General features: G+C 69.7%; 55 protein-coding genes (2 of these 55 only partly in view). 21 read left to right on the top strand and 34 right to left on the bottom strand.

From position 1 onward, the window contains the following. On the top strand, positions 1–141 hold the 3' portion of the coding sequence (locus tag KHU32_RS09845; RefSeq protein ID WP_213669928.1) for a Cap15 family cyclic dinucleotide receptor domain-containing protein. Its footprint begins 522 nt before the window's first position; the window shows 141 of its 663 coding nt (coding positions 523–663); the start codon falls outside the window, past its left edge; its stop codon occupies positions 139–141. Between the two features lie 475 nt (positions 142–616). Here KHU32_RS09845 and KHU32_RS09850 read toward each other — a convergent pair whose 3' ends face one another. The 5 genes from KHU32_RS09850 to KHU32_RS09870 form a co-directional block, all read right to left on the bottom strand. Continuing rightward, positions 617–1,105, bottom strand: coding sequence for an OmpA family protein (locus KHU32_RS09850; RefSeq protein ID WP_213669929.1), 489 nt, complete (start codon positions 1,103–1,105; stop codon positions 617–619). Beyond that, on the bottom strand, positions 1,080–2,351 hold the full coding sequence (locus tag KHU32_RS09855; protein WP_213669930.1) for a diguanylate cyclase domain-containing protein: 1,272 nt from the start codon (positions 2,349–2,351) through the stop codon (positions 1,080–1,082). The genes KHU32_RS09850 and KHU32_RS09855 overlap by 26 nt, the downstream gene beginning before the upstream one ends. After that, positions 2,348–2,920, bottom strand: coding sequence for a YfiR family protein (locus KHU32_RS09860; RefSeq protein WP_347265534.1), 573 nt, complete (start codon positions 2,918–2,920; stop codon positions 2,348–2,350). Before KHU32_RS09860 ends, KHU32_RS09855 begins: the two co-directional genes overlap by 4 nt. Positions 2,921–3,182: 262 nt before the next feature. Next, on the bottom strand, positions 3,183–3,953 hold the full coding sequence (locus tag KHU32_RS09865; protein WP_213669932.1) for a LamB/YcsF family protein: 771 nt from the start codon (positions 3,951–3,953) through the stop codon (positions 3,183–3,185). 43 nt (positions 3,954–3,996) lie between these two features. Next, positions 3,997–4,626 carry a DsbA family oxidoreductase gene (locus KHU32_RS09870; RefSeq protein ID WP_213669933.1) on the bottom strand — a complete coding sequence of 210 codons (630 nt, stop codon included), beginning with the start codon at positions 4,624–4,626 and terminating at the stop codon, positions 3,997–3,999. A gap of 78 nt (positions 4,627–4,704) precedes the next feature. On the opposite strand from KHU32_RS09870, the gene KHU32_RS09875 reads away from it, so the two are divergent. Together KHU32_RS09875 and KHU32_RS09880 are read left to right on the top strand one after the other, a co-directional pair. Continuing rightward, on the top strand, positions 4,705–5,880 hold the full coding sequence (locus tag KHU32_RS09875; protein ID WP_213669934.1) for a 4-hydroxybenzoate 3-monooxygenase: 1,176 nt from the start codon (positions 4,705–4,707) through the stop codon (positions 5,878–5,880). Next, positions 5,870–6,841 carry a Gfo/Idh/MocA family protein gene (locus KHU32_RS09880; protein WP_213669935.1) on the top strand — a complete coding sequence of 324 codons (972 nt, stop codon included), beginning with the start codon at positions 5,870–5,872 and terminating at the stop codon, positions 6,839–6,841. The genes KHU32_RS09875 and KHU32_RS09880 overlap by 11 nt, the downstream gene beginning before the upstream one ends. Before the next feature lie 13 nt (positions 6,842–6,854). Here the strand turns inward: KHU32_RS09880 and KHU32_RS09885 are convergent, their stop codons facing one another. The 7 genes from KHU32_RS09885 to KHU32_RS09915 form a co-directional block, all read right to left on the bottom strand. Next, positions 6,855–7,997, bottom strand: coding sequence for a benzoate/H(+) symporter BenE family transporter (locus tag KHU32_RS09885; RefSeq protein ID WP_213669936.1), 1,143 nt, complete (start codon positions 7,995–7,997; stop codon positions 6,855–6,857). Between the two features lie 41 nt (positions 7,998–8,038). After that, complete coding sequence (locus tag KHU32_RS09890; protein ID WP_249680931.1) at positions 8,039–10,270, bottom strand: penicillin acylase family protein; 2,232 nt, start codon at positions 10,268–10,270, stop codon at positions 8,039–8,041. Between the two features lie 42 nt (positions 10,271–10,312). Continuing rightward, positions 10,313–11,287, bottom strand: coding sequence for a Bug family tripartite tricarboxylate transporter substrate binding protein (locus tag KHU32_RS09895; protein ID WP_213669938.1), 975 nt, complete (start codon positions 11,285–11,287; stop codon positions 10,313–10,315). A 117-nt stretch (positions 11,288–11,404) separates the two neighbouring features. Further along, entirely contained in the window at positions 11,405–12,613 is a 1,209-nt protein-coding gene (locus tag KHU32_RS09900; protein ID WP_213669939.1) for a M20/M25/M40 family metallo-hydrolase, read from the bottom strand. After that, complete coding sequence (locus tag KHU32_RS09905; RefSeq protein ID WP_213669940.1) at positions 12,613–13,581, bottom strand: D-2-hydroxyacid dehydrogenase; 969 nt, start codon at positions 13,579–13,581, stop codon at positions 12,613–12,615. The genes KHU32_RS09900 and KHU32_RS09905 overlap by 1 nt, the downstream gene beginning before the upstream one ends. Continuing rightward, on the bottom strand, positions 13,578–14,624 hold the full coding sequence (locus KHU32_RS09910) for an alpha/beta hydrolase (RefSeq protein ID WP_213669941.1): 1,047 nt from the start codon (positions 14,622–14,624) through the stop codon (positions 13,578–13,580). Before KHU32_RS09910 ends, KHU32_RS09905 begins: the two co-directional genes overlap by 4 nt. Positions 14,625–14,709: 85 nt before the next feature. Beyond that, a complete protein-coding gene (locus KHU32_RS09915) occupies positions 14,710–15,798 on the bottom strand; it encodes a trypsin-like peptidase domain-containing protein (protein ID WP_213669942.1) in 1,089 nt (362 codons plus the stop codon). A 242-nt stretch (positions 15,799–16,040) separates the two neighbouring features. Between KHU32_RS09915 and KHU32_RS09920 the strand changes: the two genes are divergently transcribed. Together KHU32_RS09920 and KHU32_RS09925 are read left to right on the top strand one after the other, a co-directional pair. Further along, positions 16,041–16,448 carry a MerR family transcriptional regulator gene (locus tag KHU32_RS09920; RefSeq protein ID WP_213669943.1) on the top strand — a complete coding sequence of 136 codons (408 nt, stop codon included), beginning with the start codon at positions 16,041–16,043 and terminating at the stop codon, positions 16,446–16,448. After that, positions 16,429–16,683, top strand: coding sequence for a hypothetical protein (locus KHU32_RS09925; protein WP_213669944.1), 255 nt, complete (start codon positions 16,429–16,431; stop codon positions 16,681–16,683). The genes KHU32_RS09920 and KHU32_RS09925 overlap by 20 nt, the downstream gene beginning before the upstream one ends. Before the next feature lie 133 nt (positions 16,684–16,816). Here KHU32_RS09925 and KHU32_RS09930 read toward each other — a convergent pair whose 3' ends face one another. The 3 genes from KHU32_RS09930 to KHU32_RS09940 form a co-directional block, all read right to left on the bottom strand. Next, on the bottom strand, positions 16,817–17,614 hold the full coding sequence (locus tag KHU32_RS09930) for a Bax inhibitor-1/YccA family protein (protein ID WP_213669945.1): 798 nt from the start codon (positions 17,612–17,614) through the stop codon (positions 16,817–16,819). A gap of 118 nt (positions 17,615–17,732) precedes the next feature. Then, positions 17,733–20,231: an ABC transporter permease gene (locus KHU32_RS09935; RefSeq protein WP_213669946.1), complete on the bottom strand. Its 2,499-nt coding sequence runs from the start codon at positions 20,229–20,231 to the stop codon at positions 17,733–17,735. Next, positions 20,228–20,956, bottom strand: a complete 729-nt coding sequence (locus KHU32_RS09940) for an ABC transporter ATP-binding protein (RefSeq protein ID WP_213669947.1) — start codon at positions 20,954–20,956, stop codon at positions 20,228–20,230. Before KHU32_RS09940 ends, KHU32_RS09935 begins: the two co-directional genes overlap by 4 nt. 121 nt (positions 20,957–21,077) lie before the next feature. On the opposite strand from KHU32_RS09940, the gene KHU32_RS09945 reads away from it, so the two are divergent. From KHU32_RS09945 to KHU32_RS09965, 5 genes are read left to right on the top strand one after another with little or no spacing between them, the layout of a single operon-like run. Further along, positions 21,078–21,647 carry an arylesterase gene (locus KHU32_RS09945; RefSeq protein ID WP_347265535.1) on the top strand — a complete coding sequence of 190 codons (570 nt, stop codon included), beginning with the start codon at positions 21,078–21,080 and terminating at the stop codon, positions 21,645–21,647. Positions 21,648–21,677: 30 nt separating this feature from the next. Then, positions 21,678–22,214: an RNA 2',3'-cyclic phosphodiesterase gene (gene thpR / locus KHU32_RS09950; protein ID WP_213669949.1), complete on the top strand. Its 537-nt coding sequence runs from the start codon at positions 21,678–21,680 to the stop codon at positions 22,212–22,214. 60 nt (positions 22,215–22,274) lie between these two features. Beyond that, positions 22,275–22,658, top strand: a complete 384-nt coding sequence (locus KHU32_RS09955) for a DUF2946 family protein (protein ID WP_213669950.1) — start codon at positions 22,275–22,277, stop codon at positions 22,656–22,658. A gap of 60 nt (positions 22,659–22,718) precedes the next feature. Beyond that, on the top strand, positions 22,719–24,767 hold the full coding sequence (locus tag KHU32_RS09960) for a TonB-dependent receptor family protein (protein WP_213669951.1): 2,049 nt from the start codon (positions 22,719–22,721) through the stop codon (positions 24,765–24,767). 15 nt (positions 24,768–24,782) lie between these two features. Next, positions 24,783–25,664 carry a copper chaperone PCu(A)C gene (locus KHU32_RS09965; protein ID WP_213669952.1) on the top strand — a complete coding sequence of 294 codons (882 nt, stop codon included), beginning with the start codon at positions 24,783–24,785 and terminating at the stop codon, positions 25,662–25,664. Positions 25,665–25,703: 39 nt separating this feature from the next. Here KHU32_RS09965 and KHU32_RS09970 read toward each other — a convergent pair whose 3' ends face one another. After that, positions 25,704–26,843 (bottom strand): alpha-hydroxy acid oxidase, encoded by a 1,140-nt coding sequence (locus KHU32_RS09970; RefSeq protein ID WP_213669953.1) that lies wholly within the window; start codon positions 26,841–26,843, stop codon positions 25,704–25,706. A 130-nt stretch (positions 26,844–26,973) separates the two neighbouring features. Here KHU32_RS09970 and KHU32_RS09975 point away from each other — a divergent pair, with 130 nt between their 5' ends. Next, positions 26,974–29,220, top strand: coding sequence for a TonB-dependent receptor (locus tag KHU32_RS09975; protein WP_213669954.1), 2,247 nt, complete (start codon positions 26,974–26,976; stop codon positions 29,218–29,220). A 37-nt stretch (positions 29,221–29,257) separates the two neighbouring features. Here KHU32_RS09975 and KHU32_RS09980 read toward each other — a convergent pair whose 3' ends face one another. The 4 genes from KHU32_RS09980 to queA are packed head-to-tail and all read right to left on the bottom strand — an operon-like array spanning position 29,258 to position 32,936. Further along, on the bottom strand, positions 29,258–30,241 hold the full coding sequence (locus tag KHU32_RS09980) for an NAD-dependent epimerase/dehydratase family protein (RefSeq protein ID WP_213669955.1): 984 nt from the start codon (positions 30,239–30,241) through the stop codon (positions 29,258–29,260). A gap of 45 nt (positions 30,242–30,286) precedes the next feature. After that, positions 30,287–30,754, bottom strand: a complete 468-nt coding sequence (gene queF / locus KHU32_RS09985; RefSeq protein ID WP_213669956.1) for a preQ(1) synthase — start codon at positions 30,752–30,754, stop codon at positions 30,287–30,289. Beyond that, the gene (gene tgt, locus KHU32_RS09990; protein ID WP_213669957.1) at positions 30,751–31,869 is read right to left on the bottom strand and encodes a tRNA guanosine(34) transglycosylase Tgt; all 1,119 of its coding nucleotides are present in this window, start codon (positions 31,867–31,869) and stop codon (positions 30,751–30,753) included. The genes queF and tgt overlap by 4 nt, the downstream gene beginning before the upstream one ends. Further along, positions 31,866–32,936 (bottom strand): tRNA preQ1(34) S-adenosylmethionine ribosyltransferase-isomerase QueA, encoded by a 1,071-nt coding sequence (gene queA / locus KHU32_RS09995; protein ID WP_213669958.1) that lies wholly within the window; start codon positions 32,934–32,936, stop codon positions 31,866–31,868. The genes tgt and queA overlap by 4 nt, the downstream gene beginning before the upstream one ends. 141 nt (positions 32,937–33,077) lie before the next feature. On the opposite strand from queA, the gene KHU32_RS10000 reads away from it, so the two are divergent. The 4 genes from KHU32_RS10000 to bcp all read left to right on the top strand — a co-directional run bounded on the left by KHU32_RS10000 (position 33,078) and on the right by bcp (position 35,149). Further along, positions 33,078–33,500 (top strand): globin domain-containing protein, encoded by a 423-nt coding sequence (locus tag KHU32_RS10000; protein ID WP_213669959.1) that lies wholly within the window; start codon positions 33,078–33,080, stop codon positions 33,498–33,500. A 92-nt stretch (positions 33,501–33,592) separates the two neighbouring features. After that, positions 33,593–34,030 (top strand): hypothetical protein, encoded by a 438-nt coding sequence (locus KHU32_RS10005; RefSeq protein WP_213669960.1) that lies wholly within the window; start codon positions 33,593–33,595, stop codon positions 34,028–34,030. Between the two features lie 4 nt (positions 34,031–34,034). Further along, positions 34,035–34,673: an aspartate/glutamate racemase family protein gene (locus KHU32_RS10010; RefSeq protein WP_213669961.1), complete on the top strand. Its 639-nt coding sequence runs from the start codon at positions 34,035–34,037 to the stop codon at positions 34,671–34,673. After that, on the top strand, positions 34,670–35,149 hold the full coding sequence (bcp, locus tag KHU32_RS10015) for a thioredoxin-dependent thiol peroxidase (RefSeq protein ID WP_213669962.1): 480 nt from the start codon (positions 34,670–34,672) through the stop codon (positions 35,147–35,149). The genes KHU32_RS10010 and bcp overlap by 4 nt, the downstream gene beginning before the upstream one ends. A gap of 31 nt (positions 35,150–35,180) precedes the next feature. On the opposite strand, the gene KHU32_RS10020 is transcribed toward bcp, so the two are convergent. From KHU32_RS10020 to KHU32_RS10070, 11 genes are all read right to left on the bottom strand, one after another. Continuing rightward, a complete protein-coding gene (locus KHU32_RS10020; protein ID WP_213669963.1) occupies positions 35,181–36,146 on the bottom strand; it encodes a Bug family tripartite tricarboxylate transporter substrate binding protein in 966 nt (321 codons plus the stop codon). A 16-nt stretch (positions 36,147–36,162) separates the two neighbouring features. Next, the gene (locus KHU32_RS10025; protein ID WP_213669964.1) at positions 36,163–37,329 is read right to left on the bottom strand and encodes an acyl-CoA dehydrogenase family protein; all 1,167 of its coding nucleotides are present in this window, start codon (positions 37,327–37,329) and stop codon (positions 36,163–36,165) included. 61 nt (positions 37,330–37,390) lie between these two features. Next, positions 37,391–39,469, bottom strand: a complete 2,079-nt coding sequence (locus KHU32_RS10030) for an acetate--CoA ligase family protein (RefSeq protein ID WP_213669965.1) — start codon at positions 39,467–39,469, stop codon at positions 37,391–37,393. Next, positions 39,469–40,251: an enoyl-CoA hydratase/isomerase family protein gene (locus tag KHU32_RS10035; protein ID WP_213669966.1), complete on the bottom strand. Its 783-nt coding sequence runs from the start codon at positions 40,249–40,251 to the stop codon at positions 39,469–39,471. Before KHU32_RS10035 ends, KHU32_RS10030 begins: the two co-directional genes overlap by 1 nt. Positions 40,252–40,335: 84 nt before the next feature. After that, positions 40,336–41,214, bottom strand: coding sequence for a transcriptional regulator GcvA (gcvA, locus tag KHU32_RS10040; RefSeq protein WP_213669967.1), 879 nt, complete (start codon positions 41,212–41,214; stop codon positions 40,336–40,338). A 20-nt stretch (positions 41,215–41,234) separates the two neighbouring features. Then, a complete protein-coding gene (locus tag KHU32_RS10045) occupies positions 41,235–41,522 on the bottom strand; it encodes a hypothetical protein (protein ID WP_213669968.1) in 288 nt (95 codons plus the stop codon). Positions 41,523–41,608: 86 nt separating this feature from the next. Beyond that, on the bottom strand, positions 41,609–42,304 hold the full coding sequence (locus KHU32_RS10050; RefSeq protein WP_213669969.1) for an SCO family protein: 696 nt from the start codon (positions 42,302–42,304) through the stop codon (positions 41,609–41,611). A 48-nt stretch (positions 42,305–42,352) separates the two neighbouring features. Then, positions 42,353–43,408, bottom strand: coding sequence for a ribonucleotide-diphosphate reductase subunit beta (locus KHU32_RS10055; protein WP_213669970.1), 1,056 nt, complete (start codon positions 43,406–43,408; stop codon positions 42,353–42,355). A 164-nt stretch (positions 43,409–43,572) separates the two neighbouring features. Beyond that, a complete protein-coding gene (locus tag KHU32_RS10060; RefSeq protein WP_347265536.1) occupies positions 43,573–45,423 on the bottom strand; it encodes a ribonucleoside-diphosphate reductase subunit alpha in 1,851 nt (616 codons plus the stop codon). Positions 45,424–45,727: 304 nt separating this feature from the next. After that, positions 45,728–46,408, bottom strand: a complete 681-nt coding sequence (locus KHU32_RS10065) for a hypothetical protein (RefSeq protein ID WP_213669972.1) — start codon at positions 46,406–46,408, stop codon at positions 45,728–45,730. A 93-nt stretch (positions 46,409–46,501) separates the two neighbouring features. Next, positions 46,502–47,233 carry a sulfite exporter TauE/SafE family protein gene (locus KHU32_RS10070; RefSeq protein ID WP_213669973.1) on the bottom strand — a complete coding sequence of 244 codons (732 nt, stop codon included), beginning with the start codon at positions 47,231–47,233 and terminating at the stop codon, positions 46,502–46,504. A gap of 93 nt (positions 47,234–47,326) precedes the next feature. On the opposite strand from KHU32_RS10070, the gene KHU32_RS10075 reads away from it, so the two are divergent. Both KHU32_RS10075 and KHU32_RS10080 read left to right on the top strand, forming a co-directional pair. Beyond that, positions 47,327–48,949, top strand: a complete 1,623-nt coding sequence (locus KHU32_RS10075) for a thiamine pyrophosphate-binding protein (RefSeq protein ID WP_213669974.1) — start codon at positions 47,327–47,329, stop codon at positions 48,947–48,949. A 40-nt stretch (positions 48,950–48,989) separates the two neighbouring features. Further along, positions 48,990–49,709: a GntR family transcriptional regulator gene (locus tag KHU32_RS10080; RefSeq protein WP_213669975.1), complete on the top strand. Its 720-nt coding sequence runs from the start codon at positions 48,990–48,992 to the stop codon at positions 49,707–49,709. Positions 49,710–49,772: 63 nt separating this feature from the next. On the opposite strand, the gene KHU32_RS10085 is transcribed toward KHU32_RS10080, so the two are convergent. Beyond that, entirely contained in the window at positions 49,773–51,002 is a 1,230-nt protein-coding gene (locus KHU32_RS10085; RefSeq protein ID WP_249680933.1) for an MFS transporter, read from the bottom strand. A 119-nt stretch (positions 51,003–51,121) separates the two neighbouring features. Between KHU32_RS10085 and KHU32_RS10090 the strand changes: the two genes are divergently transcribed. Then, positions 51,122–51,727: a TetR/AcrR family transcriptional regulator gene (locus KHU32_RS10090; protein WP_213669976.1), complete on the top strand. Its 606-nt coding sequence runs from the start codon at positions 51,122–51,124 to the stop codon at positions 51,725–51,727. Positions 51,728–51,758: 31 nt separating this feature from the next. Here the strand turns inward: KHU32_RS10090 and KHU32_RS10095 are convergent, their stop codons facing one another. Both KHU32_RS10095 and KHU32_RS10100 read right to left on the bottom strand, forming a co-directional pair. Further along, positions 51,759–52,514, bottom strand: a complete 756-nt coding sequence (locus tag KHU32_RS10095) for a siderophore-interacting protein (protein ID WP_213669977.1) — start codon at positions 52,512–52,514, stop codon at positions 51,759–51,761. Continuing rightward, positions 52,514–53,110 (bottom strand): PadR family transcriptional regulator, encoded by a 597-nt coding sequence (locus KHU32_RS10100; RefSeq protein ID WP_213669978.1) that lies wholly within the window; start codon positions 53,108–53,110, stop codon positions 52,514–52,516. Before KHU32_RS10100 ends, KHU32_RS10095 begins: the two co-directional genes overlap by 1 nt. Positions 53,111–53,364: 254 nt before the next feature. On the opposite strand from KHU32_RS10100, the gene KHU32_RS10105 reads away from it, so the two are divergent. From KHU32_RS10105 to KHU32_RS10115, 3 genes are all read left to right on the top strand, one after another. After that, positions 53,365–53,826 (top strand): GNAT family N-acetyltransferase, encoded by a 462-nt coding sequence (locus KHU32_RS10105; protein WP_213669979.1) that lies wholly within the window; start codon positions 53,365–53,367, stop codon positions 53,824–53,826. Between the two features lie 51 nt (positions 53,827–53,877). Next, on the top strand, positions 53,878–54,852 hold the full coding sequence (locus KHU32_RS10110) for a zinc-binding dehydrogenase (protein ID WP_213669980.1): 975 nt from the start codon (positions 53,878–53,880) through the stop codon (positions 54,850–54,852). A gap of 109 nt (positions 54,853–54,961) precedes the next feature. Then, a protein-coding gene (locus tag KHU32_RS10115; protein WP_213669981.1) for an SGNH/GDSL hydrolase family protein crosses the window boundary here: on the top strand, positions 54,962–55,128 show its 5' portion. 844 nt of this gene lie beyond the right edge of the window; 167 of the gene's 1,011 nt are visible here — the first part of the coding sequence; the start codon lies at positions 54,962–54,964; its stop codon lies off the right edge, out of view.

The raw sequence follows: 55,128 nt of genomic DNA on the forward strand, positions 1-55,128 counted from the left end.
CCCTCGCATCATGGAGCAGCGATCCTCACACTTCGTCATGAAGGCAACGAGCTTTTCTTGGAAGGCGCGTACTGGACGAACCGAGCCTGGAACTTCGGCATCAACACTGCCGGCCTAGCTAAATTCCGGAAGCAACGCTGAGCACCGAGGTCAGCGAAATCCTCCTCCGCTGGACGCCGGTATAAAGAGGCGGTATAACGGTAGGGTTTTCTGCGCAGCTATTGTACTGATTTCGCCCGATAATTTTTGCTGTCAGGATAGTTCAATCCTCCCCAACAGCACCATTCTACGGACTTGATCCGTAAGGATTATTCGGCAAAACAAGGTCTTAGGTCACCTCGGTGATACAAAGTGGCCCTTGTCATGACCCGACCGACCACGTACCCGCCGACGGGGATTCCGCGGCCGGCTGGCTTCCTTGAGGCACTCGTCGGCTCAGAGTTGGCGGTTACCCAAATGACAGCGACCTTAGTCTACCGTCCGTAGAGCCGCCCGAGCCCCACTCGCGACACACCCCGCGCGGCTCACGAGGACGATGCGGTTGTAGGCCTTTGCAACATGCCCCGGTAGGGCCGGTGCAGTAGCGGCCCATCGCTGCCGGATAGCTGCGATTGCCTCACTGATTAGGCACGATAATGGCGACCCGTCGATTCTCGTTGGACCTCACACCAGGCAATGGCGCGCGGCTTCCCAGCCCCTGCACCACGACATCCTCCTGGCGCAGGCCAATGCCGACCAGCATATCAGCGACCGCCTGCGCTCGGCGCTGAGAGAGCTGATCATTGTAGGCCGCATCGCCATAACTGTCGGTATGGCCTTCCACCCGCATCCGGTTGATGCCAACCCCGTGCAGTGCGCGGCCAAGGTTTTCTACAGTTCCGCGCGCTTCGGCGGTCAATTCGGAACGGGTACTGGCGAAGAGGATGCGGTCGCTTAAGCCGAGGCTCCAATCATCGCCGATCGGTTCAAACCCCTCGCGCCTCAGCAGTGCGATCTGCTCGGCGGTCAGGCCGGGACGTCGCTGGCAAGCGGCGATCAGCCCGAGCGGCGTGACCGCGAGAAACGCTCGTCTGGAGCACCTAGTTTCCCGAGTCTTCCTTGGCATCAGCATCCTCTTGGGTACTGGCGGTCTGCCAGCCGCCCCGTTGTGCGCGCTTCACGCGGTACATCGCCGAATCCGCCAGATGGATCAAGACGCTCGCGTCTTGCGCATGATCAGGGAAGACGGCGATCCCGGCGCTCAGTGATACCGTGATCTTGTCGCCGGACGGCAAGGCGATGGGCCGGGTCACGCTCGCAGCAATGCTGTCGGCCACGCGGGTAGCGTCCTCCACCCGGCGCAGTTGCTTCAACAGCACGACGAACTCGTCGCCACCGAAGCGGGCAACCAGGTCGTCAGCGCGAAGAATCGCCTGAAGTTCTTTCGCGATGGCCACCAGCACGGCATCCCCGGCGGCATGCCCACGACGGTCGTTGATCTCTTTGAACTTGTCGCAATCCAGGAACAACACCGCGACCCGGTGTCCTGTCAGCTGTGCATCTCGGATGGCGCGGTTGAGTTGGCGGATGAAGAACGCACGGTTCGGCAGCCCGGTAAGGGTGTCGTGAGACGCCTGATGAGCGAGCGAAGCGTTTTCCTTTTGAAGGCGCTTGTCCCAGACCTCCAACTCATCGAACAAGGCGTTGAAGTCATCTCCGAGCGAGTTGATCTCTTTGATCTTCGCTGGCGGGACCCGCAAATTGAAGGTGCGGTCCTGACGCACTGCATGTGCCAAGCCGGCCAGAGCCTCGAGAGGTTTGACGATGGTTCGCCGCATGCGTCGCGACAGATAGATCGCGCCACCCGCGCTGATCACCAGGCACAGCGCGAGGCCACCAAGCCCGGATATGAGAAAGTTGAATGTCGCGCCGACATGGCCGCGGACAATCAGGTTTGCGATCGGCGCACCTTCGTGGACGATGGGAAGCGTTACGGTGGGCGGGTTCAGCAAGGCTGCAAGGCGCTGCTCCAGCCAGGTCGCGAGGCGGCTGCCTCCGGGCCGCGCCCAGTTCGCCAGGATTCTTCCGTCGTGAAGCACCACCTTTGCTTCGGCAACGTCTTCCGCACTGGCAATCAGCGCGATCGCTTCTTCCGCGGCCACCGGATCTCGGAAAACCGCCGACGCCTCGACGGTGTAGCGCATGGAGCGAGCGATCAGTGCCAGGTTCTGCTCGGCATGCACGTGCAGTGCGACCAGGCCTGCGACCGTCAGGGTGATGCCGACGGTCAGGACAGCAAAAAGCACGATACCGAGATGCGCCCGCCACAGCACCGCCTGCAGTGTCGGCAACCGAAGCGTAGGTTTTGTCACGGCGAAACTCCCCGCCGCTGGCCTAACCGAAGCACGCTGGGGTGAACACGCAGACCGCTGCGGGCAATCGCATCGAGATTGACCTGGAATGAGATCTGCCCACCCGCGATACTCAGGCAAAACATGCCGCCAGCGGAGCAGGATGGATCGTCTTCGGTAATGGTCAGGACCGAGAGGCCGGCAAGGCGGGCAAATATCCGATCATGCTCCGCCGGACTGGTTCGCCCGACAAAGGCGACGTGACAGGCGCTGGTCAGCGTCGGGCTCTCTATGGCGATGCGCCTGGTCGTGGTCGGCCGGTTGGCGACGCGGTGGGGCGTTGCAAGCAGGCCGCCGGCATAGGCTGCGTCAGCAAGTACGCAAAGCTGTAACTCCGCTGGATCGGAAGGCCAGCGCACATAGCTCATGATACCGAGTACTGCCTGGGTGACGGCCGACGTGTTGCTTGCGACCACCTCCCCAGCCGATCCGGACCTGACGGGAAAGGAACCTAAAGCGAAGATCATGGCGACACCCAAGATTCGGTAGCAAAGCGAAAGCCTGTGCCGACCTCTGGTGAAATTTGACATGATCGTGATCACAACGCCTCGGATGTGTATCCAGTGATAGCACTCAGACCCGAGCAACGGGAGGAAAGGATGTTGGCGCACCACGGATCTCTATTCCCGATTTTGTTGTCGTGGCCCGCCCCATCGGGTGGTGATGCGCTTGGTAGTTCTCTACAGTCGCTCTGACAAACACAGTTCAGTCCTCGTCGCGCGGCTGTGTCAGTCCATAATGGGAGCGCGAATGGGGCGCCGACCGCAGGTCAATAATCGACCAGCTCTCGGTCTAGAACCCCATCTCCGGCAGCGTCTTCAGCTCCACGCCCGCATCCAGCAGCGCCTGGCGGGCCGCCCGGCCTACCGCTTCCGCCGTCGGCTCGTCGGCATGCAGGCAGAGGGAATGGACCTCGACGGGGATGTGCTTGCCGCCGCGGGTGGGGATGACCTTGTCCACCACCATCGCTACCGCTTGCCGGGCGGCGATCGCCGGATCCTTGTGTACGGCATCCGCGTTGAAGCGGGAGGTGATGTTGCCGTCGTCGTCATACATGCGGTCGATGTAGCCCTCCACCGCGAAGCGCAGCCCGTGCGTATGGGCAGCCTTCTCGATGTGCGAATGGGCGAGGCCGACATAGATCAGATCGCGGTCCACGCCTTTCACGCCGCGCGCCATGGCATCCGCCACATCCGGGTCGACGATGCCGACATTATGCAGCGCGCCATGCGGCTTCACATGCGTCACCTTGGCGCCGTGCATCGCGGCGATGCCCATCAGCGCGCCGATCTGATAGGCGACGAGATATTCGATGTCGCGCGGGTTCATCTTCATCGCGCGGCGGCCGAAGCCCCAGATGTCGTTATAGCCGGGATGCGCGCCGATCGAGACGCCGTTCCTCAATGCCAGCGCCACCGTCTCGTGCATCACGGTGGGGTCGCCCGCGCTCATGCCGCAGGCGATGTTGGCCGAGTTGATGAGCGGCATCACCGCCGGGTCGTTGCCCTTGTGCCAGGTGCCGAAGCTCTCGCCGATGTCGGCGTTGATGTTCACGACGGGCATGGCGTTCGGCTCCTGGCTGGGGGATGTTGGTCCGGGAAAGACGTCAGGCGGCGCGCGGCTGCGTCAGCACCTCGGCGATGTGCTCGGCCGGATAGGCGCCGCTGAACAGCACGCGTCCATCCAGCGCGAAGCTCGGAACGCCGGAGATGCCGATGCGGCGGAAATACGCATCCTCGGCACGGACCTGCTCGGCGAGCTCGTCACTGGCCAGGAACTCTCCGGCCTCGAGGCCCAGCGAAGCGGCGATCTCCGTCAGCGTGGCGAGGTCGCCGACGTCCTTGCCTTCCTGGAAGTAGCCGCGGAACAGCGCCTCGACCATCTCGTGCTGCCGCGGGCCGGCCCATTGCAGCAGCCGGTGCGCATTGATGGTGTTGGGCGTGCGCAGCATAAGGTCGTGCCGGAACTCGAGGCCGACCTTGCGGCCCGCCTCGGCGACATTGGCATCCAGTTCGGCGCCGCGCTCGACGCTGCCGAATTTCTGCGCGCGGTAGCTCGCCCGCTCCACGCCTTCGGCCGGCATCTCGGGATTGAGCTGGAAGGGGCGCCAATGGACCGCGAAATCCGCGGCGGCGGGGCCGATCAGGGCCAGGGCGGCGTCCAGATTAGTCTTGCCGATCCAGCACCAGGGGCAGATCGCGTCGGAGATGACGTCGATGCGGCGCGAGGGTTCCATGGCTCACTCCTTGTCCTGATTTCGTGTTCCGGCGTTAGTCTGCGCCAATCGGGGAACCAAGTGTAGCGGGGCTGAACCATGCGCACTCAGGTCGGGCGCACGCAGGTCGGGATCGTGGGGGCTGGGCCGGCTGGGCTTCTGCTGGCGCAGATGCTCAATCGGGAGGGCATCGACAGCGTCGTGCTGGAGGCGCGTTCCCGAAGCCATATCGAAAGCCGCATCCGGGCGGGCCTGCTCGAGCAGGGCAGTGTGGACACGCTGGCGGAGGCCGGGCTGGATGCGCGGCTGCGGCGTGAGGGCCTGCCGCATGACGGGCTGGCCCTGCGCTTCGCCGGCGCCTCCCACCGCATCGACCTGCAGGCGCTGACCGGCCGGCGCGTCACCATCTACGGTCAGCAGGAGGTGGTGAAGGACATGGTCGCAGCCCGGCTCGCCACCGGGCGGCCCCTGCATTTCGGGGCAGAAGAGGTCGCGCTGCATGATATCGCCACCGATCGCCCGCGCCTCACCTGGAAGCAGGAGGGCGTGCCGCAGGAGCTGCATTGCGACGTCATCGCCGGCTGCGACGGCTTCCACGGCCCTTCGCGTGAGGCCATGCCGCCCGAGATCCTGCGCATCTACGAGCGCACCTATCCCTTCGCCTGGCTCGGCATCCTCGCCGAGGCGCCGCCGGTCAGTCCCGAGCTGCTCTATGCCCGCCACGAGGAGGGCTTTGCGCTCGCCACGATGCGCAGCCAGCATCTGTCGCGGCTCTACCTGCAATGCGCGCCCGAGGAGAACCTGGCCCTCTGGCCGGAGGAGCGCATCTGGCAGGCGCTGGGCACGCGCCTGGGCGCGGTGAACCGGGGCAGGATTGTCCAAAAGGGCCTCACCGCCATGCGCAGCTACGTGGCCGAACCCATGCGCCACGGCCGCCTCTTCCTGGCGGGCGACGCCGCCCATATCGTGCCGCCGACCGGTGCGAAGGGCATGAACCTCGCGATCGCCGACGTGCGGGTTCTGGCCGCCGCGCTGACCTCCTTCTTCCGGCAGGGCGACCAGGGGCTGATGGACCGCTACAGCGCGATCTGCCTCCAGCGCATCTGGAAGGTGCAGCGATTCTCCTGGTGGATGACGGCGCTGCTGCACCGATTCTCCGAGGAAGATGCCTTCGAGCCGCGCGTCCAGCTGGCCGAGCTCGACTACCTGGTGCATTCCGAAGCCGCGCGCACGGCGCTGGCCGAGCAATATGTGGGGCTGCCTTATGACATCTGACCGTCTGAAACTCGGCATCATCGGCCTTGGCATCATGGGCGAGCGGCTGCTGCGCGCGGCCCTGGCGCATCCCGGCACCGAGGTCGTGGCCGTGTGGGACCCTTCGGCCCCGGCAGCCGCGCGGCTGGCCGGCATCGCGCCCGAGCTCGGCATGAGCGCGGAGGCCGGCGCCGTCATCGCCGCCGCGGATGCGGTCTATGTCGCCTCGCCGCCGGACTCGCACATCGCGCACGGCAAGGCCGCGCTGGCGGCGGGCAAGGCGCTGTTCCTGGAAAAGCCGCTGGCCTCCGACCTCGTCGCCGCGCGGGAATTCGTGGCCGGCGCGCGCGGGCAGCGCGCTGCGGTGAACTTCCCAATGGCTTCCTCGCCGACCGTGGCGCAGCTGCGCCGCTGGCGCCCGGAGATCGGCCGCGTTGAGCGCATCGAGATCAAGGCCGACTTCGCCGGCTGGCCGCGCGGCTGGCAGAAGGACGCGGCCTCCTGGCTCTCCAAGCGGGCCGAGGGCGGCTTCACGCGCGAGGTCGTCTCGCACTTCCTCTTCCTCGCCCAGCGCTGGGGTGGCCCGCTGCGGCTGGCCGAGGCCGGCGTGACCTATCCCGAGGGCGACGGCTCCGAGACCGCCATTTCGGCGCGCCTCTGGGCCGGCGACGTGCCCGTGACGCTGAGCGGCGGCGTCGGCACCACCACGGCCGACGAGCACAATCTCACCACCATCATCGGCAGCAAGGGGCAGCTGCGGCTGCGCGACTGGTCCTACGGCGAGAAGCTGGAGGCCGATGGCCAGTGGCGCACGGCGCCCGATGCCATGCCTAATGCGGAGATGCGGCCGCTGACCCTGGCCGGGCAGCTCGACAAGCTCGCGGCGCTGACCCGCGGCGAGGAAACCGAGCTGGCGAGCCTGGCCGAGGCGCTTTCCATCATGGAGGCGGTGGAGGGCATCCTCGCCGCCCGCCGAGGATAGTTGCCCTGGGGCGCTAGGCGGGCCTGCGCAGCAGGAACATCAGCCCGCCGCCCGCGACCAGCCCCCAGAAGGCCGGCCCGATCCCGCCGACGCTGAGGCCGGAGGCGACGACGACGAAGGTGACGATGGCCGGCAGGCGCGTCGGCTCCTGCGCCAGCGCGATCGACAGCGCCCCCGCGAGCGACGCCAGCAGGGCGAGGCCGGCGACGGCCTGGATCAGCAAGGGCGGCGCCGCCGCGACCACGGCGGCCGCGACGCCCGCGACCAGCGCGAAGCCGAGATAGCCGAGGCTTGCGAAGACGCCCGCGATCCAGCGGCGCTTCGGGTCGGGATGGGCCTCGGGCCCCGCGCAGAGCGCGGCCGTGATCGCGGCGAGGTTCACCAGCTGCCCGCCGAAGAAGCCGCCCAGGAAACTACCCGCGCCCGTCGCCAGGAAGACCGGCCGCATCTTGATGTCGTAGCCATTGGCGGAGAGCACCGCGAATCCCGGCAGGTTCTGCGAGGCCATGGTCACCAGGAACAGCGGCAGGGCGATGCCCACCATAGCGCCCCATTCGAAGCTCGGCGTGACCCAGACGAGCGTGGGCGGCTGCCAGGCGCCGCCACCCGGCAGGCCGGGGCCGGCCGCCAGCGCGATCACCGCCACCAGCACCGCGGCCGGCACGGCCCAGAGCCGCTGGACGCGCAGCATCACGGCCCAGACCAGCACCACGGGCAGCGCCAGCCAGGGCAGGGCGCCCACCGCCCGCACCGGCGCGAGGCAGAGGTCCAGCAGCACGCCCGCCAGCATCGCCGCCGCGATGGCCGGGGGGATGCGCTCCACGGCCCGGGCGAAGGGGCGCCACAGCCCCGCGACCACCAGCAGCGCCGAGGCCGCGAGGAAGGCGCCCACCGCCGCGGGGAAGCCGCCCTCCGGCATGCCGCTGGTGGCCAGTAGCGCCGCGCCCGGGGTCGACCAGGCGATGGAGATCGGCATGCGCCAGACGATCGAGAAGCCCGCGCCCAGCAGCCCCATGAGCAGGCAGAGCATCACGAGGCCCGAGGCGGCCTGGGCGGGCGAGGCGCCCACCGCCGTGAAGCCCTGCAGCACCACGGCGAAGGAGGAGGCGAAGCCCACGAAAGCGGCCAGCAGGCCCAGGAGGATCGGTTGCACCATACCCAAGGTCTGCCGCCTGTCGGCCCGGCCGGCAAGCCGGGTCACGGCGCGAGGCGAATGCGGCCCGAGACCGCGGAGGGCTCGCGCGAGATCGGGCGTAGCCGCCCGTCATGCCAGTTGCCGAGCATATCGCCCCAATGGGAGGAGAGCGGGTTGCCCGACTGGCCGGTGGCGATGACCGCGTGCAGGCCGTCCGGCGAGGCGAGGTCCGCCACCAGGCGCAGCCCCGCGCCATGCGCCGCGTTGAAGCCGCCCGTGGGCCCCATGCCCTGGCGCTGCACCGTCTGGTCGTCGCCCGAGGCCGGCACCGCCAGCGCGATGGCGCGGTTCAGCCCCGGCACCAGGCGCAGCAACGGATGTTCGAAGCGCGCCTGATGGGCGGCGCCCCAGCGCCAGGCGGTCGGATCCGGCCCATGGGCGCGGGAGAGCTCCGTCACCGCCTCGGCGAGGGCCAGGGCGGCCATGGCGCGGCAATCGCCGCCGCACCACCAGCTGGCATTGCCGTCGAGCAGGAGGAAGCGGAGGAATTCCGGACCGCCGGGCGCGGTGGTGATGCCGGCCCGGGCCAGGGCCAGCGCCGGCATGCGCCGCATGAAGGCATTCCAGATCAGGGGCTGCGGCAGGTCCGCCCGCATCTCGCCGTCCCAATCCGCCAGCAGGCCCTGCGCCGTGCCGAGCTCGCCCGAGCCGCGGGGCAGCGCGTTCAGCACGGGCAGCGCCTCCCGCGCCAGCAGCGAGACGGCATCCATCTGGATGGCGGCGAAGTGGTCCTCGTCGCGCGGCGCAGGCTCGGCCAGCAGCTCGTGGATGCGGCGGAAGCGCCAGTCGCCGTGCCATTCGCGCGAGAGGAAGGCCGGATGGTCCGGCGGGCTCACGCGGTTATTGGCATTCACCAGCAGGCCGCTCTCCGGGTTCTCGACATGCGGCAGCTCGTCGAAGGGAACGAAGCCCGTCCAGGGTTCGGAGCCGCGGCTCGGCAGGCTCCCGTCGCCGGCGCTGCGGACCGGCGTGCGGCCGGTGAGGTACATGGCGATGCCGCCGGCGCGGTCCGCCACCATCATGTTCTGTGAGGGCGAGGTGATGAGCGCCGCCGCCGCCCGTGCCTCGGCCAGGCTGCGGGCGCTGTTCAGCGCCAGGAAGCCGGCGGCGGCGGTGTCGTGCGGCTCCAGATTGGCCATGCGCACGGCCAGCACCTCGCCGCCCGCACGCGGCGTCTCGTCCAGGTCGGAGATGACGGGGCCGTTGCTTGTCTCCCGCACTTCCAGGGTGACGTCGGGCTCGCCGCGGACATGGATGAGCTCCGTGCGCACGATGCGCGCCGCGCTCTGCGGCTCGCGGAAGACGTCCTGCGTGTCGGAATGGGTGGTAGTGAAGCCCCAGGCGAGGTCGGCGTTGCGGCCGATCAGCACGAGCGGCACCCCCGGGACGGTACCGCCCGCGACAAAGCGCCCATCGGGCAGCTCGATCCGCGCCAGGTACCAGAGGATGGGCGCGCCGTAGCCGAGATGCGGGTCGGAGGCGAGGATCGGCGCGCCGGCCGCGCCCCGCGCCACGGTCCAGGCGTTGGAGGCGGTGTCGGGCAGCGGCGCATCCTCGCCGAAGACGGGGATGGCGGCGAGGATCCGCTCCATCCCCGGCAGCGCCGCCATGTCCGGCCGGCCCGCGCTGCGATCGGCGGGCCAGAGATCCCATAGCCGATCGCCGGGCAGGGCGCCGGCCAGCCGGGCGCGCTCGAGCTCCGTGCGCCAGTTGCCGGAGAGCCAGAGCCCCATCACCTTCGCCCAGAGCAGCGAATGCGAGGGCTGCCAGTAGTCCGGCGTGCCGAGGACGACGAATTCCGGCGCCGCGAGGCGGCCGCGCTCGCCGATCCAGGCGTTCACGCCGATGGAATAGGCCTCCAGCATGCCGCGGCTTTCGGCATCGAGCGCGGCGTAGTCGTCCTCGGCGCGGCGGGCGAGGCCGAGCAGCCGTACGAAGCGGTCGTTGCGGAGGGCAGCGGCACCCGCGACCTCGGCCAGCCGGCCCTGCGCCCCGCGCCGCATCATCTCCATCTGGAAGAGGCGGTCGCGCGCATGGAGGAAGCCGAGCGCGATGGCGCCGTCCCGTTCGGTGCGGGCGCGGATGCGGGGGATGCCGGCCTCGTCGAAGACGATCGAGACCGGCGCCGAGAGGCCCGCGATCCGCAGCTCCATGTTGTCCGCCGGGATGGTCCGCCAGAAGACGGCGACGACCGTCAGCGAGACGGCGGCGACCACCAGCCAGAAGCCGGCCATCAGCCGCCGCCACCAGGAGGATCTGCGCCGCCGACGAACCATCTATTCGGGCTCGATGCCGGCGCCGCGGATCATCTCGCCCCAGGCGGCGATCTGCTGCACGACGAAGTTCCCGAGCTCGGCGGGCGTGGAGGTGCCGCCGTCGAAGCCCATATCGGCCATGCGGGTGCGATATTCGGGCCGGGCGCCGATGCGCTGCATGGCGGCCGCGAGCGTTGCCGTCACCTCGGGCGGCAGGCGCGCCGGGCCGAAGAAGGCGGCGAAGCTGAGCAGGTCGAAGCCGTTGAGGCCCTGTTCGGCCAAGGTCAGCGCCTCCGGCACCAGGGCCGAGCGCGCGGCGCTGGTGATGCCCAGCTGCCGCATCCGCCCCTCGCGCACATGGCCGAGCGAGGGCGTGAGGTCGATCACGATGCTGGAGACGCGGCCGGCGATGACGTCGGTGATGGCCGGCGGCGTCGAGCGGTAGGGAACATGCAGCATCTCCACCCCGCCCAGGCGGGCGATGGTCGCGCCCGCGACGATCCCGGTGCCGTTGCCGCTGGCATAGCTGAGCGTGCCCGGACGTGCCCGCGCGAGCGCCAGGAATTCCTGCAGGTTCCGCGCCGGAAGCTCCGGGTTGATCGCCAGCCAGAAGACGTAGTTGCCGAGCTTGCTGATCGGGGTGAAGTCGCCGACCGGGTCGTATTCCATGCGCTTCAGCAGCCAGGGATTGGCCGCATGTGTCGTGTTGGTGGTGATGAAGAGCGTGTGGCCGTCGGGCGGGCTGCGCATCACGGCGGTGGCGGCGATGGTACCGTTGGCGCCGGCGCGATTCTCGACGGTGATGGGCGTGCCGCCCAGCTCGACCGAGAGCATCTGCGCGACGACGCGGGCCACGGCGTCCGTGCCCGACCCGGCCGCGAAGGGAACGATGATGTTGATGGGCCGGCTGGGGTGCCAGGCGCCCTGCGCATAGGCGCCGGACGAAAGGAAGGGCGCCGCCAGCAAGGGGGCGGCGAGTAAGGCTCTACGCTGCATGATGATGGTCTCACTCCCGGTGGGCGGGCCGCTTGGTCGCGGCCTTCGTCCCACCGGCGAGTGTAGACGAGGAGTGTCGCCGAAAGCACGCCGCCCGGGGAGGACGACGTGCCGCATTCAGGCGGTCTCCATCTCGGCGACCGCGAGGATGGTCGCGAGGCTGGCGCGCATGCCGCGCAACGACCCCTCGATCTCCACGTCGATCCATTCCTCCAGCGAATGCGCCCGGCCGCCCTGGCCGCCGGAGCCGATGCGCAGCGCGGGCACCCCGAGGCTCATGGGGATATTGGCGTCGGTCGAGGACCATTCGAAGGAGGGGGAGTAGCCCTCGGCCGCGACCGCCGCCGCCGCCAGGCGCGCGATGGGCGAGCCCTGCGCCGTCTGCCCGGCCGGACGGTCGCCGACCCGCACCAGCTCGACGGTGATCTTGCCGTCGCGCGCCGCGTTCTCGCCCGCCACCGCCCGGTCCACGCCCTCGAGGAAGAGGCGGTCCAGCCGGTTCAGCTCCTCCAGCGAGGCGGAGCGCAGGTCCACCTCCATGGTGATGGTCTCCGGGATGGCGTTGATGGAGGTGCCGCCGCCGACCACGCTGACGCAATGGGTGGTGACCGGATCGCGCGGCACCTCGATGGCGGCCAGCGTCCGCGCCGCCTCGGCCATGGCGTACATCGGGTTCACGAGCCCGAAGGCCGAGAAGCTGTGCCCACCCGGGCCCCGGAAGATGACCCGATAGCGCCGGGAGCCGATGCCGCCGGTCACGATCCGGTCGACCTCGGGGCTGTCCACGGTGAAGAAGGCGCGGAAGCGCTCGCGGTTCGGGTGGTTCGCGAAGAGGTGGCGGACGCCGCGAAGGTCGCCCAGCCCCTCTTCGCCGACATCGCCGACGAAGAGGATGTCGTGCCGCGTGCGGATGCCGGCCGCGTCCATGGCGCGCAGGAAGCCGAGGTTCACGGCCAGGCTGCGCGTGTCGTCGCCCACGCCGGGCGCGAAGAGCTTCGTGCCCTCGCGCCGGACGCGGACGTCGGTGCCCGCCGGGAAGACGGTATCGAGATGCGCGGCCACGACCACGACGTCGCCGTTGCCGAAGCCGCGGCGCAGCCCGAAGACATTGCCGACCTCGTCCTGGCCGACCTCTTCCAGCCCGTGGGCCTTCAGCATCTCCAGGTAGGCGGCCGCCCGCTTCTCCTCGCCGAAGGGCGGCGAGGGGATCTCGGTGAGCGTGATGATGTCGTCGACGATGCGCTCGTGCTCGGCCCGCATCGTGTCGCAGGCGCGGCGGTAGCCGGCGTCGGCGCGGATCGCGGCGATGGTCTGGTCGGTCGTCATCAGACGATCTTGTTGATCAGATCGGTGCGGCCCGCCTTCAGCCGGTCGATGTTCTCCATCATGATGTCGAGGACATTGTCCTCGAAGGCGCAGGTCTCGCCGCCGGTATGCGGGGCCAGGAAGGCGTTGGGCAGCGTCCAGAGGGGCGATTCCTCCGGCAGCGGCTCGACCGCCATCACGTCCAGGCCGGCGCCCTTGATGCGGTTGGAGCTCAGCGCCTCGATCATCGCCTCCTCGTCCACCACCTTGCCGCGCGCGCAGTTCACCAGATAGGCGGTGGGCTTCATCAGCGCGAAGGCCTTGGCGTCGATCAGGTTGGTCGTCTCCGGCGTCAGCGGGCAGACCAGCACGACGAAGTCGGCGCGCGGCAGCAGCTTCGGCAGGTCGGCGGTCGCGTGCACCTCATCCGCGCCGGCGGCGCCGGAAGCGGGGTTGGCGCGCACGCCGATGACCGTCATCTCGAAGGCCTTCAGCAGCCGGATCACGCGGGCGCCGATATTGCCCATGCCCACGACGATCGCGGTCTTGCCGGCCAGCTCGTCCTCGCGGATGGCGAAGTCGCTCTTCATGCCGGCCCAGTGCTTCCGGTGCTGGTCGTCGCGCGCGACGAAGAGGCGGCGCACCATGCCGAGCATGAGACCCACCGCATGCTCGCTCACCGCGGCCGCATTGGCGCCGGCGGCGTTGGACAGCGTGATGCCGCGCGACTTCAGCATGTCGCGGTCGAAGGCGTCGGTGCCCGAGGAGAGGGCCTGGACATACTTCAGGCGGGGCGAGAGCTCGGGCAGGTGGTTGCGCCAGAAGCCGCTGCAGACCAGCACGTCGGCCTCGCCGATGCGGGCCTCGAGCTCTTCCAGGCTGCGCACCTCAAAGGAGGGGTAGGGGCCGCTGCGGTCGGCGAAGCGATCACCGGTGCGATAGGCGATATGCGCGAAGCAGATGGTAGGCGAGGCAGGAAAAGAACTCACGCAGCAGACTCCTCAAGAAAGACCTGCACCGCCTGGAAGAGGGCGCCGCGATTGCGCTCCATCCACATTCCATGGGTGCCTTCGCCCAGCAGCACCAGCCGCTTGCCGGGCGAGGCCGTGAGCAGCGGGAAGAGCGTCTGAGCCATGTAGGGGGGCGTATCCTGGTCCCATTCGCCGAGAACCAGCAGCGTGGGCGCGGTGATCTTCGCCGGGTCGTAGAAAGGCCGGCCGGCGGACCAGTATTCGCGGCCGTCGGCCGTGCTGCCGTTGGGCGCGCGCAGGGCCGGCGGGTTGCGGCGCTGCCCCTCGGGATCGGTCGCCCAGGTCACGCCGGCCCAATGCTCGAACCAGCCGGGTGGGACGAGGCCGGCGCGCGCCGCCTCGGGCACGCCCGCGCCGCGGCGGGAGCGGGCGGATTCCTGCGTCACGAAGCGATAGGCGCCGAGGTCGCCGCCCGGATCGGCCAGCGAGGGCGTCTGCCGCAGCCAGACCGGGGCGTAGAGGACCAGCCGCTCGACGACCGAGGGATTGTCCGCCGCAAAGCGGCCCATCAGCGCCGTGCCCCAGGAATAGCCCAGGTGGATGCACTTCGGGATGGAGCGGCGGTTGCGCACGAAGGCGGAGACGGCCGCGATGTCGAGCAGCGCCGTCTCGCCGCGCACGATCGGCGGGTTGGCCTCCGGCGGCTGGGACATCTCGGGCGGGCGCGTCGAGCGGCCGTAGCCGCGGATATCCAGGCACCAGACGTCGAAGCCGCGGCCGGCGATGTAGTCCATCCAGGACAGGCCGCCGAGCGGCAGGTCGAAGGCGGTATGGGCGGGGTAGGTCGCGCCATGCACCATGATGAGGGTGCGGCCGGGGCTAAAGGTGGTCAGGCTCTCCGGCCGCTTGTTGCGGACGAAGATCTCGATGCCGGGGCTGCCGTCGCCCACGGGCACCATGAACTCTTCGGTGACGATGCGCGGCGCCTGCGCCTGCGCGGGCGAGGTCAGGACCACGGGCGCGGCGAGGGCCGGAGCGGCGAGCAAGGCGCGGCGGTGCATGGGTCTCTCCCTTGGATTGGAAGCAGCCTAGCTAAGGCCGAGAGGTTCCGCGAGGGGGGCGCCGTGCTGTCCTCGCGGGGCCGCATCAGCGCTCGCAGCGGATGAAAAGAGTGCTGCGGTGAATGAGCTCGCCCACATCGGCGGTGCTCCGGTCCGGCCCGGTGCTCTCGGCCGTCCGCACGTTCACCCCCGCCCGGCGCAGGAAGCCGAGCGCCGCCTGGCCCTGGACCGCGAAATTGATGTTCTGGGCGATATCGCCCGTGCGGCGGCTGACCGCCTGGGCGTTCAGCTTGGAGACGACGACCCCCACGATGTTCCCCTGCATGTCGACCAGCGGGCCGCCCGAATTGCCGGGCTGCACCTCGGCGCTGATCTGGTACTGGTTGGGGTTGTCGCCCAGGCCGCGCAGCCCGTTGATCTCGCCGCGCGTGAGCTTGGGGTCGGAGCTGAGCAGCCCGGCCAGCGGGAAGCCGTAGGCCACCACGCTCTCGCCGCGCCGGATGGCGGGCGCCGATCGGAAGGCGACGGTGGGGCCGACCAGGCCCGGCACGGCCAGCACCGCGACGTCGAGCGCCGCGTCCATGCGCGCCGGCGGCACGGCAGCGAGCCAATGGCCGGTCGGCGTGCGCAGGATGATGCGGTTGCAGTTGTCGACCACGTGGTGATTGGTCATCACCCGCCCTTCGGCGACGAGGAAGCCGGTGCCGGTCGAGACGGCGCGGGCCTGGGCGTTGGGGGGCGCCTGCTGGGTCCCGGGCGCCGGGCCGGCGAGGGGCCCCGAGGTCGGCTGCCGGGCGGCCGAGGGCGCGGCGGCGCGAGCATTCGCCAGGTCGATGTTGCGGTTGGCGCAGATGTCCTGGTCGCGCAGCAGCACCTCGCGCGCATCGGACAGGACCAGGCGCAGGTCGAACCGGCAGCCCGCATCGGCATTGGGGGTCACCCGGAAGCCGCCGCCATCCGTTAGCGGCCGGTCGGGGCGCAGGAGGTTGCCGCCCCAGTCGCCCTCGCCGCCGCGGGGGCTGCGGACCGCGAAGAGCTGCGTGGCATCCGCGCCCGTGCGGTTGACGATGCGGAAGCCCTGCGGCCCACCCGAGGGGGCAGCGGGCTGCGCGGAGGCGAGGGGCGCCACCAGGACGGAAAGGCCGAGGGCCAGGGCGGTCAGAGCAGGAAGCATGGCTATGATGTGCCCCGCGCACTGCAGGACGACAAGCCGTGGCCCCATCTGTCAGCGCAGAGGCGGCGGGCGACGCGGAGAATCGACGCGGGGCTGTAAAATCTTTCATCGGAATGTTTTTTCTGCGCCGCCTTATTCACCCTTCCCGCGTTGGAGGGCTGTCATTCCGAGGCTGGTAAGGCATCTCGATCAGCCAGCCTGGGGGACGGGCGCAAGCCATCTCGTGAACTTCGGAGGATGAGATGAATATCGGTGAGGCTGCAGCGGCGAGCGGTGTGAGTGCGAAGATGATTCGGCACTACGAGACCCTGGGCCTGATCCAGCCGCAACGGCGAAAGAACAACTATCGAGCCTATACGGAGAAGAACGTGGCGGTTCTTCGTTTCATCCGGCATGCGCGGGACCTGGCCTTCCCGCTCTCCGAAGTGAAGCGCCTATTGGGACTCTGGCAGGACGATACCCGGCAGAGCGCGGATGTCCGTCGGATCGCGCTCGGTCATGTGGAGGCCTTGGAGGAGAAGGCGCGCTCGCTGCGGGCGGTCGCGGATTCGCTTCGCCACCTGGCGCGCACCTGCCAGGGGAACGAACGCCCCGAATGCCCGATCCTGGAGCACATGGAGGGCACGCAGAATGCCCACCACCCTCATTGAGGTATCGGTGGAAGGTCTGAACGGCCGCGCCTCGCGCGCGGCCGTGATGTTGGCGATCGAGGCCCGCGACCCGGCAGCGGTGGTGGAGGTCGACGCCGTGAGCGGCCAGGTACGCACCGAGACCACGCTGGATCTGGCCGAGTTTCTTCACCTCATCGAAGGCTGCGGCTGCCGGCCCTTGCTGCAGCCCGAGGCCATCATCCACGCCGGCGGAGCGCGATCCGATCTGGGCTGAGGAAAAGGCGGGCCTGAGGGTACTGCCTCCAAGCGCGAAGCCATGAAAAAGGCCCGCCGGATTGCTCCGGCGGGCCTTTTCTGTGGACGCCTTGCCGGGGACCTCACGGCCCCCGGAAGGACGGCCTGCCTGATCAGTCGCGGCGGACGCCGGCGAACTGCAGCAGGAACTGGAACAGGTTGATGAAGTTCAGGTAGAGGCCCAGCGCGTCCATCACGCTGCGCTTGCCCGCCTGGTCCGTGCCCTCGGCGTAGGAGTACTCGATGTAGTCGTTCTTGATCCGCTGCGTGTCATAGGCCGTGAGGCCGCAGAAGATCACGACGCCCAGGATCGAGACCACGAAGGTCATCATCGGCGACTGGACGAAGATGTTCACGACCGAGGCGAGGATGATGCCGATCAGGCCCATGAGCATGAAGCTGCCCATCTTCGTCAGGTCGGTCTTCGTCGTGTAGCCGATGAGGCTCATGGACGCGAACATCGCGGCGCAGATGAAGAAGGTGCTGGCGATCGACGTCGAGGTGTAGACGATGAAGATGTTCGCCATGCTGGCGCCCATCACGGCGCAGAACGCCCAGAACAGGGCCTGCGCCGTCGTCTTGCTGACGCGGTTGATGCCGAAGGACAGCACCAGCACGAAGACCAGCGGGGCGAAGATCGCGGCGTAGCCGAGGATCGTCGGCGCCGTCGCGAAGCCGCGCGGCGTGCGGACCACGGCGAAGAACAGCTGCTGGATGGCGGGGGTGTTGGCGATCAGATAGGCGACGATGCCCGTCAGCGCCAGGCCGGAGGCCATCCAGTTGTAGACGCGCAGCATATAGGCGCGCAGGCCGGCATCGATCGAGGCGGCATCCACACCAGCCGTGCGGCCCCAGCCTTGCGGCACGGCCCCTTGGGGCTGCGTCCACCGCGATTCGGGTTGGAAAGCCATGAAGTTGTGTCCTCCTAAAGGGTCTCAACGACCCATGCGGCCATCATATGGAGTTTCTGTAATCCGATTCAACGGATTTCGGAACCCCTGGAAAGCGCCCGCTGGCCGGCGGACCGCCTCATTCGTTGCGCAGCAGAGGGGCCGGCCGCACCCGAAGGGCAAGGGCCGTCCCGGCATAGCCGAAGGTCAGCACCAGAAGCATGCAGCCGGCCACGGTCAAGGCCAGCGTGCCCGGCAGGAAGACCCAGGGCTGGTTCATCACGAAGGTCACGACGGCATAGGCCGCGGCGGTGCCGGCCAGCGCCGCGAGCCCCCCGGCAAAGGCGCCCAGAACCCCGAACTCCACCAGGAACGCGCGCAGGATCTGCCCTCGCGTAGCGCCCACCGTCTTGAGCAGCACGGCCTCGCGCACCCGCCGGCGCTGCCCGGCGGCCACGGCGCCGGCCAGGACCAGCGCGCCGGCCAGCAGGGTGACGGAGCCCGTCGCCGTCAGGGCGCCGCCGATGCGGCCCAGAAGTGCGGCCACCTGCTCCAGCGCCTCCCGCACGCGGATGCCCGAGACATTGGGCAGCGCGTCGGTGATCCGGCGCAGCAACGCGGAATCGGCCGAGGCATCGCCCCGGACGGTGGCGATATGGGTGTGCGGCGCCGAGGAGAGCAGCCCGGGTGAGGCGATCAGGGTGAAGTTCATCCCGAGGCTCCGCCATTCCACCTGCCGGAGATTGGCGATGGTCAGGTCGATGTCGCGGCCGAGCACGCTGATGGTGATGGTGTCGCCGATTCCCACGCCCCAGCCGCGGGCGATATTGGCGTCGAAGGAAACCAGCGGCGGCCCGTCATAGTCCGGCGCCCACCACTGCCCGGCGACGAGCTGCGTGCCCTCGGGCATGGCGCCGGTATAGGTCAGCCCGCGATCGCCGCGCAGCGCCCAGGCGCTGTCCTGGCTGGGCCGCACCTGCTCGGCTGGGACGCCCTTCACCGCGACGATCTGCGCCCGCAGGCTCGGCACGCGGCGGACTTCCTCGACGCCCGGGGTGCCGCGGGCGAGTTCGTCGAAGCGCTCGGCCTGGTCGGGCTGGATGTCGATGAAGAAGAAGTTGGGCGCGCGGGCCGGCATCTCGCTGCCGATGGCATTGCGCAGATTGCCCTCGATCTGGGCGATGGCCGCGAGCGTCGTGAGGCCGAGGCCGAGGGCGACCAGCAGGATCGGCGTGGCCGAGCCCGGCCGGTGCAGGTTCGCGAGGCCAAGCCGCCAGGCCGGCCGCCGGATGCCGTGAAGCGACCGCGCCCCGGCCATCAGCACCCAGGCGCCGCCGCGGAAGAGGGCCATGGCCGCCAGCGCCCCCAGGCAGAAATAGAGGCCGAAGAGCGGGCGGTCGGCCGTGCCGATGACCAGCGCGACCAGGGCCACCGCCGCCACGGCATTGGCCGCGGCCACCTTCCAGCCCGCCCAGCTGCCTTCCGAGCTCAGCGTGTCGCGGAACAGGGCGGCGCCGGGGATGCGGCCCGCCCGGCCCAGCGGCCAGAGCGCGAAGGAAAGGGCGGTCAGCAGGCCGAAGAGCGCCGCCATGGCCAGCGGCGCCGGATAGACGGCGAGGCGCGGCGGAATGGGGAGGGTGGCGCCGAGGGCCTGCGCGGCCAGCCAGGTCAGGAACAGCCCGCCGACCAGCCCGAGGGCGATGCCGAGCACGGAGAGGGTCATCACCTGGATCAGATAGGCCGAGAAGATGGCGGTCGTCGGCGCGCCCATGCAGCGCAGGGTCGCGATGGTGCGGGACCGTGCCTCCAGCCAGGCGCGCACGCCCGTCGCGACGCCGATGCCACCGACGAGCAGCGCCGTCAGCCCGGCCAGGGTCAGGAAAGAGGCCGCACGGTCGAGGAAGCGGTTCACGCCGGGCTCGGCTTGGTCGGCCCGGCGGAGGCGCCAGGGCGCGCTGGGGAAGGCGGCGGTGAGCTCGGTCGCGAAGGCGCGGGCCGAGACGCCCTCGGGCAGACGGAAGCGATATTCGTAGGAGACGAGGCTGCCGGGCTGGATGAGGCCGGTGGCCGGCAGCTCGCTCAGCGGAATGAGGGCGCGCGGGCCGAAGATGGTCGGCGTGGCCACACGGTCCGGCTCCTCGGTGATACGCGCGGCGAAGGTGACCTCGGCCTCGCCCAGCCGGAGCCGGTCGCCGGGCGAGATGCCGAGGCGCTCGGCCACGCTCGGCTCGACCATGACGACGGCACCGTCCAGCCGCGCCGCGGGTTCCAGCCCCAGCGTGCCGTAGAGGGGGTAGCGATCGTCCACGGCCTTGAGCTCGACGAGCAGGCGCTCGCCACTGGGGGCGATGAGCATGCTGCGCAGCAGGGCGACCTCACTGACGGTCGCGCCCCGGGCACGGACCCAGTCCAGCACCTCCGGCTCGGCCGGCTGGCTGCGGGCGCGGATCTCGAGATCGCCGCCCAGGATGCGGGCGCCGTCGGCCTGGAGCCCGGCCTCGACGCCGGCGCGCAGGCTGCCCACGGCGGCGATCGCCGCCACGCCGAGCGCGAGGCAGGCCAGAACGATGCGCAGGCCCTTTGACCCGCCGCGCAACTCGCGGCGCGCCAGGGTCCAGCCGAGGCGCAGGTTCCTCATTCGGCGGCTTCGGCGACGGAGGCGAGGTCGGCCGTGTCGCTGGCGATCAGCCCGTCCTCGACATGGATCTGCCGCTCGCAGCGGGCGGCCAGCGCAGGATCATGGGTGATGAGGATCAGCGTCGTGCCGGCCTTCTCCCGCAGGTCGAAGAGCAGGTCCATCACGGCAAGGCCGGTCGCGCGGTCGAGATTGCCGGTGGGCTCATCGGCCAGGATCAGCCGGGGCCGGGCCACGAAGGCGCGGGCGACGGCGACGCGCTGCTGCTCGCCGCCCGAGAGCTGGCCGGGGAAATGGGTCAGCCGGTGGCCGAGCCCGACCGCGCGCAGGGCTTCCTCGGCGCGGGTGAAGGCCTGCTCGTCGCCGGCGAATTCCAGCGGCAGCGCCACGTTTTCCAGCGCCGACATGGTGGGCACCAGGTGGAAGGACTGGAAGACGATGCCGACCTCCTCCCGCCGGAAGCGGGCCAGGGCGTCCTCGCTGAGGGCGCTGAGGTCGCGTCCCGCCACGGTGAGATCGCCGGAGGTCGCGCGCTCGAGCCCCGCCAGGAGCATGAGCAGCGAGGTCTTGCCGGAGCCCGACGGGCCGACGATGCCGATCGCCTCGCCCTCGCGGATGCGCAGGTCGACGCCCTTCAGGATGTTGACCCGGCCGGCGCTGGACCCCACCTCGAAGGTGAGATGGCGCGCCTCGATCAGGGGGGGCGCGGAGGGTGTCGATCTTTCCATGAGCACTGCATATGGTCGGCGCGCTGCGCTGCAAAAGGGTTTGTTTCTCTTCGCAACGCCGGCCTTCGCCCAAGGGGCCGCCCCAGGGAACGCCCAAGGCATCCCGCAAGGGGGCTCGCCCGTGCGGCTGCTGGCACTGGGGGATTCGCTGACCGCCGGCTACGGTCTGCCGCGCGGCGACGGCTTCGTGCCCCGGCTGCAGGAAGCGCTCGTCGCGGCCGGGCGCCAGGTGCGGGTGATCAATGCCGGCGTCTCGGGCGACACCATGGCCGGCGGCTTGGCCCGGCTCGACTGGGCATTGGCGGAGCGTCCGCAGGCGGCGATCGTGGCGCTCGGCGCCAATGACGGGCTGCGCGGCCTGCCGCCGCCGCGGATGGCCGAGGCGCTGGAATCGATCCTGTCCCGCCTGGAGGCGCGGCGCATTCCCGTGCTGCTCGCCGGCATGCTGGCCCCGCCCAACCTGGGTGGGGATTACGGCCGGGCCTTCGAGGCGGTCTATCGCGATGCCGTGGCGAAGCGGCCCGACCTCATCTTCTACCCCTTCTTCCTCGACGGCGTGGCGGCCGACCGGGCGCTCAACCAGGCCGATGGTATCCACCCGAACCAGGCCGGCGTGGCCGAGCTGGTCCGGCGCATTCTCCCTGTCACGGAACAACTTCTGGACCGTGTGCCACCAGCCGCCGCAGGATAACGGCGCGAATCCGGGAAGGGGGCCCAGCCCATGCGTCTCTTCGTCGCTCTCGACCTTCCGCAGGAGGTTAAGGTCCGTCTGGCTGCCATGGCCGGCGGTATTCCAGGGGTCCGCTGGGTTCCCCCGGAGAACTACCACCTCACCCTGCGCTTCATCGGCGAGGTTCCGGGCCACATGGCCGAGGAAGTCGACCTCGCCCTCGCCCATATCCGCGCCAAGCCCTTCGAGCTGAGCCTCGCCGGCCTCGGCACCTTCGAGAAGGGCGGGCGAGTGCAGTCGCTGCATGTGGTGGCCGAGCGCACGCCGGGCCTCGCGCATCTGCAGGCCAAGATCGAGACCGCGCTGCAGCGCGCCGGCCTGCCGCCGGAGCGCAAGAAGTTCGCGCCGCACGTGACCATCGCGCGCACCGACGGCGCGGCGCTGCCCAAGCTCGCGGGCTTCGTGCAGGCCCACAACCTCTTCCGGACCGAGCCGCTGACGGTGGAGCACTTCGTGCTCTTCTCCTCGCGGCTGGGGAAGGAGCAGGCGGTCTATACGCCGGAGGTCGAATACGCCCTGGCGGCGTGAGGCGGGGCCGCGCGCCGTCGGGGATTGAGGCCTGGGCGCCCGTCCCGTAAAGCATCCGGTGTGGCAAAGTTCCGCGCCCCGCTGATCCTGTTCGTGGCCGCGCTGCTGTTCTGGCAGTCCGGCCTGGCGGCGGCGCATTGCCTGCGCGCCATGTCGCATGGCGGCGATGCGGTCGAGATCTGCTCGATCGACGGCGTGCGGGTCATTCACCTCGACGACCAGGGCAATCCGCTGGCGGACCAGCCCTCGGACTCGATGGCGGGCGGCTTCTGCCCGGTGTGCCACGGCATGCCGGCCGTCGCCCTGCCGGAACCGCCGATGCTCGCCTTGCCGGCCTGGACCGGCGAGGCCGTGGCCTGGCACGCGGCCGGCGAGGCGCGGCTTCTGCCGCCCGCCCGCGCGCCGCCCTACCGCACCCGCGCTCCACCCATCCTCACGGCCTGAACCCGCCCGCACGGCCGCGCGCGGCCGCGCGCCTGTTCTCGTTCGTGACGGATCTGTCCGATGTTCAAGCGTCTACCCGCCAGCCTTGGCGCATTGCTGCCTTTCGCCGCCTTTCCCGTGCTCGCCCAGACCACCGACCTGCCCGAGATGCAGGTGAGCGCGCCGCGCCCCGCCTTGACCGCGCCGACCAATGCGGAAGCGCAAACGCGGCTCTGGTCCAGCCCCGGCGCCAATACGGTGGTGCCCGCCAGCGACTTCCTGGACCGCCCCGGCACGACCGGAATCCGCGACATGCTGGAATACACGCCCGGCGTCTTCGCCCAGCCGAAATGGGGCGAGGACACGCGCCTTTCGATCCGCGGCTCAGGCCTCGCGCGCGGCTTCCACCTGCGCGGCGTGCGGCTCTACCAGGACGGGATCCCGGTGAACCAGGCCGATGGCAGCGGCGACTTCCAGGAGCTCGACCCGCTGACCTTCCAGCGCGTCGAGGTGCTGCGCGGCGGCAATGCCTTCGCGCTCGGGGCCAATACGCTCGGCGGGGCGCTGAACTTCGTGACGCCGACGGGGCGCGACGCGCCAGGCGTCAATCTGCGCGGCGAGGGCGGCAGCTTCGGCTTCTGGCGCGGCCAGGTCAGCGCCGGGGGCGTGCAGGGGCCGCTGGACGGCTGGATCAGCGGCACCATGGCCGGCCAGTCCGGCTATCGCGACCACAGCGGCGGCACCAGCGGGCGCCTGAACCTCAACCTCGGCTACCGCCTCTCCGACAACGTCGAAACGCGGCTCTTCTTCACGCATAATTCCATCCAGCAGGACATTCCGGGCTCCGTGACGCGCAGCCAGGCGCTGAACACGCCGCGGATGGCCAATGCGACGAACCTCGCGCTCAACTACCAGCGCAATATCGACAGCTACCGGATCGGCTCCCGCACCGCGATTCAGGTGAACAACGAGACGCTGCTGGAGTTCGGCGGCAGCTTCGTCACGCGGCAGCTCAACCACCCGATCTTCCAGTACATCGACAACCGCACCAACGACGTGAACCTCTTCGCCCGCGGGACCTGGGACGGCATGGTGGCCGGGATGCGGAACCGCTTCGTGGGCGGGCTCAACTACGCCTATGGCACGACCGACAACCGGCGCTTCGTGAACCTGCGCGGTGTCCGCGGCGCGCAGACCTACGCCTCCTGGGATACGGCCGAGACGGTCGATGGCTATTTCGAGAACAGCCTCTACGTGCTGCCGCGGCTGGCCGTCGTCACGGGCGTTTCGGGCGGCGGGGCGACGCGTTCCAGCGACAATCGCCTGAATCCGGCGCTGAGCGGCTCGGGCCGCTGGAACTGGATCAACCCGCGTGCCGGCCTGCTCTGGCAGGCGACGCCGACCGTGCAGGCCTTCGGCAACGTCACCTGGTCCACCGAGCCGCCGACGCTTTCCGACCTCGTGGCGCTGGTGCCGCTGGGCGGCTTCAACCTGCTGAAGCCCCAGCGTGCCGCCACCCTCGAGATCGGCACTCGCGGCACCCTCGGGCGCTTCGGCTTCGAGGCGACGGCGTATCGGAGCTGGATGGACAAGGAGATCCAGCTTTTCGTCGGCCCGACCTCCGGCACCAGCTACGCCCGCAACGCCGACCGCACGATTCATCAGGGCGTGGAGCTCGCCGGCACGGTCCTCGCCGGAAGCGACCTCGTGAGCCGGGGCGACAGCGTGACGCTGCGCGGCGCCTATACCTTCAGCGACTTCCGCTTCGACGGCGACGCGACCTATCGCGACAACCAGCTCCCCGGCGCGCCGCGCCATGTGCTGCGGGCCGAGGCGCGCTACCGCCACCCTTCCGGCTTCTGGATCGCACCCAATCTGGACTACGTGCCGGAGGGCTTCTTCGTGGACAACGCCAATACCACGCGCACCAACAGCTACGCGCTCATCGGCCTGCGCGCCGGGGCGGAGCTGCTGGACGGCCGCCTCGGCCTCTTCGTCGAGGCGCGCAACCTGGCCGACCGTCGCTATATCTCCTCCGCTTCGGTCGCCCCCGTCGCCGCGCCCAACGCGGCCCTGTTCGAACCCGGTTTCGGCCGCTCGGCCTATGCCGGCGCCCGCTTCCGCTTCTGAAGAAGGACTCTCCCGATGAAAAAGCTTCTCGCGCTCCTCCTCGCCACGGCCTCGCCGGCCATGGCGCATGTCACGATCGATCCGACCGAGGCCTCGCCCGCCAGCTACACGCGGCTGGCCTTCCGCGTCGGCCACGGCTGCGGCGGCGCGGCGACGACCGCCATCGAGGTCGCGTTGCCCGAGGGCACGACCGTCGCGCGGCCCATGGCCAAGCCCGGCTGGGAGATCGCGGTCGAGCCCGGCGCCTCGATCGCCTGGCGCGGCGGCCCGCTGGCCGATGACCGCTACGACGAATTCGTCATGCTGGTCCGCACCCCCGCCCGCGGCGGCGAGGCCGTGGCCTTCCCGGTGACCCAGCGCTGCGGCGAGACCGTCGCCGCCTGGACGCAGGTGGCGGGCGAGGGCGAGGCGCGGCCGCGCTTCCCCGCGCCGCTGCTGCGCCTCGCCCAGGCTGCCGCTCCGACGCAGGGCCACGCGGCCCCGCAGACGCCGGCGGTCACCGCCGCCACGCTGTCGCTGGAGAATGGCTGGACCCGCGCGGCGGGGCAGGGGCGGCAGGGCGCCGGCTTCGTGACGATCCGCAATACCGGCACCGAGCCGGATCGTCTCGTCGCGGCGAGCAGCCCCGCCGCCTCGCGTGTCGAGCTGCATACCAGCCTGCGGGAGGGCGACGTGATGCGCATGCGCCCAGTCGAGACGATCGAGATCCCGGCCGGCGGCAGCGTCGCGCTGGCGCCCGGCGGATTCCACATGATGCTGCTGGGGCTGACGCGGTCGCTCGAGGTGGGGCAGGTGATCCCGCTCAGCCTTCGCTTCGAGCGCGCGGGCCAAGTGACGGTGAACCTCACCGTGCAGGCGGCCGGCGCGCGCGGCCCGGCACAGGGCCATCAGCACTAGGCTGGATACACTGGCCGGCTGATCACACCACGACCGTGATCAGCCGGTTTGAGACCGCTCCCAGATGATGGAGCGATCGATCGCGTCCAGGGTCGGGCAGCCGGTGAGGGTCATCGCGATCTCGAGCTCGGTGCGCAGGATCTTCACGACATGGGCGATCCCGACCGGGCCGCCCACCGCGAGGCCGTAAATGTAGGGGCGGCCGATGAGCACGGCCTTCGCGCCCAGGGCGAGCGCCTTGAGCGCGTCGCTGCCGCGTCGGATGCCGCCATCCATCAGGACCGGGATGCGCCCGGCCACCGCCTCGGCGACCCGGGGGAGCGCCTCGATGCTGGCGGGCGCCGTGTCCAGCGCGCGGCCGCCGTGGTTTGAGACGATCAGCCCGTCCAGGCCTTCGGCGACGGCGCGCGCGGCATCCGCCGGCGACATGATTCCCTTCAGCACGATCGGCAGCCGCGTGACGGTGCGCAGCCAGGCGATGTCCTTCCAGGTGGCGGCGCCGGCCAGGAGCCCGCGGAAAACCTCGCTCTCATGCGGCTCGGCGCGCGGCGGCGGCGGGGGCGTGAGGCCGCGGAGATTCGCCGCCTCAATGCCGGCCGGCAGGCGGAAACCCGCGCGCTGCTCGCGGTTGCGGAGCGTCACCGGCGCATCGACGGTCACCACCAGGGCACGGTAGCCGGCCTCTTCCGCGCGGCGTGCCAGCACGGCGGTGAAGGCACGGTCGTGCTGCATGTAGAGCTGGAACCAGAGCGGGGAGGTCGCCTGGCGGGCCACCTGTTCCAGCGTGACGCTGGCCTGCGTGCTCACGACCATGCCGGCGCGGATCGCGCTGGCGCCGAAGGCCGTGGCCAGTTCGCCGTCCGGATGGACCAGGCGGTGGAAGGCCACCGGCGCCAGCAGGAAGGGATGCTCGTATTCGTCGCCGAAGAGGCTGAGCCGGGTATGGGCCCCGCTCATCTCGGCGAGGACGCGGCCCTCCAGGCGAAGGCGGTCGAAGGCCTCCCGATTGGCGCGCAGCGTCAGCTCGTCCGCCGTGCCCGTGGAGATATAGGCCCAGGCGTTCTCGCCCATCCGCTCCCGTGCGAAGGCCTCGTAATCGGTGACGGTGAGGATTCCCGGGGGAATGGGGGGCGCCTGGAAAATCGTCTCATCTCCTTCAAAGGCCTCGGAAAATACCATGGCCATGGCGTTGCTAAAATGTCACGTGGGCGCTGCAAACATCACTAACTCGGGTAGCAAATCCCTCATCCGCGTTGTCGCGACATGAGAGTGAAACTAATAGGCGTTCGCAACATCCGAAGGGTTCGATATGTCGCGACGCGCCACCTTGCACAATTCAGTCTCGCAAGCTGCCTTCACCGCAAGCCTCGCCGTGGTCCTCACGACCGCTTTTCACGAGCAGGCGCATGCGCAGGCCGCTGTGGCCCCGGTCGTGGAGGCGCCGGCCGCGCTGACGCTGCCCACCGTGGATGTGCAAAGCCGCGTCGATCCTGCCAATACCCTGCAGCGCCCCACGGGCATCTCCCGCCTGCCGGGCACCGTCCAGGACACGCCGCAGGTCATCAACACCATCCCGCGCGAGGTGCTGGAGCAGCAGGGCGTGACCACGCTCGACCAGGCGCTGCGCAACGTGCCGGGCATCACCTCCTCGATCGGCGAGGGCAATGGCGGCGTCGCGGGCGACCAGTTCCGCATCCGCGGCTTCTCGGCGCAGAACGACGTCTACGTCGACGGTATGCGCGACTTCGGCTCCTACACGCGTGACGCCTTCAACTTCGACAGCGTGTCCGTCCTGAAGGGCCCCTCGGCCACGACCTTCGGGCAGCAGACGATCGGCGGCGCGATCAACATCCAGACCCGCACACCGTTCCTCGGCAATTCCATTAGCGGCACGATCTCGGGCGGCACCGATTCCTTCGTGCGCGGCAATGTCGATGTGAACCGCCGCCTCAACGACACGACGGCCGTCCGCCTCAACCTGATGGGCCACTACAACCGCGTCGCCGGCCGCGACCAGGTGGATTCCGGCCGCTGGGGCATCGCGCCCTCGATCGCCTTCGGCCTGGGCACGCCCACGACGCTGACCGTCGACTACATGCACTTCGAGGATCGCCGCACGCCCGACTACGGCGTGCCGGTCGTGCGCGCGCCGGGCCAGAGCGTCAGCCGCCCGGCCACGGAATACGGCCTGCGCCGCGGCAACTGGTACGGCATCAGCTCCGACCGCGACAACACCACGGTGGACCGCGTCACCGCCCGGCTGCGCCACGAATTCGCCGACTGGCTGACCCTGCACAACGACACGCGCGTGGGCTTCGCGACCCGCGACTTCGCCGCCTCGCCGCCGACCTGCGATGCGACCTGCACCAGCCTGTTCTTCGGCCCGAACCCGGGCCGGGCGCGCGTCGCCTACTCCGGCGGCGTCTCGCCCTTCCACCAGGAGACCTGGGGCGTCCAGAACCTGACGACGGCGGTCGCGCGCTTCCACACCGGGCCTTTCCGCCACGAGGCCACGCTCGGCTTCGACGCCTGGTTCCAGCATGACGAGCGCACCGGCTACGCCTACAGCGCCACGCGCTCCAACAGCCTGGTGAGCCCGACCCGGTCGAACGCGCTCTACCGCATCCTCGCCGGCAGCGGCGCCAATGTTCGCGAGACGCAGCAGCGCCACCTGGGCGGCTTCGTGACCGACCGTATGTGGTTCACGCCGGAGATCTCCGTCATCGGCGGCCTGCGCGTCAGCAACTACGACCTCAGCTACAAGACCTACGGCAACGGCGTGGCGACCACCGCCCTCGGCGCCAACCAGACCTTCGTCGATCCGCGCGCCAGCCTGGTCTGGGAGCCGACGCCCTCGCAGACCTACTACTTCTCCTATGCTTCCTCGACGACGCCGGCCGGCTCCTTCATCACGACCTTCCCGGCCGGCCTGACCGCGGCCACGCAATCCCTCGACCCGGAGCGCAACCGGATCTTCGAGCTCGGCGCCAAGTTCAGCCTGATGAACAACCGCCTCGGCCTCTACGGCTCGCTCTTCCGCATCGAGAAGGAGGGTGCCTATGTCACCGATCCGGTCTCGGGCGCGACCACCCAGTCGGGTGACTCGCAGCGCAACCAGGGCATCGAGCTCGGCGTGACCGGCCAGCTCACGCGCGACTGGAATCTGAGCGCCAACTACACCTACATGGACAGTGAGACGACGCGCTCCGCGACCGCGGCCAATCTCGGCCGTCGCGTGCAGTACGTGCCGCGCCACGCGGCGTCGGTCTGGTCGACCTACGAGGCCTTCCGCGACACGCCCTACCAGCTGACGGTGGGCGGCGGCGTGACCTGGCGCTCGATGGCCTATCTGAACGCCGACAACACCGCCTCGGTGCCGTCGAACTTCTCGCTCGATGCCATGCTCTCGCACAGCTTCGGCGAGCGGCGGCAGTGGCGCGTGGCGGTCAACGGCTACAACCTGACGAACGAGCTGAACTACGACAGCCTCTTCGGCACCCGCGCCAATCCCTCGGCCGGCCGGACGGTGATCTTCAGCCTCTCGGCGGCGTATTGATCGAAAAGGCGAGGGGGCTTTCCCCCTCGCCGCCCGCCTATCCGAAGTAGCGTCGCCACCAGGCGACGAAGCGGCCGAGCCCGGTTCGCAGATCCGTCACCGGCTCCCATCCGAAATCGCGCTTCATCGCCGAGACATCCGCGAAGGTGCCCGGCACGTCGCCCGGCTGCATCGGCAGCAGCACGCGCTCCGCTTTCACGCCCAGCGCCTCCTCGAGGAAGGCGACCATGTCCAGCAGCTGTTCCGGCCGGCTGTTGCCGATGTTGTAGGTCCGGTGAGTGCCGGCGGCGGGCGCGTGGTCCAGCGCGGCGAGGATGCCGGTCACGATGTCGTCCACATAGGTGAAGTCGCGCATCATCCGGCCCTCGTTGAAGAGCTTGATGGGCTGGCCCTTCAGCATCGCGTCGGTGAAAAGCCAATAGGCCATGTCCGGCCGGCCCCAGGGGCCATAGACCGTGAAGAAGCGCAGCCCCGTCTGCGGCAGGCCATAGAGGTCCGTGTAGGACTTGCTCATCATCTCGCCCGCCAGCTTGGTCGCGGCGTAGAGCGAGGCGGGACGCTCGGCGCGGTCGGTCTCGCGGAAGGGCTGGCCATCCTGGCGCGAGCCGTAGACCGAGCTGGTCGAGGCATAGACCGTGTGGCCGATCCGCCCCTCGCTGCGCCGCACGCCTTCCAGGATCGAGAGATGGCCGGTGACGTTGGCCGAGGTATAGGCGAAGGGCGCCTCGAGCGACCATCGCACGCCCGCCTGGGCGCCGAGATGCACTACGCGATCGATATCCGGCCGGGCCGCCATCAGACCGAGGACGCCCTCCGTATCGGCTAGGTCGAGGCGATGGAACTCGAAGGCGCCGGGCGCCGCCTGGCCGGTGAGGGCCTGGAGCCGCGCTTCCTTCAGCGCGGGGTCGTAATAGGGGTTGAGGTTGTCGAGACCGACGACCTCCTCCCCGCGGGCGAGCAAGGCTTGGCTGACATGCGCGCCGATGAAGCCGGCGGCCCCGGTGACCAGGACACGTCCCATTCGCTCACTTCCCTGCTTTCATGGCCAGCCGTGGGGCTGGCCGGCTCAACCCCGGCCGCGGTAGCCCGGCACGTCCTGCGGCGGGATCCACACGCCTTCGGGCGGCGTCCCGGTCTGGTAGAAGACGTCGATCGGAATGCCGCCGCGCGGGTACCAGTAGCCGCCGATGCGCAGCCAGGCCGGGTCCAGCAGCGTGACCAGCCGCCGCGCGATGTCCAGCGTGCAGGCCTCGTGGAAGGAGCCGTGGTTGCGGAAGCTGCCGAGGAAGAGCTTGAGGCTCTTGCTCTCCACGATCCAGGCGCCCGGCACGTAGTCGATCACGAGATGTGCGAAGTCCGGCTGGCCGGTCAGCGGGCAGAGCGAGGTGAATTCGGGTGCGGCGAAGCGGATGCAATAGGCGAGCTCGGCATGCGGGTTGGGCACGCGCTCCAGCACGGCCTGGTCCGGCGAGGCGGGCAGGGGCGTATGGGCACCCAGCTGCGTGAGGGCGCCGGTTTCGGTCTGCGTCGTCATGCCTCGTCTCCTGCGGCCCATCCGGCCTCGATCAATGCGGCCTCGGCCTCGAAGCGGCCTTCGAGGATGGCGTCGCGCATCCGCGCCATCAGGTCCTGATAGTACTGGATATTGTGCCAGGTCAGCAGGATCGGGCCGAGCATCTCGTCGCATTTCAGCAGGTGATGCAGATAGGCGCGGCTGTGCTTGCGGCAGGCGGGGCAGCCGCAATCGGGATCCAGCGGCCGGTCGTCCTCGGCGTGCCTGGCGTTGCGCAGGTTGATCTGGCCGCGCGCGGTATAGGCACGGCCCATCCGGCCGGAGCGCGTGGGGATCACGCAGTCGAACATGTCGACGCCGCGGCGCACGGCGCCCAGCAGGTCCGAGGGCTTGCCCACGCCCATGAGGTAGCGCGGATGGCTCGCGGGCAGCATGGGCACGGTGAAGTCGAGGGTGGAGAACATGGCCTCCTGCCCCTCGCCGACGGCCAGGCCGCCAATGGCATAGCCTTCGAAGCCGATGCCGGTCAGCGCCGCGGAGCTCTCGGCGCGAAGGTCCTCGAAGGTGCTGCCCTGCACGATGCCGAAGAGCCCGTGGCCGTCGCGCGGCTCGAAGCAGGTGCGGCAGCGCGCGGCCCAGCGCATGGAAAGGCGCATGGACTTGGCCGCCTCCTCATGCGTGGCGGGGAAGGGCGTGCATTCGTCGAAGCACATGGTGACGTCGGCACCGAGCAGGCGCTGGATCTCCACGCTGCGCTCGGGCGTGAGGCGGTGCTTGGAGCCATCCACATGCGATTGGAAGGTGACGCCGTCCTCGTCCATCTTCCGCAGTCCGGAGAGGCTCATCACCTGGAAACCGCCGGAATCCGTCAGAATCGGGCCTTTCCAGTCCATGAGGCGGTGCAGCCCGCCCAGGCGCGCGACGCGCTCGGCCCCGGGCCGCAGCATGAGGTGATAGGTATTGCCCAGCACCATCCGCGCGCCGGTCGAGCGCACGGCGTCGGCGGTCATGGCCTTCACCGTGCCGGCGGTGCCGACGGGCATGAAGACCGGCGTGGGCACCGTGCCGTGCGCCGTATGCAGCGTGCCGGCCCGGGCGCGCCCGTCGGTCTGCTGGAGTTTCCATTCGAGCGTCATGGGGCGAGATCCGCCTCCTCACGAAACAGCAGCGAGGCGTCGCCATAGGAGAAGAAGCGGTAGTCCTCGGCCAGGGCATGGGCATAGGCGCGCCGCATCCGCCGCGTTCCCGCGAAGGCGGAGACGAGCATGAGCAGGGTGGAGCGCGGCAGGTGGAAGTTGGTCATCAGCAGGTCGGCGGCCCGGAAGGGAAAGCCTGGCAGGATGTAGATGTCGGTGAGGCCGGAAAACAGCGGAATCGGCGCGCGGCGGTCTTCCACGCCGCGCGCGGCGGTCTCCAGCAGCCTCAGCGCCGTGGTGCCGCAGCACAGGATGCGCCGGCCCTCGGCGCGCGCCGCATTGATGGTGGCTGCCGCTTCGGCGCCGAGCTCGCCCCATTCGTGATGCATGACGTGGCGGCTCGGATCCTCCTCGCGCACCGGCAGGAAGGTGCCGGCGCCGACATGCAGCGTCACCGTGGCGCGCTGCACGCCGCGCGCCTCCAGCGCCGCGAGCAGCTCGGGCGTGAAGTGCAGGCTGGCGGTGGGCGCGGCGACGGCGCCGGGTCGCGCGGCGAAGACGGTCTGGTAGTCGGCGCGGTCCTCGCCGCGGGGGCCGGCCTCGCGCGTGATGTAGGGGGGCAGGGGAATCTCGCCTGCCTGCTCCAGCGCGGCCATGAGGCGGGCGGGGTCGTCGCCGAAATGCAGCCGCGCGCTGCCGCCCTCGAACTTCTCCAGCACCCGGGCGGTAAGCTCGGCGCCCTCGATGGAAATTTCGTCGCCGACGCGCAGGCGGCGCGCGTTGCGGATGAGGGCGTGCCAGCTGCCGTCGCCCTCGGCGCGGTTGAGCATGACCTCGATCCGCGCCTCGCCCCGCCGCGCGCGCAGGCGGGCCGGGATCACGCGCGTGTCGTTGACCACCATGACGTCGCCGGGCTGGAGCAGCGAGGGGAGGTCCCGCACGCCGCGATCCTCCAGCGCCTCGCCGCGCACGACGAGCAGGCGCGCCGCGTCGCGCGGACGGACGGGTTCCTGGGCGATCGACGCGTCCGGCAGGACGAAGTCGAAATCTCCGACGTGAAGGGGCATCCGGCGACCGATTAGACGGCCCCCAGGGCAGGCGCAACCTGCGGCCCGTGCGCGCAACGGACGCGACAATCCGTCCCGTCCCGCGGCGATCTCCTGCGACGCACCCCGGGGCAGGATCGGCCCGCTCCATGGAGGAGGGCGATGGACGAGACGAATCTGCGGCTGGTGCGCGAGAGCTTCCAGAAGGTGGCGGCCCTGGCGCGGCCGGCGGCGGTCCTGTTCTTCGGGCGGCTGTTCCGGATTGAGCCCGCCACGCGCACGGCGCTGGAGCGGGAGGATATGCGGGCGCAGGGCGCGCGCTTCATCGCCGCCCTCGGCTATGCGACCGCCATGCTCGACCGGCCCGACCGCCTGCTGCCCGTGGCGAGGGACCTGGCGCGCCGGCATGCGGCGAGGGGTCTGCGGCCCGAGCACTACCCCGCCTTGCGCGAGGCGCTGGACTGGATGCTGGAGGAATGCCTCGCCGAGGAGTTCCTGCCGCCGCTGCGCGCCGCCTGGCGGTGGGCCTTCGATCTCCTGGCCGAGGAGATGATCGCCGAGGCCTATCCGGACATGGCGGCCTGACCGCCGAGGGCACCGCCGGCCGGCCGCGATGTCGGGCCTGACGCGGGCCGCATGTCGGGCTACAAAGAGGGATGTTGTTGCCAGGAGCTCCCATGCTGCGCCGACGTTCGCTGCTTCCCCTCGTGTCGGGCCTGCTCGCCACCCCGGCCCTCGTGCGTGCCCAGACCCGCCAGGGACCTCCGCATGAGTGGATGTTCGGCGCCTGGACCGGCGGCATCTTCCCCGTGACCGAGACGGAAGGGCCGGCCTGCTTCGGCAACGTCTCCGTCATCGTGACGCGCGACATCGTGATGCGCGTCTCCAGCTTGGACGTGGCCTTCCGCCAGCGCGCGATCGAGACGGTGGCCGTCGCCCCCAATGGCCTCGAGTTCCGCTTCGTGCCGCTGCCCGGCCGTGGCGCGATCCCCGAGACCGGCTTCGGCTGCGACGGCAATCCCGACATCCTGCGCGTCGAGCGCCGCGGCGAGGACGAGGTGGTCTTCCCCAATTGCGGCGACTTCCCCGGGCCGCTGCGCCGGTGCAAGGGCTGATCCGATGGCCCGCATCACGCTGATCCACGCCCTGCGTCATTCCCCGCCGCCGATCGAGGCCGCCTTCGCGCGCCTCTGGCCGGGCAACACGCTGATGAATCTGATGGACGACAGCCTCTCGGCCGACCTCGCCCGCCAGGGGAAGCTGACGCCGGAGATGACCGAGCGCTTCCGTACCCTGGGCAACTACGCCAAGGGCACGGGCGCCGACGCCATCCTCTTCACCTGCTCGGCCTTCGGCCCCTGCATCGAGGCCGTCGCGGCCGACCACGCGCCGATGCCCGTGCTCAAGCCCAACGAGGCGATGATCGAGGAGATCGTGGCCTCGGGCGCGAAGAAGGTCGGCCTGCTGGTTACCTTCCAGGGCACCATCCCCTCCATGACGCCGGAATTCCCGGCAGGCATCGAGGTCGTGCCCTGCCTCGCCGAGGGCGCGCTGGCCGCGCTCGATGCCGGCGACGTCGCGACGCATGACCGCCTGGCCACGGAGGCCTCGCTGAAGCTCAAGGGCTGCGACGCCATCGCGCTCGGCCAGTTCAGCCTGGCGCATGTGGCGTCGATGGTCGCCGGGGCGACCGGCCTGCCGGTCTTCTCGACGCCCGACAGCGCCGTGCGCAAGCTGAAGCGGCTGCTGGCCCCATGAGCGGGGCGGGCGGGCCCGCCCTCGGTGAGGAGGCGCCGGGCTTCACGCTCGCCGCCTCCGGCGGGCGGACGGTCAGCTCGGCCTCGCTGAAGGGCGAGCCCTACCTGCTCTACTTCTATCCGAAGGCGAGCACGCCGGGCTGCACGACCCAGGCCTGCGGCATCCAGGAGGCCCTGCCGGCCCTAGGCAAGACGGGCCTCACCGTCATCGGCGTCAGCCCCGACGCCATGCCGGCGATCGAGAAGTTCGCGAAGAAGTACGACCTGACCTTCCCGCTCGCGAGCGATCCCGAGCACCAGCTGGCCGAAGCCTATGGCACCTGGGTCGAGAAGCAGTTCATGGGCCGGAAGTACATGGGCTTCGAGCGCTCGAGCTTCCTGGTCGACAGGAACGGCAAGGTCGCGGCGATCTGGCGCAAGGTGAAGCCGGGCGAGCATGCCGCCCAGGTGCTGGAGGCGGCCAGGGCGCTTCCCTGACGGGAGGGCGCCCCGGCGGCGGCGTCGGGTCCTACTGGGCCAGCAGGCCCAGCCGGCCCAGCACCGAGCGGTTGAGCGCAACGGTGCGCTCGACGCTCGCGGCATAATCCTCGGGCCCGAGATACTCGACGTCCATGTCGGCCGCCGCGAGCACGGCCAGATGCGCGGGATCCGTCAGGGCCCGGCGGAAGGCGTCGTGCAGCGTGGCGATGATCGGGGCAGGCACGCCCTTCGGCGCGGCGAAGCCATAGGCGCCGGTCTGCACGATATCCACGCCGAGCTCCTTCAGCGTCGGCACCTCGGGGAAGGCCGGGAGGCGTTGCGCGGCCCAGACGCAGAGCGCGCGCATCTGACCCTGGCGAACGAACTCCGCCCAGCCGCTGCCGGACATGGCCGTCACGGTGCCGCTGAGGACGGCGGTGGGTGATTCGGTGCCGCCCCGGAAGGGGATATTGGTGAGCTGCACGCCGAAATGCTCGGCGATGCGCTCCGTCGTGAGGTGCGGCACGCCGCCGACGCTCGTGGTCGCGTAGCTGACCTCGCCGGGATGGGTGCGCGCGAATTCGATCAGCTCGGCCAGCGTCTGGAACGGGCTATCCGACCGTACGGCGATGCCGAAGACATAGCCGGTGATCTGGATGATCCAGCTGAAGTCGCGCAGCGGGTCATAGGGCGGGTTGCGCGTGGTCAGCGGGTAGCTGAACACGTTGGAAGGCATCTGGCTCAGCAGATGCCCATCCGCCGCGCGGTCATTCGCCAGCGCGATGGCGCCGAGGATGGCGCTGGAGCCCGAGCGGTTCTCGATCACGATGGGCTGGCCCAGATGCTGGGAGGCGGCGTGGCAGAGCGCGCGCATCTGCAGATCCGTCCCGCCGCCGGGGGCGAAGGGGATGATCATGCGGATGGGCCGGTTGGGAAAGCGCGGCTGGGCGTGCACCGCGGGCGCGGCGCAGAGCCCCGCGCCCAGGGCGGGCAGAAAACGGCGGGAGAAGGTCATTCCAGATTCCGCCGGATCAGTTGTACTGCTTGAGGGTGCGGCGGGCGATCGCCATGCGATGCACCTCGGAGGGGCCTTCGTAGATCCGCATCACGCGCACCTGCTGCGCCATCAGCTGCAGCGGCAGCTCGCGCGTCATGCCCATGGCGCCGAAGGCCTGCATGGCGTGGTCCACGATCTCGGTCGCCATCTCGGTGGCGAAGACCTTGATCATCGAGGCCTCGTTGCGCACGTCGCCGCCGGCATCCAGCGTCGCGGCCCCCGCCTGCACCATCAGCCGGCAGGCGTGGATCTTGGTGGCGGCATCGGCGATCCACCACTGGATCGCCTGCCGCTCGGAGAGCGGCACGCCGAAGGTGCTGCGCTGTTTCACCTGCACGCACATCATCTGCAGCGCGCGCTCGGAGATGCCGATGCAGCGCGCGCCGAGCTCCAGCCGGCGCACGTTCAGGCGCAGCTGCATGGGCTCGTAGCCCTGGCCCACCTGGCCCAGCACGTTGCGGTTGGGAACGCGGCAATCCTCGAAGACCAGCTCGTAGGTGCGGCGGCCGCCGATCATCTTGATCTGCCGCTCGATGAGGAAGCCGGGCGTGCCCTTGTCGACGAGGAAGGCCGTCACGCCGTCCGCGCGCTTGCCGGGGCTGGTGCGCGCCATGACGATCAGGAAGTCCGAAGCCGGCACGCGGCTCACCCAGATCTTGCGGCCGTTGATCACCCAGTCGTCGCCATCCTGCACGGCCTTGGTCAGCATGCCGGCCGGGTCGCCGCCGGCGCCAGGCTCGGAGATGGCAATGCAGGACTTCTTCTCGCCCGCCGCATAGGGGGCGAGGTAGTGCTCGCGCTGATAGTCGTCGGCGACCGCCAGCATCATGTGCAGGTTCGGGCTGTCGGGCGGGAAGAGGAAGGGCGTGCAGGTGCGGCCCAGCTCCTCCTGCACGAGGATGAGCGCCGAGCTCGGCATATTCGCGCCGCCCAGGTCTTCCGGCACGTCGAGGCCCCAGAGGCCCAGCTCCTTGCAGCGGGCGTGGAGCGGTTCTTCCTCCTCGGGCGTGAGGCTGAGCGCGCCGCCCTCCGCCTCGCGCGCCAGGACGGCGGGCTCCAGCGGCATGAGCTCGCGGTCGACGAACTTGCGCACCAGCTCCTGGAGCATGCGGTGCTCTTCGGGGATCTCGATCAGCGCCATGGGTGGTTTCCTCCAGAGCGGGATGAGCCGAGGCACATCCCGCGATCAAACGAAAATGACGTCAGCGCGGCACCAGGAGCCCGTCGACGGCAACGGCGCCCTGGCCCTCGGCCCGGATGATGAGGGGGTTGATCTCGGCCTCCTGGACGGGGCGGCCGGGGAGCGTGGCCAGCAGCGAGAGCGAGCGGATGGCGCGCGCCAGGGCGTCCACGTCGCCACGCGGCAGGCCGCGGAAGCCCTGGATCAGCTTCAATTCCGGCAGCTCGGCAATCATGGCCCGTGCCTCGTCGAGGCCCACGGGCGCGAGGCGCACGGAGAAGCTGCGCTTCAGCTCGGCCATCACGCCGCCCATGCCGAGCAGGATGATGGGGCCGACCTCGGCATCCTCGCGATAGCCAAGGATGACTTCCTGCAGGCCGCGATGCATCGGCGCCACCAGCACGCCGTCGATCCGCGCCTGCGGAAAGCCCTCGCGCGCCTTGGCGAGAAGCTCGGCCACGGTGGCGCGGATGGCGTCCCGGCCCTCGATATTGAGGCGCACGAGGCCCGCATCCGTCTTGTGCAGGATGTCGGGCGAAAGGAGCTTCACCGCCACGGGGCCGGCGAAGTCGCCCACCTCGTCGGGGGTGGCGACCACGGCGGCGCCCGGCGGCTCGATGCCGAGGGTCGCGAAGACCGCGCAGGCTTCCAGCTCGTTGAGCGCGCCCGGCGGGGCGTCGGCCAGCTTTCGGGCGGCGGCGTCCGTCTCGCCCGGCGTGAGATCCGCGCCCAGATCACGAGGGGCGCGCCAGGAAAGGTAGGTGTGGACCGCGTCGGCGCAGGATTCCGGCGTGCGGAAGGCGGCGATGCCGGCCTCGTCCATCCGGCGCAGCGTCTCGTCGGCCTGGGGCGCGGCGAAGACGGCCAACGGCCGGGGCGAGGGCAGGGCGGGCGCGATATGCGCGATCGCGCGCGCGGCATCGGTGCGCGCGCCGGAGCCGAGCACGGCCACCACCGCATCGCTGTGGTCCGACGCCACGAGTTCACGCAGCACGAGGCTGAAGCGCTCGGGGCCCGACATGCCCATGGGCAGGTCGATCAGCGGCGCGTCGGAGACCTCGATGGTCTTTTCGGCGAGGCGCGCGCGCATGTCCTCGGGCGGGGGCAGCAGCTCGTCGCCCATCAGGCCGAGGCGGTCGATCACCATCGCCGCGCCGCCGCCCGTGGCGGTGAGGGCGGAGAGGCGGCGCCCGCGCGGCGGCCGGTGGCCGAGGATGAGGCGCGGCAGCTCCACCAGCGCCTCCAGCGTCTCGACGCGCAAGATGCCGTGGTCGCGGAAGAAGGCAGATGCCAGTTCGTCGCCGCCCACCATGGCGCCGGTATGTGAGAGGGCGAGGCGGCGGCCCAGCTCCGAACGACCAAGCTTGTAGGCGATGATGGGCTTGCCGAGTTCATGGGCGCGGCGGGCGGCGGCGGCCAGGCGGTCGGCATCGCGGAAGGTCTCGAGGAAGAGCAGGACCATCCGCGTCTCGGGGTCCTCGACCAGCAGCTCGGTCAGCTCGCCGACGCCGAGGTCGCATTCGTTGCCGACCGAGACCATGCGCGAGAAGCCGAGCCCGCGCGCGGCCGCGCGGGAGAAGAGCGCGCCCATCATGCTGCCGCTCTGCGACACCATGCCAAGCCAGCCGGGCTTCAGCTCCTCAGCCTCGATCGCGACGTTCAGCGTGAGCGCGAGCCGGTCCGGCACGCTGAGCAGGCCGAGGCAGTTGGGCCCGACCAGCCGCAGCCCGCCGGCCCGCGCCGTCTCGACGATCCGGCGCTGCAGGACCGCTCCTTCCTCCCCTGCCTCGGCGAAGCCCGCGCTGAAGATGGTGGCGACCTTCACGCCGATCTCGCAGCAGCCTTCGACGGCCTTCAGCACCGCGGAGGAGGGCACCATGATGAAGGCATGGTCGATCGCGTCGCCCGCCTCGCGGATATCGGCGACGGCGGGCAGGCCCATGACCTCGCTGCGGCCCGGATTCACCGGGACGATGCGGCCCTTGAAGCCCTCGCGCAGCAGCAGCCGCTGGGCGCGGGAATTATTCTTCGCCGGATCGGCGGAGGCGCCGACCAGTGCTACGCCGCGCGGCGCGAAGAGCGCCTGGGAAAGATCGGTCATCAGGTCCCGGAGAAGTTCGGGTTGCGGCGCTCGGCCATGGCCTTCACGCCTTCCTTGAAGTCATTGGTCTCGCGCAGCCAGGTCTGCTGGGCGAGCTCATGCGCCGTCGCGCGCTCATAGGCTTCGGCCAGCCCGTCGCGCAGCGTGGCGCGCGTGGCGGTGATGGCGAGCGGCGCGCTGCCGGCGATCTCGGCCGCCAGCGCATGGGCGGCGGACAGCACCTGATCCTGCGGAACGAGCTGGTCGGCGAGGCCCATGGCCAGCGCCTCCTCGCCCGTGAAGCGGCGGCCCGTATAGAAGAGCAGCGCCGTCTTCTGCGCGCCGATCAGCCGGGGCAGGGAGGCGGTCAGGCCGAAGCCGGGATGATAGCCGAGCCGGGTGAAGTTCGCGCTGAAGCGGGCCTCGGCACAGGCGACGCGGAAATCCGCGACGACCGCGAGGCCGAGGCCGGCGCCCACCGCGGCGCCCTGGACGGCGGCCACGATGGGCTTCTTCGTCCGCAGCAGGCGCGCGCCCTCGGTATAGATGGTCCGGCCGGAAGCATTGGCGTCGCCCGCCTTGCGGTCGCGCTGGGAGAAATCGGCGCCCGCGCAGAAATGCTTGCCCTCGCCAGCGAGGACCACGGCGCGGCAGGCCGGGTCGGCGTCCAGGGCCTCCAGCGCATCGGCGATCTGCGCGGTCAGCGCTAGGTCGATGAAGTTGTTGGGCGGGCGGCAGAGCCAAACCGTGGCGACGTGGCCGTCGGTCTCCACGCGCACCTCGGACGGGCCGGCTTCGGTCATGAGAATTCCTCCTGCCCCTCCCTGGCAGCGGGAGGGGGCCGAGGCAACTTCCTTATGCGAAGGATGTCATTCCAAAAGGGAATGTCAGCCTTCGGCCGCCTCGCGCTCCAGCCAGTCGAGGAAGGCGCGCAGCCGATGGTCGGGCGGCTGACGGGCGGGCCAGACCGCGTAATGGGCGAGGGGGCGCGCCAGCGGCTCGAAGAGCGGCACCAGGACGCCCGAGGCGATCTCCTGCCGCAGCAGCGGCAGCTGGCCCATGGCGATGCCGAGCCCCTCCATCGCCGCCTGATAGGCCAGCACCGAGCCCGGCAGCACCATGCCGCCGGCCGCGATGTCGGGCCCGCCGGCGGCGCTGAGCCAGTCCTGCCAGTCGTTGCGGCGGTACTTCGTGTGCAGCAGCGTGCAGCGCGCGAGGTCGGCGATGGCGCGGGGCGCGCTGCGGCGGCGCAACAACTTCGGACTGCAGACGGGCTGGATGACGTCGGCGATGAGCCGGCGCTCGCCAAGCCCCGGCCAGTTGCCGGCCCCGAACTGGATCGCGACGTCCACATCCTCGCGGCTGAAGTCGATGGGCGCGATGCCGGTGCTCAGCACCACCTCGGTGCCCGGATGGGCCTCGTGGAAGCGGGGCAAGCGCGGCAGCAGCCAGCGCGTGGCGAAGGTGCTGTAGGAGCGAAGGCGGATCGGTCGGTGATCGGCGGCCGCGAGCAGCCGCTGCGTGGCACCCGCGATGCGCAGGAAGGCCGGCGAGATTTCCGCGTGATAGGCGCGGCCCTCCGCCGTCAGGCTGATGCCGTGGCGGTCGCGCCGGAAGAGGCGCTTGCGGAGGAAGCCTTCCAGCACCGCCACCTGGCGGCTGACTGCGGATTGCGTGACCTGCAGTTCCTCCGCGGCGCGGGTGAAGCTGCCGTGGCGGGCCGCCGCTTCAAAGGCATGGAGGGGGTTGAGGGGCGGAAGGCGCAAGTTTCCTCCGCGCGAAGCCGCTACTGCTCCGCGGCCGCCTCGGGATGCCGGAGGTGCCACAGCCGCTCATGGGCGGCGACCAGTGTCTCTATATTGCGACGACGGTTGATATCCGGCGACACGGGGCGCCGAGTCAGCATCATTTCCAGCACGCGAAGCAGCTGCTCCGCGACCTCGAAATCGCCCTGGTCGCAGGCCTGATGGAAGGCGACCAGGATCTTGTCCGAGAGGCGGCGGCCCTGGCGCGGCGGAGGGCCAACACGGATGGCGTCGCCGCCGCCGTCGGCGCGGTCTTCGTCATCAGCCATTCGCTACTCCTTCGACACCGGCCCGGCCGACTCGGCAATCCTGACCGGGACGGTTTATGCGCCGAATCTCAGCGCTTCGCCAAGAGTCACGATCCCTGACGCACTGTCCCGCGAATCTGACCCTGCACGGCGGTCGCGATCTGTTCCGGCGTCATCTCCGGGCGGAACAGGGACCGCACGCGGCCATCGGGGCCGACCAGATAGATGAAGCTGGAGTGGTCCATCAGGTAGTCGGTCATCTCCGGCCGCTGGACCCGGGCGTAATAGACCCGGTAGCGCCGCGCCACGGCCGAGATCTGCTCCGGCGTGCCGGTCAGGCCCTGCATGCGGGGATGGAAGCGCGAGACGTAGTCGGCCATGGCCGCGACGGTGTCACGCTCGGGATCGATGGTGATGAGCATGGGCGTCACCGCCTCGCCCTCGGCGCCCATCGCGTCCAGGGCGGAGGCCATGGTGCCGAGCTCGGTCGGGCAGACGTCGGGGCAATAGGTGAAGCCGAAATAGACGAGGAGCCAGCGGCCGGCATAGTCGCGGTCGGTGACGGCCTTGCCGGTCTGGTCGGTCAGTTCGAAGGGGCCGCCCAGCGAAATGCCGCCGGGCATCTGCAGCCCGCCACCGGTGGCGGCGGGAACCGTGGCGTCCCGCCCGAAGACGCTGGCGAGGCGGGAGCCGAAGGCCTCGCCCAATGTCTCCTCCGGGGCTTTGGTGACCCAGGCGTAGCCCCAGATTCCCGCGACCAGCACGAGAAGGAGCAGGGAGGATATCCGAATGATGCGCAGCATGACGGGAGGGACTTACGCCTCCCGCCCTGCCGCTTCAATGCCGGGCCTTCAGTGGCGGTCCGACAGGTCGATCGCGCCCTCGGGCTGCGGCGAGGAGAAAGTGCCGTCCGCGAAGGCGTCTTCCCACGAACCTTCCGTCGAGGCCTTGGAATATTCGGTGGAGCGGTTCTCGAAGAAGTTCGTGTGCTCGATCGCGTTCAGCATGTCGTCGAGCCAGGGCAGCGGGTTCTTCTCGATGTTGTAGAGGGGATCGAGGCCCAGCTGCTGCAGGCGGCGGTCGGCGATGAAGCGGATGTACTGCTTGGTCTCCTCCGCATTGAGGCCCTGCACCGCGCCCATGCTGAAGGCGAGATCGATGAAGGCGTCCTCGTGATCCACGATGGTCGCGCAGATAAGGTAGAGGTCCCGGCGCAGCTCCTCGGTCCAGATCTCCGGATTCTCCTGCACGAAGGTGCGGAAGAGGCGGATGACGGAGAGGCAGTGCAGCGTCTCGTCGCGCACCGACCAGGTCACGATCTGCCCCATGCCCTTCATCTTGTTGAAGCGCGGGAAGTTCATGAGGATGGCGAAGGAGGCGAAGAGCTGCAGGCCCTCGGTGAAGGCGCCGAAGGCGGCGAGCGTCTTGGCGATCTCGGTCTTGTTCTCGACCGAGAAGCCCTGCATGTAGTCGTACTTCTCCTTCATTTCCTTGTACTTGAGGAAAGCGGAGTATTCGAGCTCGGGCATGCCGATGGTATCGAGCAGGTGCGAATAGGCGGCGATGTGCACCGTCTCAATATTCGAGAAGGCCGACAGCATCATGAGCACTTCCGTCGGCTTGAAGACCTGGGAGTAGTGCTTCATGTAGCAGTTGTTCACCTCGACGTCGGCCTGGGTGAAGAAGCGGAAGATCTGCGTGACGAGGTTGCGCTCGCCCTCCGTCAGGTTCTTCTGCCAATCCTTCACGTCATCCGCCATCGGGACTTCTTCGGGCAGCCAATGAACGCGCTGCTGCATCAGCCAGGCGTCATAGGCCCAAGGGTAGCGAAAGGGCTTGTAGACCGGGTTGGCCGTCAGCAGGTCGAACTTGACCGGGGTTTCGTCGGGGGAGGTGCCGTCGGACATCGGGAGGAGCCTCTGATTGCGGATGAGCGGGCCAGGGGCGATCGCCCCATGGCTCCCAGCGGGAGGTATTCGCTTCCCGCGGTTCGTCGAACGCCGCCCCCAAGGGGGCGCCGGCGTGTCGATAAGATGGCTGCGTCGGGCCCTCGCGGGCCCTCAGCGTCGGGTTACTGGCAGGCCAGGCATTCCTCGTAATTGGTCGAGGCCGGCGCAATCGGGGCCACCAGCGGCAGGGGCAGCTGCTCCTCCGCGAAGCCCAGCTTCGGCTGAACGGCCACCTTCTCGCTGATCGCATCGGCGCGCGCCATGGAAAGCGAGCGGCAGTAGTAGAGGCTCTTCATGCCCTTCTTCCACGCGGCCATGTGGATCTGGTGCAGGTCGCGCTTATGGACGTTCGCCGGCAGGAACAGGTTCACCGACTGGGACTGGCAGATGAAGGGCGTGCGGTCTGCCGAATGCTCGATCACCCAGCGTTGGTCCAGCTCGAAGGCCGTCTTGAAGGTGGCACGCTCCTGGTCGTCCAGGAATTCGAGATGCTGCACCGAGCCCTTGCGGACGGTGATCGAGTTCCAGGTGTCCTCGTCGTCGCGGCCATGCTTCGCCAGCACCCGCTGGAGATACGGGTTGCGCACGATGTAGGAGCCGGAGAGCGTCTTGTGGTTGTAGACGTTCGCCGCGATCGGCTCGACGCCCGGCGAGGCGCCGCCGCAGATGATGGAGATGGACGCCGTCGGCGCGATCGCCATCTTGTTCGAGAAGCGCTCCATGAAGCCGTATTCGGCGGCGTCCGGGCAGGGGCCGCGCTCCTCCGCCAGCATCCGCGAGGCTGCATCGGCCTGCTCGCGGATGTGCTTGAACATCTTCTTGTTCCACACCTTCGCGATGACGCTCTCGAAGGGCACGTTCATGCCCTGCAGGAAGCTGTGGAAGCCCATCACGCCGAGGCCGACCGAGCGCTCGCGCATCGCCGAGTAGCGCGCGCGGGCCATGCTGTCGGGCGCGGTGTCGATGAAGTTCTGGAGCACGTTGTCCAGGAAGCGCATCACATCGGGAATGAAGAGCGGATCGTCCTTCCACTCCGTCCAGTTCTCGAGGTTGAGCGAGGAGAGGCAGCACACGGCCGTCCGCTGCTCGCCATGCTGGTCGAGGCCGGTGGGAAGGGTGATCTCGCTGCACAGGTTCGAGGTCTTCACCTCGAGGCCCGCGAGCTTGTGGTGCTCTGGCCGCGCGTTGTTCACGTGGTCGGAATAGATGATGTAGGGCTCGCCGGTCTCGATGCGCGCGGTCAGTAGCCGGATCCAGAGCGAGCGGGCCGAGAGGGTGCGCACGATGGCGCCGTCCTTCGGCGAGGTCAGGGCCCAGGTGTCGTCGGCCTCGACGGCGCGCATGAAGGCGTCGCTCAGCAGGATGCCGTGATGGAGGTTGAGCGCCTTGCGGTTCGGGTCGCCGCCGGTCGGCCGGCGGATGTCGATGAACTCCTCGATCTCGGGATGGCTGATCGGGAGGTAGACGGCGGCCGAGCCGCGGCGCAGCGAGCCCTGGCTGATGGCGAGGGTAAGGCTGTCCATGACGCGGATGAAGGGAACGATGCCGGAGGTCTTGCCGTTCTGGCCGACCTTCTCGCCGAGGGAGCGGAGGTTGCCCCAGTAGGAGCCGATGCCGCCGCCCTTCGAGGCGAGCCAGACATTCTCGTTCCAGAGACCGACGATGGATTCGAGGCTGTCATTGGCCTCGTTGAGGAAGCAGCTGATGGGCAGGCCGCGGGTGGTGCCGCCGTTGGACAGCACGGGGGTGGCGGGCATGAACCAGAGCTTGCTGATATAGTCGTAGAGTCGCTGCGAATGCGCTGCATCGTCGCCATAGGCCGAAGCGACCCGCGCAAAGAGGTCCTGGTAGCTTTCTCCGGGCAGGAGATAGCGGTCGTCGAGCGTCGCGCGCCCGAAGTCAGTCAGCCTGGAATCGCGGCTGCGATCCACCTGCACCTGGTGATGGCCCTGAAGCTGAACTGCGTCGAACACGGTCTCTAATCCCCTCATTCCCCGGCCGGGACCATGCCTGATTCGACCCGGACTATCAACGTCCCGCGCTATATATGGGGAGGAGGCTCTCCGATGCACACAATATGGAGTGGTTGGCCGAAGTTTAACGAAGGCTTAGGCGCACTGCCGTTGTTCTGATTTTGTTCACGTACGCGCGACTCTGTCCAGTAGCAAATCTGCTGTGTCGCCCCCGCCACATGACAAGTCCGGAACGAAGGGATTCGCGAGGCGCCGGCTCATCACGAATCGGCATGTTGGCGAGCGGATGGCCGGCCCCACCGCCTCAGGCGAAGGTGGGAATCGCCGCCAGGGGCCGCGCCCGCTCGGCGCGCGGGTCGTCGGCCGCTGAATCGAGCCGCGATCGCTGCGCGGCGGCCCGGGCGATCAGCACCTTGGCGCCCAGCAGGCGCGGGCTGTCCTCGCCGGTCAGCAGCACCGCCGGCCCGCCATCCGCGCCATGCTCCGCGAGAAGATCGCCGGCGCGCCGCGTGGCCGCTTCTGCCGCCGCGACCAGCACCGGGTTGGAGGCAGCGCAGAGATCCGCGGCGTTATGCAGGCCCACCTCGCGCAGGATGGTCTCGACGACGGCGGCGTCGCCGGTGTCCCTCCCGTTCACGAAACGGGCGATCTGCAGGGCATGCAGGGCGGCCATCTGCCGATCGGGCCGGGTCCGCGCCACGGCGATGATCGCGAGCGTCGCCGGCCAGGCGTCCAGCCAGGCCGTGCCGCCATTCAGCAGGCAGCGATAGGCGCGAGTGAAGGGCTGGCCCGTATGCTTCGCCACCAGGCGGTCCGTCTCCCAGATGAGCCCGGAGAACTCGCCCTCGACGCGCGGAACCTCGGCCGTCCGCCCCATCGGAAGCAGCTCGACGCCGAAGCCATCGGCGCGCATCCGGTCTAGGACCGGCACGGCGCCGTAGCACCAGCCGCAGAGCGGGTCGAAGATGAAGTGGGCGATGGTCATGCGGATCCGATGGCGCCTGCGCGGCCGCCAGAGATACTGCGAGGGCATCGAAAAAATCTACGCCAAAAGCGCACGCGCTGCCGCGAGAGCGCGTCAGACCAGCAGCGAGAGGCCCGAGACGAAGAGCAGGCCCACCAGCACCAGGCGGAAGCCCTGGGCCGGGATGACATGGAATGCCTTGAGGCCGAGCCAGGTGCCGAGCAGCAGCGCCGGCAGGCCGGTCAGCAGCATCCAGCCCGTCTCCTTCGTGACGAAGCCCCCGAAGGCGAGACTCGCCGCGGTGAAGACCTGCATGGTCGCCACGAAGGGCTGTATCCGGGCGCGCGTGATCTCCTTGGAGAGGCCCTGGAGGTCGCTCCACATGGCGGGCAGAGCGCCGGAGAAGCCGCCGATGCCGCCCAGGATGCCGGAGAAGAAGCCCACCACCTTGTCGACCAAGGGGTTCGGCCCGAGCTGGCGAGGCTTGATGCGCAGCGCCATGCGCGCCAGCGCGTAGCCGCCATAGCCGGTGAGCAGCACGCCCACGATCACCCCCACCTGCCGCGGATCGGCCACGCGCAGGATGAGGACGCCGAGCGGCAGGCCCAGCAGCCCCGCGACGATCGGGGGCAGCAGCGGCCGCCACTGGACCTCGCGCAGGACCGTCGGCAGGCTGACGGACTGCACCACGAGGCTGCCCAGCACGATCACCGGCGCCAGCTCCTGCGGCGAGATGAAATGGAACAGGATGGCCGCTGCAACCAGGTTGAAGGCGAAGCCCGCCAGCCCGGAGCAGAAGGAGGCGATGAGGAGCCCCAGGGGCAGAATGAGGAGCTCGGCTGACATCTGACTTTCCGTTGGCGGACATCCTGCCGCTAACTTGTGTCTTATACAAGACTGCGGCAGGATTCCGGCACGGACTGGGAGAGCGATATCGACATGTCACAAGAGATCCGCGGCGCCGACATTCTCTGGGCTGCCTTGAAGCGAGGCGGCGTCACCCGCGTCTTCAGCCTCTCGGGCAACCACATCATGCCGGTCTACGACGCCGCCTTCGGGGCGGGCATCGAGATCGTCCATACCCGGCACGAGGCCGCGGCGCTGCACATGGCCGATGCCTGGGCGCGCCTGACGGGCGAGGTGGGCGTCGCGCTGGTGACGGGCGGGCAGGGGCATACCAATGCCATCGCTGCGCTGCCCACGACGCTGGCGGGCGAGGTTCCCGTCCTGCTCCTCTCGGGCCATGCGCCGCTGAACGAACTCGGCCTCGGCTCCTTCCAGGAGACGCCGCAGGTCGAGATGGCGGCGCCGCTCTGCAAGGCCGCCTGGCTTGCCGGCTCCACCGCGGATCTCGCCGAGGACATCGCCGAGGCCTTCCGCATCGCCCGCGCAGGCCGGCCGGGCCCGGTGCATATCTCGCTGCCCACCGACATTGTCGAGGGCAAGGCCGTCGTCGAGCTTCCGGAGGAGGCGGCCTACCGCCCTGACGCCATGCCGCTCTCCGGCGAGGCGGCCGCCGCCATCCTCGCTGCGATCGCCGGCGCGAAGCGTCCTTTCCTCGCCGCCGGCCCCGCGCTGAACACGCCCGACGGCCGTCGCGCCCGCGCCGCGCTGGAGGCCGCGATCGGCCTACCCATCGCGCTGATGGAAAGCCCGCGCGGCCTGGGCGACCCTTCGCTCGGCGCCTTCGCCGACGAACTGGCGCGGGCGGACCTGATCGTCCTTCTCGGCAAGCAGCTCGACTTCACGCTGCGCTTCGGCCGCGCACCCGCCGTCGATGCCAAGGCGCGCTGGATCGTGATCGATCCCGATGCCGAGCTGCAGGATCGCGCCGCGAAGCTCCTCGGCCCGCGGCTGGCACTCGCTGCCATGGCCGCGCCGCTGGAGGCCGTCGCCACCCTGGCGGCCGCGGCCACGACGCATCCGGAGGCCGGATGGTCGAAGAGCCTGGCGGAGGCCCTGGCCTATCGCCCCGCCGAATGGGCGCAGCTGGCCGGCAAGCCGGGCGCCTCCATCCATCCCGCCACGCTCGGCGCGGCGCTGGCCGGCTTCGTCACGCCGGAAACCGTCCTCGTCGCCGATGGCGGCGAGATCGGGCAGTGGATGCAGGCCTGCCTCCGCGCGCCCGAGCGCGTGATGAACAGCATCGCGGGCTCCATTGGCGCGGCCATCCCCTTCGCGCTGGCGGCCAGTGCCGCGCGGCCTGCGGGGCGCATCCTCGCTGTCTGCGGCGACGGCACCTTCGGCTTCCACATGGCGGAGTTCGACACGGCTCTCCGCCACGACCTGCCCTTCGTGCTGGTCGTCGGCAACGACGCGAAGTGGAATGCCGAATACCAGATCCAGAAGCGCGACTACGGCGCCAACCGCACCCATGGCTGCGAGCTGCTGCCGGGCACGCGCTACGACCAGGTGGTCCAGGCGCTGGGTGGACATGGCGAATTCGTGGAGCGCGCGGAGGATCTGCCGGCGGCGCTGGAACGTGCCTTCGCCAGCGGCAAGCCGGCCTGCGTGAACGTGATCATCGACGGGAAGCCCGCCCCGAACCTGCGGCGGGCCTGATGCACGGGGGCATCGGGAAAGCCGGCCTCCCGGGCCTTCGATGACGCTCGAGCGGCAGCCGCTCTACGCGCGCGCCGAGGCGGAGCTGCGCGCGCGCATCGCGCGTGGCGACTGGAAGCCGGGCGAGGCGCTGCCGACCGAGCCCGTGCTCGCCGCCGATCTCGGCATCAGCCAGGGCACGCTGCGCCGCGCCCTGGCCGCGCTGGAGCGGCAGCGGCTGATCGAGCGGCGGCAGGGCATCGGCTCGCATGTCGCCGAGGCGACCCGCGAGCGTGAGCTCTTTCATTTCTTCCGCGCGGAATCCGTCGAGGGCCTGCGCCTCAAGCCGACCAGCTTCACGCATAGCCAGGAGACAGCGCGCGCCGATGCGGAGGAGACACGCGCGCTGAGGCTGGGCAGGAGCGCCCGGGTCCATCGCCTGTGGCGCGAGCGCCGTATCCAGGGCCGGCCGATGATCGCAGAAATGATCGTGCTGCCCGCGGCACTGTTCCCGGGCTTCGTCGTGTCGCTCGGCACCGAGGTGACCGATGAGCTCTACGTCCTCTACCAGCAGCGCTTCGGGATCACGATCGTGCGGGTGGAGGAGAGGATACAGGCGGTGAAGGCACCGCCCGCCGCCGCCGCCCTGCTGAACTGCGAGGAGGGCTGGCCGCTGCTGCTGATCCACCGCATCGGCTTCGACGTGATGGACCGGCCGGTGGAGCGGCGATGCTCCTGGCTGGAGACCACGCATTTCCGCTACGCGGTGGAGCTGCGGTAGCGCGTTTTCCCGCAGGTCCGCCTCCTGAGGAGACGGACCTGTTTCGGCAGCCTGACTTGGCGCTCAGTGCGCGACCACGGCCCGGCTCGAGCTCCGATGCCCCGCCGGGAAGCCGCTCACGCGGGCCGACCAGGCCAGCGCCAGCCCGAGCAGCACGAGGACCAGCACCGCCCAGGGGAAGGAGGCCACGCCCCGGCTCTCCAGCAGAAATCCTCCCGCGATGCCGCCGGCGGCGATGGCGCTGTTCCAGGCCACCACGTTCATCGAAAGGGCGGTGTCGGCCCCATCGCCCGCAGCATCGGCAAGGGCCGTTTGCAGCAGCGTGGCCGCGCCGCCGAAGGTCAGACCCCAGACCACCGTTCCCGCGTAGATGACGAGGGCCGATTGCGCCCAGAAGCCGAAGGCCAGGGTCGTCAGCGCGAATAGCGCGAGGCTGAGCAGCACCATCCGCCGCAGCAGCCGGTCGACCAGCCGCCCCGTCACCCAGATGCCGAGGAGCGCCGCGGTACCGAAGGTCAGCAGAACGAGATCGACCTGCCCGGCCAATCCGGCCGGCGCCACGAAGGGCGCGACGTAGCTGTAGAGGATGTTGTGCGCCAGCATCCACGCCATGACGACGCCGAGGACGGGGCGCACGCCGGGCGTCGTGAACACGCGGCGCAGCGGCATGCGCTGCGAGCGCGCCTGGCCCGGATAGTCCGGCACCTTCATCAGCACCCAGGCGATCAGCACCAGCGTCAGCGCCGACATGACGCCGAAGGCGAAGCGCCAGCCGATCAGGCTGCCCAGCCAGGTCCCGAAAGGCACGCCGAGCGAAAGGGCAATGGGGGTTCCGACCATCGCGATCGCCATGGCGCGGCCCTGCTGCTCCGGCGCCACCATCCGCCGGGCGTATCCGGCCAGCAGGCTCCAGGCTAGGCCGGCGGAAACGCCGGCAAAGAAGCGCGCCGCCATGGTGAGCGCGATGTTGGGCGACAGTGCTGTGACCGTGTTGAAGACCAGGAAGCCGATGATGGTCAGCAGCAGGACGTTGCGCCGCCGCCAGCCCTGGGTGGCGATGCTCAGCGGGATCGCGGCCAGCAGCGAGCCGACGGCATAGGCGGTGATCATCTGCCCCGCGACGGCCTGCGAAATCCCCATGCCCGCCGAGATCTGCGGCAGCAGACCCGCCGGCAGGGTCTCGGTGGCGATACAGATGAAGCCCGTCATCGCGAGCGCGAGCAGGGCGGAGACGGGCAGGGGATCGGCCAGCCGGGCAGGCCCGGCCGATCCTGCGCTTTCCTCTAGAAGCATGTGGTCCTCTGGAATTATGGATCAGTCGATCCATAATTAGAGGCGCGACATCTCCCTGGCAATGAGTTATGGATCGATCGATCCGAATTAAACGGAGGCCGCAACAAACGGAGGATGCCATGGTCCGCACCGGACGCCCGCGCAGCTTTGACCGGGAAGAGGCGATCGACGCCGCGATGAAGCTTTTCTGGGAACAGGGCTACGAACCGACGTCGCTTTCCCAGCTCAGGGAAGGCATGGGCGGGCTCTCCTCCGCGAGCTTCTACGGCGCCTTCGAGTCCAAGGAGGCGCTGTTTCGCGAGGTGGTGGCGCGCTACATCGCGACCTACGGGCAGTCGACCGCCAGCCTGAAGGACGATTCACTGCCGCCGCGGGAAGCGATCGAGCTGGCCCTGCGCCGCTCCGCCCGGATGCAGACGGAAGCATCGCATCCGCCCGGCTGCCTCGTCATCCTGGGCTCGAGCAACTGCTCGCCCGAAAGCCGGCATATCGACGCGCTGCTCGCCGAGGAGCGGGCCCGGAACCGCCACGGCATCCAGCGTCACGTCGAAAGGGCGGTGGCGCAGGGAGAGCTGCCCCCCGGGACCGACACTGTTGGCCTGGCGGCGATGTTCAACATCTTCCTGCTGGGCATCGCCTTCGACGTGAAGGACGGCGTGCCTTTCCGGGACATCGATGCGGCGATCACGGCGCTGATGCGCCGCTGGGATAACCCCGCGGTCTGAGCGGCAGGCGGACCTCGGTGCCCGGCACGGCTCAATCCTCGATGCGTTCATGCGCATCGGCCACGCCGCGCAGCCAATAGCCGGCCGTCTTCACCCAGGCGCGCGGATGTCCCAGCGTCTCCAGGACATGGTGCCGCACGGCCCGAGCCGCCTGCGCCTCGGCCGCGATCCAGATGAAGCCGTCGCCGGGCGGCAGCGTGAAGTCGGCGATCGCGGCGAGCAGCAGCGCGCCGTCCTCCGTCGAAGCCCCCCGCGCGATCCAATGGCCGGACCAGCTCGCGGCCGTGGAGAAGTGCTGCGCATCGGCCGCTTCCGGCACCAGGACGAAGCTCGTCACCGGCACGCCGGGGCGCAGCTCCTCGATCCGACGGCCTATGGCGGGCAGGGCAGTCTCGTCGCCGATCAGCAGGTACCAGTCGAAGTCGTCCGCGACGACCGCGGAGCCGCGCGGGCCGCCGATCTCCAGCGCGTCGCCCGGCTTGGCCTTCATCGCCCAGCGCGTGGCCGGGCCCGCCTCGTGCAGGGCGAAGTCGAGGACCAGCGTTCCCGCCGCCGGGTCGAAGCGGCGCGGAGTATAGTCGCGCATGCAGCTTCCCTCCGCGGTCGGGAAGAAGAGCTTCACATGATCGTCCGGCGCCGCGCTGGCGAAGTCGTGCAGCTCGGGCGAGACGAAGCCGAGCCGCAGCATATGCGGCGTCAGCTGCTCGATCGTGGCGAGGGTGAGCACCCGCCGGCGCGTTTCCTGGCGCAGGCGGGTGATCGCGTGGCGGGGCAGGGTGCCCTCCATCACAGGCGCTCGATCTTGCGCGCCGCCTCGTCGATCAGGGCCACGGCCTCGTGGATCTTCTCGCGGTCGAGATCTCCGGTGCCGAGCCGGTGCAGCAGCACCGTGCGGAGGTTGTGCATGGCGCGCCGCAGCGGCATCGCCTCGGTGCGCTCGCGCTGGGCGCCGAGCGCGTCGAGCCGCGCGAAGAGCGCCTGCACCTCGGCTGCGTTCTGCTCCAGATGGGCCGTGCCTTCCGGCGTCACGGCGAAGAGCTTGCGCGCGCCTTCCGAGGCCTGTTCCGCGGTCAGCCCCATCTCGGCGAGCAGGGTGAGCGTCGGGTAGACCACGCCGGGGCTCGGCGCATAGGCGCCGCCGGTGCGCTCCTCGATGGCGCGGATGAGGTCGTAGCCGTGCCGGGGGGTCTCGGCGATCAGCTTGAGCAGGACGAGCCGCAGGTCGCCGCCGTCGAAGATGCGGGGGCGCCGGCCCTCGGGCTCGCCGCCCTCCATGCCCCAGCCGCGGCCGAAACCGCCGCCGCCCCGCCGCATCCCGTGACGCTCATGACCGTGGCCGTGCGGGCTGCGCTCGCCATGGCGGTGATGTCTGAATCCGAACATTTGAAATCCTTCCAGAGTGTCTCAGATGCGATCAAGATATATCTTGAAAGAGTCTTTTCAAGAGAAATTCTCGGCCTTGCCTCTCCGAGCCCGGAGGGACAGCATGCGAGCGCCATGAAGCCCGCGCCTTTCCTCCGACGCCGTCGTCCCGCCCCTCGCGCGCAGCGACGATGAAGCGCGGCTGACGCGCCCATCCGCAGGCTGCGCCCGCAAAGGCGTGGCCTTTTTTCTTTCCGGATGCCTCGGAGCTTTCCATGACGAAGATCGACGACCTGCGGCGCGCGGGCCCGGCGGATGCCGCGGCCGTGCGCGAGCTCACCCGAGCCGCCTATGCCAAATGGGTCCCGCTGATCGGCCGCGAACCGCTGCCCATGCGCGCCGACTACGAGCGCGCGGTGGCCGAGCACCTGATCGACCTCCGGGAGGAGGCGGGCGAGCTGCTGGCCCTCATCGAGACCATCCCGCAGGCGGATCACCTGCTGATCGAGAACCTGGCGGTGCAGCCGGAAGCGCAGGGCAAGGGGTTGGGCGACCGGCTCCTGCGCCATGCCGAGGCGCTGGCGCGCGCGCTCGGCTTCGCGGAGCTGCGGCTCTACACCAACGCGCTCTTCGCCGAGAACATCGCCTTCTACGCCCGCCGCGGCTTCGAGGAGACGCATCGCGCGGAGATGGTGCCCGGGAGCGTCACGGTCTTCATGCGGCGGCGCCTCGGCTGACAGCCCTTCCGGATCGGGCCAAGCTGCGGCCCATCGATCCGGGAGAGAGACATGAAAGCCGCCGTCGTCACCGCCCAGGGGCTGCAGATCCAGGAAGTCCCGACGCCGAAGCCGGGGCCCCAGCAGGTGCTGGTGCGGCTGCGCGCCATTGGGCTGAACCGCGCCGATCTCGGCGTCGCGGCAGGCCATGCCCATGGCTCGCAAGGTGGGATTGGCGCTATCCCGGGCATCGAGGGCGCCGGCGAGATCGTGGAATGTGGGGTCGAGGTGCCGAAGACCCTGCAGCTGGGCATGCGCGTGATGGGCGGCATGCCCGGCTCCTACGCCGAATACGCCGTGGTCGACTGGGGCCGCGTAAGCCAGGTGCCCGACACGAACATGCCCTGGGAGGTCGCGGCCACGCTGCCCATCGCGCTGCAGACCATGCATGACGCGGTGGTGACGCATGGGCTCTGCGCGCCTGGGAAAGCCATCATGATCCAGGGCGCCTCCTCGGGCGTCGGGCTGATGGGGCTGCAGATCGCGAAGCTGATGGGCGCGGGCATCGTCGTCGGCTCCTCCACCAATCCGCAGAAGCGCGCGCGGCTCGCCGAATTCGGCGCGACCCTGGCGGTCGATACCAATGACCCCGCCTGGGTGCAGCAGGTGCTGGACGCGACGGGCGGGCGCGGCGTCGACGCGGTGGTGGACCAGATCAGCGGCCCGCTGGTCTCGCAGACGCTGGCGGCAACGGCGATCCTGGGGCGCATCGTGAATGTCGGCCGGCTCGGCGGCTTCAAGGCGGAGTTCGACTTCGACCTGCATGCCGCGCGCCGCATCAGCTATATCGGCGTCACCTTCCGCACCCGCAGCGTGGAGGAGGTGCGCGAGATCGTGCGGCGGATGCGCGCGGACCTTTGGACGGCGCTGGAGGCTGGGAAGCTGGCGCTGCCCATCGACAAGGTCTTCCCGCTCGACCAGGTCGTCGAGGCGCTGGCGCATATGAAGGCCAACCAGCACTTCGGAAAGATCGCGATGGTGGCCTGAGCCGCGCGGGCGTCGGCGCAACCCATCGCGAAACCATTGCAGAACAGTAAGTTAAGCCGGGCAGAAAGCCTGATGCGCGCCGCGGCCGTTCGGGCGATACTGCCGGCCTATGAGAATCGCCGCCGCCTTCGCTGCGCTGCTGCTTCTGGCCTGCCCCCTTTCGGTGCGGGCGGCGGCGCCGGCCTCCTCCTGCCCGGACGTGCTGCTGGGGGATAGCCTCGCCGTGGGCATGGGCCCCTATGCGCGCGCTGCCGGCTTCCAGGTGATCGCGCGCAC

The organism is Roseococcus pinisoli, assembly GCF_018413645.1.
GTDB lineage: Bacteria > Pseudomonadota > Alphaproteobacteria > Acetobacterales > Acetobacteraceae > Roseococcus > Roseococcus pinisoli.

Bases quoted from the DNA above. Each gene is read 5' to 3' on its own strand.
- KHU32_RS09920 (WP_213669943.1), top strand. From the start codon at position 16,041: ATGAATATCGGTGAGGCTGCAGCGGCGAGCGGTGTGAGTGCGAAGATG.
- KHU32_RS09900 (WP_213669939.1), bottom strand. From the start codon at position 12,613: ATGACGACCGACCAGACCATCGCCGCGATCCGCGCCGACGCCGGCTAC.
- KHU32_RS09925 (WP_213669944.1), top strand. From the start codon at position 16,429: ATGCCCACCACCCTCATTGAGGTATCGGTGGAAGGTCTGAACGGCCGC.
- KHU32_RS10070 (WP_213669973.1), bottom strand. From the start codon at position 47,233: ATGTCAGCCGAGCTCCTCATTCTGCCCCTGGGGCTCCTCATCGCCTCC.
- queA (WP_213669958.1), bottom strand. From the start codon at position 32,936: ATGCCCCTTCACGTCGGAGATTTCGACTTCGTCCTGCCGGACGCGTCG.
- KHU32_RS09890 (WP_249680931.1), bottom strand. From the start codon at position 10,270: ATGGCCGGCTTCTGGCTGGTGGTCGCCGCCGTCTCGCTGACGGTCGTC.
- KHU32_RS10030 (WP_213669965.1), bottom strand. From the start codon at position 39,469: ATGACCGATCTTTCCCAGGCGCTCTTCGCGCCGCGCGGCGTAGCACTG.
- KHU32_RS09930 (WP_213669945.1), bottom strand. From the start codon at position 17,614: ATGGCTTTCCAACCCGAATCGCGGTGGACGCAGCCCCAAGGGGCCGTG.
- KHU32_RS09875 (WP_213669934.1), top strand. From the start codon at position 4,705: ATGCGCACTCAGGTCGGGCGCACGCAGGTCGGGATCGTGGGGGCTGGG.
- KHU32_RS09870 (WP_213669933.1), bottom strand. From the start codon at position 4,626: ATGGAACCCTCGCGCCGCATCGACGTCATCTCCGACGCGATCTGCCCC.
- KHU32_RS09865 (WP_213669932.1), bottom strand. From the start codon at position 3,953: ATGCCCGTCGTGAACATCAACGCCGACATCGGCGAGAGCTTCGGCACC.
- queF (WP_213669956.1), bottom strand. From the start codon at position 30,754: ATGACGACGCAGACCGAAACCGGCGCCCTCACGCAGCTGGGTGCCCAT.
- KHU32_RS09970 (WP_213669953.1), bottom strand. From the start codon at position 26,843: ATGGTATTTTCCGAGGCCTTTGAAGGAGATGAGACGATTTTCCAGGCG.
- KHU32_RS09850 (WP_213669929.1), bottom strand. From the start codon at position 1,105: ATGCCAAGGAAGACTCGGGAAACTAGGTGCTCCAGACGAGCGTTTCTC.
- KHU32_RS10025 (WP_213669964.1), bottom strand. From the start codon at position 37,329: ATGGCGCTGATCGAGATCCCCGAAGAGCACCGCATGCTCCAGGAGCTG.
- KHU32_RS10075 (WP_213669974.1), top strand. From the start codon at position 47,327: ATGTCACAAGAGATCCGCGGCGCCGACATTCTCTGGGCTGCCTTGAAG.
- KHU32_RS10100 (WP_213669978.1), bottom strand. From the start codon at position 53,110: ATGTTCGGATTCAGACATCACCGCCATGGCGAGCGCAGCCCGCACGGC.
- KHU32_RS10085 (WP_249680933.1), bottom strand. From the start codon at position 51,002: ATGCTTCTAGAGGAAAGCGCAGGATCGGCCGGGCCTGCCCGGCTGGCC.
- KHU32_RS10005 (WP_213669960.1), top strand. From the start codon at position 33,593: ATGCTGCGCCGACGTTCGCTGCTTCCCCTCGTGTCGGGCCTGCTCGCC.
- tgt (WP_213669957.1), bottom strand. From the start codon at position 31,869: ATGACGCTCGAATGGAAACTCCAGCAGACCGACGGGCGCGCCCGGGCC.
- KHU32_RS10110 (WP_213669980.1), top strand. From the start codon at position 53,878: ATGAAAGCCGCCGTCGTCACCGCCCAGGGGCTGCAGATCCAGGAAGTC.
- KHU32_RS09895 (WP_213669938.1), bottom strand. From the start codon at position 11,287: ATGCAGCGTAGAGCCTTACTCGCCGCCCCCTTGCTGGCGGCGCCCTTC.
- KHU32_RS10035 (WP_213669966.1), bottom strand. From the start codon at position 40,251: ATGACCGAAGCCGGCCCGTCCGAGGTGCGCGTGGAGACCGACGGCCAC.
- thpR (WP_213669949.1), top strand. From the start codon at position 21,678: ATGCGTCTCTTCGTCGCTCTCGACCTTCCGCAGGAGGTTAAGGTCCGT.
- KHU32_RS09915 (WP_213669942.1), bottom strand. From the start codon at position 15,798: ATGCTTCCTGCTCTGACCGCCCTGGCCCTCGGCCTTTCCGTCCTGGTG.
- KHU32_RS09940 (WP_213669947.1), bottom strand. From the start codon at position 20,956: ATGGAAAGATCGACACCCTCCGCGCCCCCCCTGATCGAGGCGCGCCAT.
- KHU32_RS09885 (WP_213669936.1), bottom strand. From the start codon at position 7,997: ATGGTGCAACCGATCCTCCTGGGCCTGCTGGCCGCTTTCGTGGGCTTC.
- bcp (WP_213669962.1), top strand. From the start codon at position 34,670: ATGAGCGGGGCGGGCGGGCCCGCCCTCGGTGAGGAGGCGCCGGGCTTC.
- KHU32_RS09965 (WP_213669952.1), top strand. From the start codon at position 24,783: ATGAAAAAGCTTCTCGCGCTCCTCCTCGCCACGGCCTCGCCGGCCATG.
- KHU32_RS10090 (WP_213669976.1), top strand. From the start codon at position 51,122: ATGGTCCGCACCGGACGCCCGCGCAGCTTTGACCGGGAAGAGGCGATC.
- KHU32_RS10000 (WP_213669959.1), top strand. From the start codon at position 33,078: ATGGACGAGACGAATCTGCGGCTGGTGCGCGAGAGCTTCCAGAAGGTG.
- KHU32_RS09980 (WP_213669955.1), bottom strand. From the start codon at position 30,241: ATGGGACGTGTCCTGGTCACCGGGGCCGCCGGCTTCATCGGCGCGCAT.
- KHU32_RS10045 (WP_213669968.1), bottom strand. From the start codon at position 41,522: ATGGCTGATGACGAAGACCGCGCCGACGGCGGCGGCGACGCCATCCGT.
- KHU32_RS09860 (WP_347265534.1), bottom strand. From the start codon at position 2,920: ATGTCAAATTTCACCAGAGGTCGGCACAGGCTTTCGCTTTGCTACCGA.
- KHU32_RS09975 (WP_213669954.1), top strand. From the start codon at position 26,974: ATGTCGCGACGCGCCACCTTGCACAATTCAGTCTCGCAAGCTGCCTTC.
- KHU32_RS10010 (WP_213669961.1), top strand. From the start codon at position 34,035: ATGGCCCGCATCACGCTGATCCACGCCCTGCGTCATTCCCCGCCGCCG.
- KHU32_RS10105 (WP_213669979.1), top strand. From the start codon at position 53,365: ATGACGAAGATCGACGACCTGCGGCGCGCGGGCCCGGCGGATGCCGCG.
- KHU32_RS09960 (WP_213669951.1), top strand. From the start codon at position 22,719: ATGTTCAAGCGTCTACCCGCCAGCCTTGGCGCATTGCTGCCTTTCGCC.
- KHU32_RS10095 (WP_213669977.1), bottom strand. From the start codon at position 52,514: ATGGAGGGCACCCTGCCCCGCCACGCGATCACCCGCCTGCGCCAGGAA.
- KHU32_RS10055 (WP_213669970.1), bottom strand. From the start codon at position 43,408: ATGTCCGACGGCACCTCCCCCGACGAAACCCCGGTCAAGTTCGACCTG.
- KHU32_RS09880 (WP_213669935.1), top strand. From the start codon at position 5,870: ATGACATCTGACCGTCTGAAACTCGGCATCATCGGCCTTGGCATCATG.
- KHU32_RS10065 (WP_213669972.1), bottom strand. From the start codon at position 46,408: ATGACCATCGCCCACTTCATCTTCGACCCGCTCTGCGGCTGGTGCTAC.
- KHU32_RS10020 (WP_213669963.1), bottom strand. From the start codon at position 36,146: ATGACCTTCTCCCGCCGTTTTCTGCCCGCCCTGGGCGCGGGGCTCTGC.
- KHU32_RS10080 (WP_213669975.1), top strand. From the start codon at position 48,990: ATGACGCTCGAGCGGCAGCCGCTCTACGCGCGCGCCGAGGCGGAGCTG.
- KHU32_RS09935 (WP_213669946.1), bottom strand. From the start codon at position 20,231: ATGAGGAACCTGCGCCTCGGCTGGACCCTGGCGCGCCGCGAGTTGCGC.
- KHU32_RS10050 (WP_213669969.1), bottom strand. From the start codon at position 42,304: ATGCTGCGCATCATTCGGATATCCTCCCTGCTCCTTCTCGTGCTGGTC.
- KHU32_RS09910 (WP_213669941.1), bottom strand. From the start codon at position 14,624: ATGCACCGCCGCGCCTTGCTCGCCGCTCCGGCCCTCGCCGCGCCCGTG.